Source organism: Albidovulum marisflavi, from assembly GCF_025751435.1.
GTDB lineage: Bacteria > Pseudomonadota > Alphaproteobacteria > Rhodobacterales > Rhodobacteraceae > Albidovulum > Albidovulum marisflavi.
Genome location: NZ_JAOWKY010000001.1, coordinates 651,521 through 706,547, shown reverse-complemented (window position 1 = coordinate 706,547; position 55,027 = coordinate 651,521). Strand labels below are relative to the sequence as shown.

Sequence of the window (55,027 nt, the reverse complement as noted above, 5' to 3'; positions counted from 1 at the left end):
CTGTCCGAGGTGGGGCTGATCGCCTTCGACAAGACCGGAACCCTGACCGAGGGGCGCCCTGTCCTGACCGACATCGAAACCATGCCCGGCCATTCCGAGACCGAGGTGCTGCGCCTTGCCGCCGGCGCCGAGTCACGGTCGGAACATCCGCTGGCCCGCACCATCGTCGAGGCCGCGACTGAGCGGGGCCTTGCCGCGCCCCCGGCCTCGGGCGTCACGGCGCGCCCTGGCCGCGGCCTTGCCGCGACCGTCGACGGGCGCGAGGTCCTGATCGGCAACCGCCGCGCGCTGGCCGAGGCGGGGGTAGATGCCGATGCCACGGCCGATCGCATCCTTGACCTTGCCGCCCAGGGCAAAACCCCGATCCTGATCGCCGTGGACGGACGGATCGCGGCGGTCTTGGCGGTGGCGGATCCGATCAAGCCCGCAGCGGCCGATGCGATCGCCGCATTGCACGCGGCCGGGCTCAGGACCGCGATGATATCCGGCGACACACGCGCGACCGCCGAGGCCGTCGCGCGGCGCCTTGGCATCGACACAGTGCGGGCCGAGGTGCTGCCGGATGGGAAGGTCGCAGCGCTGAGGGAGATTGCCCAGACGGCTACGGTCGCCTTCGTGGGCGATGGCATCAACGATGCCCCCGCGCTTGCTGCTGCCGACGTCGGGATCGCGATGGGCACCGGCACCGATGTAGCGATCGAAAGCGCCGAAGTCGTTCTGATGGGCGGCGATCCCGCCGCCGTCGCGGCCGCTGTCGCGCTGTCGCGGGCGACGATGCGGAACATTCGCCAGAACCTGTTCTGGGCCTTCGGCTACAATGTGCTTCTGATCCCGGTCGCGGCCGGCGCGCTTTTCATTTTTGGCGGTCCGCTGCTGTCGCCGATGCTGGCCGCGGCGGCGATGGCGCTGTCATCGGTCTTCGTGGTGACCAACGCGCTCCGCCTGCGCCGCGCCTGAGACCCGTGCGCCTATTCGGCGCCGCGCAGTATGCGCGCCGGGCGCGCGCCCAGGACCGGCAGGGCGAACAGCAGGCCCGCGACCAGCGTCGCCGTAATGCCGCCCGAGACGATGGCCAGGGCCGTGGTGGGCTCGAACCGGTACGGCGCGTCCATGACGAAGTGCATGACAGCGAAGCCGGCCACTCCGCCGAAGGCGATGGCCACCAGCCCCGCCGCAGCCCCCATCAGCGCCGAGCGCAGCGCGAAGCTTGCCAGGATCCTGCCCCGCGTCGCCCCCAGGACCTTGAGCACTGCGGCCTCGTAGACGCGCGCTCTTTGGCCCGATGCCGCCGCCCCGATCAGAACCACCACACCCGTCAGCAGCGTCACGCCCGCGGCGATGGCGGTCGCCCGCGCGATCGCGCCAAGAATCTCGGACACGCGATCCACGACCTCCCGCACGGGGATGGCGGTGATGTTGGGATAGGCCCCCGCGACCTCGCGCAGGATGCGCGAGTCAGACGCGGGATCGGCGTAGACGGTCGCGATGTGGGTATGCGGCGCTCCGCCCAGGGCGGCGGGGTTCATCAGCATCACGAAGCCGATCCCCGCAGTGGAAAAGTCGACCTCCCGGAAAGATGTGATCTCGGCCTCGATGTCGCGCCCCAGCACGTTGACCGTCACCTTGTCCCCCAGGTCAAGCCCAAGCTCGGCGGCCTCTTCTGCCGCGAAGCTCATCTGAGGCGGGCCCGCGTAATCCTCGGGCCACCAGCTTCCGGCGACGATCTTTGTCCCTTCGGGCGGAAGCGCTGCATAGGTCAGCCCGCGGTCCCCGCGAAGCACCCAGTGATCACCCGACACCTCGCGGGCGTCGCGGCCGTTGATGCGTGTCACGACCGCGCGAAGCATGGGCGCCGTATCGACCTTGCTCACGCCCTCCTCGGCGGCCAGGCTGTCGCGGAACCCGTCGAGCTGGTCATTCTGGATGTCGACGAAGAAGAAGGACGGCGCGACTTCGGGCAGGTCGCGGTCGATCGCCGCCCGCAGGTTGGCGTCGATCTGCCCGACGGCGGCAAGCACGGACAAGCCAAGACCCAGCGCAAGGACGACGGCGCTGGCCTCTTCCCGGGGGCCGGCGACGGCGGCAAGCGCCAGGCGCAGCCCCGGCCGCCCCTCGACCCGGTGCGACAGCCTGCGCGCGATCTGCCTCAGGACCCAGGCGGCGCCGGCCAGCAGCGCCAGCGCCCCCGCGATGCCGCCAAGCGTCGCCAAGGCAAGTGTCGGCATCGCGGCCAGGACCAGAACGACGGCTACGAAAAGCGTCAGGATCGCCGTCAGCGCAGCGCCAAATCGGCGGCCGGGCCAGCGCCGCCGCCCAGCGCCCAGATCGCGAAACAGTGCGGCGGCCCGAACATCGCGCACGCGCGCAAGCGGCCAAAGCGTAAAAAGCGCGGCAGTCAGCACACCATAGAGCGCTGCCTCTGCCGCGGGGCGGAAGGATGGAGCCACCTGCACCGGGATGGGCAGAAGATCCGCCACGACCGGCGCCGCCGCCACCGGCAGGGCGATCCCCAGAAGCAACCCCAGCAGGATCCCCAGGGCGGTCATCCCGCCGATCTGGAGGGCATAGGCCAGAAAGATCGTGCTTGTGTCCGCGCCCACTGCTTTCAGCGCGGCGATGGTGCCGGTCTTGCCCTCTAGGTAGGCGCGCACCGCCGAGGCGATGCCGATGCCCCCCACCGCAAGGCCCGCAAGCCCGACAAGGACCAGGAAAGACCCCATCCGATCCACGAAGCGCTCTGCCCCCGGCGCGCCGCGGCGGGCATCGCGCCAGCGCATCCCGGTGTCCATGAACGCCGCCTCGGCCTCGCGCTGAAGCTGGGCAAGATCGGTCCCGGCCGGCAGGCGCAGCCGGTAGCGCGTGTCGAACACGCTGCCCGGCTCCAGCAGGCCCGAACCTTGAAGATCGCGCGTCAGGACGATCGTCCTTGGACCCAGCAGCATGCCACCCATCGCCCCGTCCGGTTCACGGACCAGCCGAGCGCCAAGCCGGAACTCTGCAAGGCCAAGGCGGAACCGGTCGCCCACGTCAAGCCCAAGCCTGTCGGCAAGCACGCCGTCCATCACCGCGCCCGGCGCGCCGTCGCGCGGTTCAAACGCCGAGTCGAGGGGCAAGGACGGTTCCAGCGCAAGCGCCCCTACCAACGGATAGGCGTCATCCACAGCCTTGACCTGGGTCAGCGCGCGTTCCGCCGCCTGCCCTTCGCCGACCACCGCCATCGAACGGAAATCGACGATCTCGGACACGGCGTCCGCCCGGTCGCGCATGAATGCGCGCTCTTCCTCGCTGGCGAAGCGATAGGTGAACGACATCTGGGCGTCGCCCCCCAGAAGCGCCGCCCCTTCGCGCGAAAGCGCCTCAGAGATGGCGCTGCGGACGGTGCCCACGGCCGCAATGGCGGCGACCCCGAGGATCAGGCAGGCCAAGAATACGGCGAACCCGCGCAGCCCCCCGCGCAGATCGCGCCGCGCGATGCGCCAAGCGACGGCGGGGTTCACGCCGAAGCCTCGGTCGGGGTTCCGGTCAGGGTCCCGGTCTGCATCTCGGTCTGCATCTCGGTCGGGGCCTCGGTCACGATCGCGCCATCGGCCAACCGGACGATGCGGTCGCAGCGCTCGGCCAGTTCCGGCGCATGGGTAACCAGCACCAGCGTCGCCCCATGGCGGTCCCTGAGGCCGAACAGCAATTCCATGATCGCCCCCCCGGTGCGGCTGTCGAGATTGCCGGTCGGCTCGTCGGCCAGAAAGATCGCCGGCCTGGGGGCGGCGGCGCGCGCGAGCGCCACACGCTGCTGCTCTCCGCCCGACAACTCGGCCGGGTAATGGCCAAGGCGACCGCCCAGCCCCATGGCCTCAAGTTCCTGCCGCGCGCGGTCCATCGCGTCCGCCGCCCCGGCCAGTTCCAGCGGGATCGCCACGTTTTCAAGCGCGGTCATCGTCGGAATCAGGTGGAAGCTCTGGAACACGATGCCCATATTGGCGCGGCGAAACCGGGCAAGCGCGTCTTCGCCCATCGCCGTCAAGTCCTGGCCCAACGCCTCGACCCGGCCGGAGGTGGCACGCTCTAGCCCGCCCATAAGCATGAGGAGCGAGGACTTGCCCGACCCAGACGGCCCGATCAGCCCCAGACTTTCGCCCCGAGCGACCGACAGGGTGATGCCCTTCAGGATCTCGACCGGTCCGGCGTTGCCCGCAAGTGTCAGCCGTGCCGCCTCAAGGCTCATAACCTTGTCCATGTCCGCCCGTTTCCGCCTGTTCCGCTTCGTCTATCGATATGGGCACAGGACCGCCCGGTGCAACCTGGCGGCGACACTGGGCCTGATCTTTCTTTCAGCGGTTCCCACCTCGGCCGAACCCGTGACCGTCGTTGCCCTGGGCGACAGCCTGACCGCGGGCTATGGCCTTGCGCCCGAAGAAGGCTTCGTCGCCCAGCTTCAGGACTGGCTTGACGCCAGAGGTGCGGATGCGAGCGTCATCAATGCGGGCGTCTCTGGCGACACGACGGCGGGCGGGCTTGCCCGAACCGACTGGGCGCTTGTCCCCGAAACCGATGCCGTGATCGTGACGCTGGGTGGCAACGACCTGCTGCGCGGCCTGCCACCCGGGGAATCGCGCGCCAACCTTGATGCCATCCTTAAGAAGACCGACGCGCGCGGATTGCCGGTCTTGCTGGTGCCCATGATCGCGCCCGGGAACTACGGACCCGACTACAAGGCGGAGTTCGACGCGATCTATCCCGATCTGGCCAACGCGCATGGCGCGCGGCTCGCACCGCCCTTCCTGGCACCCATCATGGAAGAGGAAGACCGCGACACGGCGCTTCGCGAATACATGCAACCCGATGGCCTGCACCCAAGCCGCGCGGGCGTGGCGCTGATCGTCGATGCTCTGGGCCCCGAGGTCCTGGCGCTTATCGAAAAGGCGCGATAGCCGCCCCCCGCTGCATGGGGGGGCGGCCACTGAGTTCATGCGGCGCGCGGAGTTCCGACGCGCCCGCCGCGGCCCTGCACCTACCAGCGGATCCCGGTGCGAAGCGCGTCGTAGATCCCCGCATGGATGTTGCGGGCGGCAACGGCGTCGCCGATCCGGTAAAGGACGAAGCTGCCTTGTGCGTTCTTCTCGGGGAAGATCGGCCCGGTCCCCCGAAGGGCGGCGTAGTCGACGACACCCAGATTGCGGCTTTGCGGCTTGAGATCGAAATAGATCTCGTCAAGCGGCCGTGTCGCGTGCTCGACGACGACGCGGTCCACGCGCCGCTCCTCTGACCAGCCCGGCGAAAAATCCGAGCCGAAGGTCGCGACCAGTTCGTTTCCTTCACGCCGAACGCCGTTGAGGCGCATGTTGATCGTGATCTTCGTCCCGGTTTCGTGGAATGCGCGCATGTAGGGGACATGGTTCATGCCGCCCATCTCGGGCGCAAGGATGCGCTCGGGCGTCACCAGTTCGACCTGGGCACCGGCCCGCGCCGCGACTTCTGCCGCGGTCATGCCGGCATGCCCGCCGCCATCGTCGTAGACCAGCACGCGACCGGCTGCCTTCACCTCTCCGGTGATGATGTCCCAGCTTGATGTCACCAGATCCTCACCCGCCATCTCAGGCGCCTGCGGCAGGCCGCCGGTGGCGATCACCACCACGTCGGGGTCCAGCGACAGGACGTCCTGCCCGTCCGCGAAGGTGTTGTAGCGGACCTCGACGCCCAGCCGTTCCAGTTCGGCGACGCGCCAGTCGATAACCCCGATCATCTCGCGCCGGCGCGGGTTCGCGGCCAGCACGTTGACCTGACCGCCCGCGCGATCGGATGCTTCAAGCACCGTCACGCTGTGCCCGCGCTCGCCCGCGACGCGCGCGGCCTCAAGCCCCGCGGGCCCGGCCCCCACGATGACGACGCGGCGCGAAGTCGGCGCCCGCTCGATCGTGTGGGGCATGCGCGCCTCTCGCCCGGTCGCAGCATTGTGGATGCAAAGCGTCTCACCGCCTTCATAGATGCGGTCCAGGCAGTAGGTGGCGCCCACGCAGGGGCGGATCCGATCCTCCTGCCCCGCCATCACCTTGGCGACAATGTGGGGATCAGCGATATGCGCGCGTGTCATCCCGACCATGTCCAGCTTGCCCGCGGCGATGGCGTGCCGCGCGGTCGCCACGTCCTGCACGCGTCCGGCGTGAAAGACCGGGAACTTCGTGGCCGCGCGCACCTCGCCCGCGAAGTCCAAGTGCGGTGCGCTGCGCATGCCCTGGATCGGGATCACGTCGGCCAGCGCGGCGTCGGTTTCGATGTGTCCCCGGATCAGGTTCAGGAAGTCGATCTTGCCAGAGGTGGCCATGCGCCGCGCGATCTCGACACCCTCCTCGCGGCTCAGCCCCTTGTCCCAGTCCTCGTCCGCGACCATGCGTATGCCCACGATGAACTCTGGACCGACCACCGCCCGAACCGCGTCGACCACCGACCAGGTGAAGCGCAGGCGATTGTCCAGCGACCCGCCCCATTCGTCTTGCCGCCGGTTCGTCGCGGGCGACCAGAAGGCGTCCATCAGGTGGCCCCAGGCCTCGAACTCGATGCCGTCAAAGCCGGCGGCCTTCATCCGTTCGGCCGCAGCGGCATAGTCCGCCACGATTCTTTCGATGTCCCAGTCCTCGGCCTCCTTGGGGAAGGCGCGGTGCGCGGGTTCCCGGACAGGGGAGGCCGACAGCACAGGCAGCCAGTCAGCCTTGTTCCAGCCCGTGCGGCGCCCAAGGTGCGTCAACTGGATCATCGCCGCCGCGCCGTGTTCATGCACGTCGTCCACCAGCGCCTTCAGCGGCGCGACGATCTCATCCTTGTAGGCATGAAGGTTGCCGAATGCCGCCGGGCTGTCGGCGCTGACCAGGGCCGATCCAGCTGTCATGGTCAGCGCGATTCCCCCCTTCGCCTTTTCGCGATGATAGAGCCTGTAGCGCTCAAGCGGCATGCCATCCTCGGCGTAGGACGGCTCATGCGAGGTGGACATCACCCGGTTCTTCAGGACAAGGTGCTTCAGCCGATAGGGCTGCAAAAGGGGATCGTTGGACATTCGGGTACCTCCGGTCGCCAACCTCTGCGCAGCTTGCCAAGACCTCTGGTCAATTCGCGTCAGGAAATGGAAACTGCGCGTCACATCGGAGGCTTCATGACACTTCTAGACCGCCTGACCGCGCTTCTGGGACCCGCCCACGTGCTGACCGGCCGTGACTGCGATCCCTACACATCCGAATGGCTGGGCAAGTACCACTGGCAGCCGATCGCGGTCCTGCGCCCCGCCAACCGGGACGAGGTCGCGGGCATCCTCAGGATCGCCTCTGAAACGGGCACGCCGGTGGTGCCGTCGGGCGGGCGCACCGGCCTTGTCGGCGGAACCGAGGCGCAGGGGCGTCTCATGCTGTCCTTGGAACGGATGAACCGCATCCGGGAAATCCGGCCCGCGGCGCGCATTGCCATCGTCGAGCCCGGCGTGGTGCTGTCGCGCCTGCACGATGCGGCGGCCGAACACGAGCTTCATTTTCCGCTCTGGTTCGGGGCGCGGGGCTCGGCCATGATCGGGGGCGCGCTTTCGACCAACGCGGGCGGCTCGAACGTCCTGCGATACGGATCGACCCGCGCGCTGTGCCTTGGGCTTGAGGTCGTGCTGGCCGACGGCCGGGTCCTGAACCTGATGAGCGAGCTGCACAAGGACAATTCCGGGTACGACCTCAAGGACCTGTTCATCGGCGCCGAAGGCACGCTTGGCGTCATCACGGCGGCGGTGATGAAGCTGGTCCCCGCCCCGCGCGCCCACGCGACCGCGATGTTGGCCATGTCCTCGCTCGATGCCGCGCTCGCATTGCTGAACCGGCTTCAGGCCGACTCAGGCGGCCTTGTCGAGGCCTTCGAATACATGCCGCGCAGCTACCAGGAGCTGCTTGTCGCTCGCAGGCCCGATCTGGGGCTGCCCTTCGATCGCATCCACGACGTCACCATCCTGGTCGAGCTTGGCGCCACCACACCGCGCGACTGCACGCCGGGACCGGATGGCGTCCTGCCCCTGGCCGCGCTTCTGGAAGGCACCTTGGGCGCGATGATGGAGGAAGGGCTTGTGACCGACGCGGTGATTGCGTCCTCCGAGGCGCAGCGCCGCGCACTTTGGGCGCGGCGAGAGGCCGCGGCGGAAATCGGGACGCCGATCTCGGGGCCGATGGTCGACACCGATGTCTGCGTGCCGCTGGACCGGGTCGCAAGGTTCCTTTCCCTGGCCGGGAAACGCATCGCCGCGCTTGACGCAAACGCCTTCCCGCATTGCGTCGCGCATCTGGGTGACGGCAACGTGCATTTCGCCGTCTTCCCGACCCGCGACGATCCCGGACTGATCGAGGCGATGATCCGCGCGGTCGAGGATACGGTTCAGGAGCTGGGCGGCAGCTTTTCTGCCGAACATGGCGTGGGCCTGTCGAAGCTGGGGTCCATGCGCCGACGCAAGGACCCGGTCGCGCTGGATGTGATGCGCGCGATCAAGCAGGCGCTGGATCCGGGGAACATCATGAACCCGGGCAAGGTCATTCCCTAGCCCGCGCAGGCCTAGATCCTGCGAAGTCGGCCAGGAAGGCGGATCGCAGCGCCCGGCGTCCCGCCCCTCAGGCCTGACGCCAGTCGAAAAAGCCCGCGCCCGCCTGGGCCAGAAGCTCGCGCGCCAGGTCCTGTCCCGCCTCGGCCGCGTCCGACACCGCACAGCGACGCTCGCCCGCGATCGCCTCGGACCCGTCGGGCCTGAGGATTTCGCCCCGCAGCCAAAGCGCGTCACCGTCATGGACCGCAAGCCCGGCGATCGGCGTTTCGCAGGACCCATCAAGGGCTGCAAGGAAGGCGCGTTCCGCCCCAAGCCTTTCGCCGGTCGGGCCATCGTGGATGGCGGACAGCAGATCGCGCGCGGCGCCGTCGTCCAGACGCCGCTCGATCCCGATCGCGCCCTGCGCGACGGCAGGCAGCATGTCTTCGGGCGCGATCGCGGAACGTGCGACGCGCGCCATTCCCAACCTGTTCAGCCCCGCCATCGCAAGGAAGGTGGCCGTCGCCACGCCTTCGTCGAGCTTCTTGAGCCGCGTTTGCACGTTGCCGCGAAACTGCACCAGCTTCAGGTCGGGCCTGCGGTTGGCCAGTTGCGCGCGCCGGCGCAGGCTGGACGACCCGACGACGGCGCCCTCGGGCAGATCGGCAATCGAGCCATGGTCGCGCGACACGAAGGCATCACGCACATCCTCGCGCGGCAGGTAGCAGTCCAGAACAAGCCCCTCGGGCTGGGCGACCGGCATGTCCTTCATCGAATGCACGGCGATGTCGATCCTGCCCGACAGCAGCGCCTCTTCGATTTCCTTCGTGAACAGTCCCTTGCCGCCGACCTCCTTCAAGGGGCGGTCTGCCTCGATCATGGCCCGGTCGTCGCCCGTGGTCTTGATGATCACGATCTCGAAGGCGTCTTCGGACAGGCCGTGACGCTGCATCAGGCGGCGGCGCGTCTCGAATGCCTGCGCCAGGGCAAGCGGCGAGCCGCGGGTTCCGATCTTCAGCGGGGAATGTGCGGTGGGCTGTATCATGCGACCGGCATAGCCGCGACACATTGGCCGCGCAATGGGGCTTCTCCTGACTTCGCCTTGACATCCCGCCGCAGGCGGCGATGAAGGGGGCGAAGGAGAGCCCCATGACCAAGACGATCCTCAAGGCACTGGCAGGCGAAACCCAGGCCGTTCCCCCGATCTGGATGATGCGCCAGGCGGGCCGCTACCTGCCGGAATACCGTGCCACGCGGGCGCGGGCCGGGGACTTCCTGTCGCTGTGCTACGCGCCCGATCTGGCGGCCGAGGTCACGCTTCAGCCAATTCGCCGCTACGGCTTCGACGCGGCGATCCTTTTCGCGGACATCCTGCTTCTGCCGCAGGCACTTGGGGCCGACCTGTGGTTCGAAACCGGCGAGGGGCCGCGGCTTTCGACCACCACGTCGGCCGCCGATCTTGGACGCCTGGGCGGCAAGGACGACATCCACGAACGCCTGTCGCCGGTCTATGAAACCGTGCGCATCCTGTCGCGCGAATTGCCGCGCGAAACCACGCTGATCGGCTTCGCGGGCGCGCCCTGGACCGTCGCCACCTACATGATCGCAGGCCGCGGAACGCCCGACCAGGGTCCGGCCCACGCGCTTAAAGCTGCGGACCGGGCGACATTCTCGGCGCTGATCGACCTGCTCACGGAGTCGACCATCGAGTACCTGTCCGCCCAGGTCAGCGCCGGGGCCGAGGTCATCAAGCTGTTCGACAGCTGGGCCGGGTCGCTGAAGGGACAGGACTTCACCGAATTCGCGCTTGAACCCGCGCGCCGCATCATCGCCGCACTGAAGGACCGCCACCCGGACCTGCCCATAATCGCCTTCCCGCGCGAGGCCGGGGAACGCTACATCGGCTTTGCGCACGCGACCGGCGCGGACTGCGTGGCCATCGACAACTCCGTCTCGGCGGAATGGGCGGCGGAGCACGTGCAGAAGGACAGCTGCGTGCAGGGCAACCTCGACCCCGCGCTTCTGGTCAGCGGCGGCCAGACGCTGATCGAGGAAACCCGCCGCGTCGTCCGCGCCTTTTCCGGCGGGCCGCACATCTTCAACCTTGGGCATGGGATCACGCCGAACGCGGATCCCGACAACGTGGCGCGGATGATCGAGGCGGTGAGGGGCGCCTAGGCGGCCCCGCTCAGGGCCACTTGGCGATCGGCGGCAGGCTCATCAGCACGGCATTGGCGTCGTGCCCGGTTTCAAGGCCGAACTTGGTGCCACGGTCGTAAACCAGGTTGTATTCGGCATAAAGGCCGCGGTGCACCAACTGGGTTTCCCGGTCGGCTTCGGTTGCAGCGACGTCCAGCCGGCGTTCGGTCACCGGCAGGAACGCGGGCAGGAACGCCTGCCCCACCGACTGGGTAAAGGCGAAATCCGCGTCCCAGTCACCGGTGTTCAGATCGTCGTAGAAGATCCCGCCCACGCCGCGCGCGCGACCGCGATGGGGAACAAAGAAGTATTCGTCCGCCCAGGCCCTGAAGCGCACGTAGTAATCCGGATCATGGGCATCGCAGGCAGCCCGAAGCTTGGCGTGGAAATGTGCCGTGTCCTCGGCATATTCGATACAGGGATTCAGGTCCGCGCCGCCGCCGAACCACCAGGCATGGGGGGTCCAGAACATCCGGGTGTTCATGTGCACAGCCGGCGTGTGCGGGTTCTGCATATGCGCGACCAGGCTGATGCCGGACGCCCAGAATCGCGGATCCTCGGCCATGCCGGGCACGCCGCGCGCGGCCATCGCCTTCTGCGCCCGATCTCCCAGCATCCCGTGGACGGTCGAGACGTTGACGCCGACCTTTTCGAACACCGCGCCGCCGCGCATGACGCTCATCAGCCCGCCGCCACCGTCCTCGCCCCGGCGGGTTTCGGTCACGTCGAAGCGGACCGGCGACCCATCGGCCCGAGCCTGCTCAAGGGCTTCGAACGCCGCCACGATGTCGTCCCGCAGCGTCCTGAACCAGGCCGAGGCTCGCGCCTTGCGTTTGTCGAAGTCCACCATGTACCGGCCCTCCCTTTCGCGGTGTGCCTATCAGCTTTGCATCCGCGCTGCCAGTTGGCGCGGCGGGTCGCGCATGCGGCCCTTGGTCTTGCCGTCCCATGGGCTATCCTAGGGGCTGCGAAAGGATGAGTCGCCGCATGACCCGCACCCTTCTGCCCCTGTGCCTCGCACTGACGGTGGCCGCCTGCTCCGAGCCGCGCCCCCCGGCCTGTGATCGCGTCATAGCGCGCGAATTGCGCACGATCGACATGCTGATCGCTGAAACCGAGCGCAACATGCAAACCGGTTTCCGGACCGAGCGGGCCCCGGCGCGAAGCGGCTTGAATCTCTGCTTTGGGTCGTCGCGCAACAATGTCGGCCTCAGCTTCTGCACGGACGGCGCGAACCGCACACGTGCGGTCGCGATCGACCCCGAGGTCGAGGCGCGCAAGCTTTCGGGCCTGCGCGACCGGCGTGCAGAGCTGCTTGCCGCCGATCCGGCCTGCCCAGCAGCCGAATGAAGGAACCGCCATGCGCCCCCTTGCAACCACACTGATCCTCGCCTTCGCCCTGACGGCATGTTCCGCCCAGGACAGCTGCATCCGCACGGCGACCCGGGACATACGGGCGCTTGATGCGCTGATCGAGGAGACCGGGGCCAATATCGCGCGTGGCTACGCCTATGAAGAGCGGGAGGTCACCCGCTGGGCCTGGGTGCGCTGCTATGACGGCCCCTACGATCCAGAATACCCGCGCAGGTTGTCGCGCTGCTGGGAGCCCTACACCGCTGTCGTCCGAAAGCCCGTCGCCATCGATCCCGCGGCCGAGTCGCGCAAGCTGGCCGCGCTGCAATCGCGCCGCGCCGCGTTGGCCGACACGGCGATGGCCGCGGTCCAGGAATGCCGCCGGCTTTATCCCGAGTAGGTCAATACGCCGGCACGCCGGCCGGGTCGATCAGGCTGCGACCGCCGTCCAGCGTCAGGATCTGCCCGGTCACGAACCCCGAGGCGTCGGAGGCAAGGTACAGCGCGGCCTCGGCGATCTCTGACGGCGCGGCGATCCGGCCCAGCGGTGTCGCATCGATGATGCGGCCGCGCCAGTCGCCGTTTTCGCGCAGGGCGGCCTGAAGGCTCGCGCTCAGCACGCTGGCGAAGGCAACGCCATTCACGCGGATACGGTGCGGCGCGTATGCCACCGCAAGCGAGCGCGTCGCCTGTTCCAGCGCCGCGTTCGAGATCGAGACACCCAGAAGCTCTGGATGAGCAAGGCGCGATGCCAGCGTGGAAACGTTGATGATCGAGCCGATCTGGCCCTGGTCCTGACCTTCGCGTTCGGCCTGCGTGATCATGCGCCGCGCCACAAGCTGGCTGAGCCGGACCGCGCACATCAGGTTCTGGCGGACAAGCATCTCGAACGCGCCATCGTCCGGGTTCAGCGGGTCCGTCAAGGCGAAATCCCGGTTCGCGTTGACCAGGATGTCGATCCGATCAAAGGCGTCGATCGTCGCCGAAAGCAGGTTGGCAGCCGTCAGCTTCTGGCTCAGGTCGCCGGCGAAGTAGCGCAGGGAACCTTCGCTTTCGGCCTCGTCGCCCAGTTCCGCTTCCAGTCGCGCCTCGTCGATATCCGCGAACATGACGTTCGCGCCAAGCGCGACGAAGTGCCGGGCGATGGCCAGGCCGATCCCCTTGGCAGAGCCGGTAACGATCGCGGTCTTTCCGGCGATGGAAAGGGTCATGTCATGTCCTGTGCTTGATTCTGGGGGTCAGACTATCGGAAATCACCGCTTGGAGCGAGGCGAGGTCACGGGACGCGACGCCTTGAGCACCTTGAAGCCGGTCGTGCCGCCAACTTCCTCCACGTCGCGAAACAATGCCGCCATGGCCTTTTCGTAAGGAAGGTGCCGGTTCGCCACCAGCCAAAGCTGCCCGGAGGGTGTCAGCATCCTGGCGGCGGCGGAAATGAAGGCGACCCCCAGGGCGGGATCGGCCGAACGTTCCGTGTGAAATGGCGGGTTGGTCACGATGACATCGAAACGCCGCTCTGGCTGGAACGCCTGGGCGTCGGCCCAGTGGAACCGCGCGCGAGGGTCCGCAATATTGCGCCGCGCGCAGTCCAGCGCGCTGCTGTCCGCCTCGATCAGGTGCAGCTCGCGCACGGCGGGGCGCCTGAGGATCTCGGCCGACAGCCAGCCCCATCCCGCGCCCAGATCGGCCACGACGCCGTGCAGATCGGCGGAAAGCGCGTCAGCCAGTGCGGCCGAACCCTTGTCGATGCCGTCCGCCGAAAAGACGCCGGGCAGCGTGACGAACCCCGGCGCGGGCTCCGTTTCCGCCGCCCGCCAGTCGTCAAACCGCTGATCCGTAGGTGCTGCGAACCGAAAGACCTTGCCGTGCGCCTTGGACATCACGTCTGACACCTCGGACCGCGCCCGGATATCCTTCAGCGCGCTGTCCACCCCGTCGGTCTTCTGGCCGTCAACCCAGACAGGCGCGCCGGGCGCCAAGTGATCCATGACGGAGGCGACGATGGCCCGGGCGGCAGACCGAGAGCGCGGCAGGAAAAGGACGGCGGCGGCATGCGTGTCCGTCAGATCGGGCGACACCGAAAACCCGCGCGCCTTCAGCGCGTCGTGGTCGGGACGAAACCGCTGCACGATCCGGACGCGTTCCTTGGGAAGCGCCGAAAGATCGGCATCGGCGCGCGCGCCCACCACCAGAATGGTGCCTTCGACAGGCAGATCGGCGCCATCAAGCGCAAGGGAAAGGCGTGACTGGCTCATGGTTCGCGGGCGCTTGCCCTATTCCTTTTCCATCGTGCATTGCAGCGGATGCTGGTGGCGGCGCGAGAAATCCATCACCTGCGCAACCTTGGTCTCCGCCACCTCGAAGGAAAAGACACCCACGACGGCAAGGCCGCGCTTGTGCACCGTCAGCATGATTTCGAACGCGTGAGAATGGCTCATCCCGAAGAAGCGTTCCAGCACATGCACGACGAATTCCATCGGCGTGTAGTCGTCGTTGAGCAGCAGCACCTTGTACATCGGCGGGCGCTGCGTCTTTGGCTTGGTTTTCGTGACTACCGAGGTCTCGCCATCGCGGCCGCCGTCTTGGTCGGACATGATGAAGGGACGAAGGGTCACGGGCCATCTCCTGATGGATTCGGGTTCAAAGGGTTCGCGCCGCAATATAATCGGTGAGGGCTCCGGAAAAAAGTCCGCAAACGGCCCGATTGCATCGATCTGTGCCCTCGCGCTATCAAATCCGGCAGGAGGACCCGATGCCGACCATCACCACCGTGGCCTTCGACGCCGACGACACGCTCTGGCACAACGAACGCTTCTTTCGGCTGACCCAGGAACGCTTTGCCGCGCTGCTGGAGGATTTCGCCGACCCCAGCCATCTGGACGAACGCCTGCTTGACGCCGAGCGGCGCAACGTCGGGCGCTACGGCTTCGGCATCAAGGGTTTCACGCTGTCGATGATCGAAACCGCAATCGAGGTGACCGAAGAGCGCGTGCCCGCAAGCGTCATCCGCGAGATCATCGCGGCTGGTCAGGACATGCTGGCCCATCCGATCGAACTGCTGCCCCATGCACGGGAAACGGTGACATCGCTTTCCAGCCGCTATCGCATACTTCTGGTGACCAAGGGCGACCTTCTGGACCAGGAGCGCAAGCTGGCGCAATCCGGTCTGGGCGACCTGTTCGACGCGGTCGAGATCGTGTCGCAGAAGACGCCGGAGGTCTACGACGCGATCTTCAGAAGGCACGGCGTCGCGGCGGGCAGCGCGGTGATGGTGGGCAACTCCATGAAGTCCGATGTGGTGCCGATGATCGAGGCCGGCGGCTGGGGCGTCTATGTGCCCCACGGCCTGACCTGGGCGTTGGAACACGCCGACGCGCCCGAGGGCCATCCGCGATTCCGCGAAATCGCGGATCTGGGCGCCTTGCCGGATCTCCTGGAAGAGATCGCCGCATGACGCGGCGGCGGGGACACTCGGCCGCGACCGGGCCACAAACCGGAAGAACCGGCCGCAACAGGCGAAAAAGCCTTGGAATTAGCCTTTTGCGGATGGGAATCCCTGTGCTATCGTCAACGCGAAGCAGTAGCCCCACCATAAAAACCGGGGCACCGAGGCAGAACATGGGCAGTAAACACTCCTCCCCCATCGGGGCGCGGACGATCATCATTATCCGTCAAATCGTCGTGCTTGTTGCGCTGGCCGTGATGCCGGTCGCGTCGATGGCCGCGCCCTACGCGGATTACGTGGTCGACGCGCGGACAGGTGAGGTTCTGCACGAAAAGAACTCCGAGGCGCGTCTGCATCCAGCGTCGCTGACCAAGATGATGACGCTCTACATCGCGTTCGAGGCGATCGAACGCGGGGAGATTTCGCTCGACACCAAGGTGACGGTGTCCAAGCACGCCGCATCGCAGCCGCCGTCCAAGCTCGGGCTCAGGGCGGGCCAGAAGATCGCCTTGCGCTACCTGATCCGCGCGGCGGCCATCAAGTCGGCCAACGACGCCGCGACCGCGATCGGCGAAGCGATCGAAGGGTCCGAACCCGCGTTCGCCAAGCGCATGACACGGACCGCCAAGGCGCTTGGAATGACGAAGACGACGTTCCGAAACGCGAACGGTCTGACTGCCGAGGGGCACCTTTCCACGGCGCGCGACATGACGATGCTCGGGCGTCACCTGTTCTATGACTATCCCCAGTACTACAACCTGTTTTCCCGTCGCTGGGCGGATGCGGGCGTGGCCAAGGTCGCCTCGACCAACCGCCGGTTTCTGGACGCCTACGAAGGCGCCGACGGCATCAAGACCGGATACACCGTCGCCGCAGGGTTCAATCTCGTCGCCTCGGCGCAGCGCGGGAACAAGCGCATCATAGCCACAGTCTTCGGCGGCACATCGACCGCGTGGCGCAACGAACGCGTCGCACAGCTTCTGGACGTGGGCTTCGGCAAGGCACCGAACCGTGCCGTGGTGCAGAAACCCGCCGCACCGAACTACACCGTCGCCGACGGGGGCGAACCCGGCGGCGCCGGCAAGATCGTCCGCGTTTCAGGCGCCGTGAAAACCGCGCAAAAGCCCGTCGCGCGTCCCCTGCCCGGTGCCGCGCCCGCCGCGCCCCCGGAAGAGTTGCTGCTGGCAATGCAGGAAAACATCGATTCGGTGCTTGAGGCCGTTCAATCCGGCGAAGCGCCGGCCACCGCACCGAACCCCGACGCATCGGACATCGCGCTGGCGGCTGTCGCGGCACTTGGCGCGGCCCAGGCGGCGCCGATTCCCGCCGAGGCACCCCAGCCGGTCGCGCGGCCCGAAAAGGTCGCCGAGGAGGTCGCGGTGGCCCAAGCGGAAGCGCCCGCAAGCGATGAGGTCGCAGTCACGGATGCCGCGGCGACAGAGCCGGAAGCACCCGTCGTGCAGGCCGCCGCGCTGAGCGACGATGTCCTGCGGCCCGTCGCGCGTCCGGCGTCCGAAGAGGCCGCGCAACAGGCAACGGTCGAGGTCGCCGCAGCCGAGCCCGAAGCACAGCCCGAGCCCGAAGCACAGCCCGAACCGGAGCCGGCCGTCGTCGCCATCGACGAACCCGTCGCCACAGCCGTGGCCCTGGCCGCGCCCGTCGAGGCGGAGGTCGAGGCGGAGGCGGCGATGACACCGATCCCCAGGACACAGCCCGAGCAGGTGATCCTTGCCGCCGCAGAAGTCCCGGCCGAGGCCAGCGATCAGCCGCTTGAAATCGTCACGCGCGTTTCGACCTCGGGCGGGCGCCAGTGGGCGATCAACGTCGGCAACTACCCCAGCCGCTACGAGGCCGAGCGGCGATTGCTGCAGACCGCGCTGATGGAGATGAACACGTTGGACGAGGCGCTGCGCAAGGTCGTGCCGGCGCGCGGGGGCTTTGACGCGAACTTCGTCGGCCTGACCGAGGAAACGGCGCAACTGGCGTGCCGCAGGCTTTCCGCCCGGAACGCCAATTGCGCGGTGGTAGCTCCGTAACCGAAGGCGAAGCCGGCCCCAATGCCCTAGGGCTTGGGGTGGTCGTCCCAGTCGTCCGACAGGAAGCGCTGGCCGTCGCCTTCGGGGTCTTCGAACTGACGGTTTCGAAGCGCCCAAAGGAAGGCGATCAGCCCGACCGCGCCCAACAGCAGCGACGCCGGGATCAGGTATACGAGCATCTCCATCCGATCACCTCAGCCTGAGTGCGTTCAGCGATACGGTGATCGAGGACGCCGACATCGCCAGTGCCGCGATCAGCGGCGTGGCCAGACCGACCAGGGCCACAGGAACCGCGATCGCGTTGTAGGCCAGCGAAAGCGCAAAGTTCTGCTTGATCCGACGGCGCGCTATAACCGCAAGGGACGCGGCCTCGGCGATAGGTTCAAGATCCTGCCCAAGCAGCACGATGTCCGAAGCAACGCGCGCGGCATCCAGCGCGCTTGCCGGGGAAACCGACACATGCGAACCGGCAAGGGCCGCTGTGTCATTCAGCCCGTCGCCCACCATAAGGACGCGCCGCCCGGCCGCCGACAGATCGGAAACGCGCGCAGCCTTCTGATCGGGCCGTGCGCCCGACTGCCATTCGTCGATGCCAAGCTCCTGAGCCAGAAGCGCCACGGGGGCTTCCGCGTCGCCCGACAGCAGCACCACCTGCTTCCCAGCCGCTTTCAGCGCCGCCACCGCCTTGGCCGCGCCCGGGCGCAGCTGGTCGGCGAAGACGAAGGCGCGCGGCGCCTTGCCGTCGCCGGCATCCAGATAGGTTGCTGTCATGTCGCGGGCCGCGGCGCCGGTCCAATCTGCGCGCCCCAGCCTGACGCGCCGTCCATGGTGGATGCCTTCGACGCCCTCGCCCGGAACCTCTTGCACTGCCTCGATCTCTGCCGGCTGCGCACCCATGCCGCGCAAGGCCGCGGACAGGGCGGCAGACAACGGATGGGCCGATCCCGCCGCAAGTGCCGCCACGATCGAAAGGTCGGTCGCGTCGTGCTCGTCCAGCCCGATGGGACGCGGGGTCCCCATGGTCAGCGTCCCGGTCTTGTCGAAGACGACCGTGTCGATCTCGGCCAGCCGCTCCAAGGCAGTTCCGTCCTTGATCAACAGGCCCCGGCGGAACAGCCTGCCAGAAGCGGCGGTGACCACCGCCGGCACGGCCAGCGCGAGCGCGCAGGGGCAGGTGATGATCAGAACCGCAGAGGCGACGTTGACCGCAAGCCGGACATCGCCCCCGGACTGAATCATCCAGCCGATGAACGCGGCCAACGCCAGCAGGTGCACGCTGGGCGAATAGGCCCGCGCCATCCGGTCGGCAAGCGAGGTGTAGCGGTTGCGCGCACTTTCGGCGACCGCGACCAGATCGGCCATGCGGTGAAGTGAGGAATCGCGCCCAGCCGCAGTCACGCGCACGACCAGCGGCCCGGTCAGGTTCACTTCGCCCGCGCTGACGGCCATACCGGCGTCCACGCGCACGGGCAGCGTTTCCCCCGTCAGCAGCGAGCGGTCAAGTTCGGACGCGCCTTCGGTGACGACACCGTCGACCGGCATCCGTGCGCCGGGCTTGACCCGCACCAGATCGCCGGCCACCAGCTCCGCGATCGGAACGACCTCGTCGCCTTCCGTCCCGATCCGGTTAGCGCGGGGGACCTCCAGCGCCGCGAGCTCCTCGGCCGCGGAACGCGCGATGGCGCGCGAACGGTAGTCGAGGTAGCGCCCGGCCAAAAGAAAGAAGCACAGCGACACAGCCGCGTCGAAATAGGCATGCTCGCCCCCCTGGAATGTCTCGTAAAGCGAGATGGCGGAGGACAGGATCAGCGCCAGCGAAATCGGCACGTCCATCCCAAGCCGGCGCGCCTTCAGCGAAGTCCAGGCCGCGCTGAAAAAGGGCTGACCCGCGAAGACCAGGGTGGGCAGCGCGATCGCCGCGCTGATCCAGTGGAAAAGGTCGCGCGTCGCGGCCTCGGCGCCGGACCACACGGCCACGGACAGCAGCATGACGTTCATCATGGCAAAGCCCGCGACGCCCAGCCGCATCAGAAGGTCGCGGCCGCGCCGGTCGGTCTCGGTCACCGAGAGCAGCCCCGGATCAAGCTCATGCGCCTCGTATCCGATATCGGACAGCCGCGCGATCAGCGCTTCGGGCGTGATCTCGGGCGCTGCCTCGACGCTGACCCGTTTGAGCGTCAGGTTGACGCGCGCCGAGCGCACGCCCGGCATCCCGGTCAGTTCCCGCTCGACGTCCGAAATGCAGGCCGCGCAATGGGCCGTCGGCAGCGACAAAACCAACCCCGAGGCCTTTTCGGCGCGCGCGGCGGCAAGCGTCTCTGCCGAAGGCGCTGCGACGCAGGCGGGGCAGGCCGAGATGGACGTCGCCGACACGATTCTACTCCGTCACGGATATATCTAGGCGCTTGTGAAACCGGGTTCCATCCTGGGCACGCGCTTCCAGAAGCACCATCCAGCGCCCCGGCGCCAGATCCAGCGCCGCGACATAGTCCCCGCCCTCGCGGACGAACGCGGGGGTCTGGTCATCGGCGGCCTCGGTCGTGCGCCCGACGGTGGCCGCGATATCGCCAAGCTCGACCGGCAGGCCGGCGCTGTCACGGAACGCCAGCCGCAGCTCGCCCGATTCGTAGGTGTCGATCAGGGTCCAGCCAAGCGCCTCTTGCGCCTTGCGCTCACGATCGAAGTTCTGCGAGGCGACGTAGGAGTTCCGGACCTCAAGCCCCGGGAACGTGCCAACCGCCTGCACCGCCATGTAGATGTTCACCGCGATGATGACGGCGAAGGCCGAAGCCGTGATCGCAAAGACCTTCCGTCCCGTCAGTTCCCGACCCATGTTACTGGTCCTTCCCGTTGAAGACCGTGTTTTCGTAGACGCGGTCCTGGTTCACCTGGTCGACGATCCACAGACGGATCGAGGTACGGTCTGCCACGGCTGCTCGGCTGCCCGGAGGTGCGGTTACATAGACACGCTGGGTCAGCGTTTCGTCTGCGGGCACGGTGACAACATAGCTGTCCCGGCCTTCAAGCGAAAGCGCAAGCGGCGCATCCGAGGTCAGCGACAGCAGGAAGGGGCGCGCCTCGGGATGTTTGTTGCGCAGCCGGATTTCATAGGCATTGCGGATCGATCCGTCGGAAAGCGTGACGAATATCGGGTTGCGTTCCGGGGTGACGTTGAAGTCGATGGGCGAGCGCAGGAAGAGCGCGACGATCATCGCGATGCCAACCGCGGACCAGAGCGCGGTATAGAGAATCGTGCGGGGACGGAAGATGTGTTTCCATAGCTTCTTCGGATGCCCGCCGGCGCGCTCTACCGCTTCGTCCTTCAACGCCATGTAGCCGATCAGCCCGCGCGGCTTGCCGATCCGGTCCATGACCTCGTCGCAGGCATCGATGCACAGCGCGCAGGTGATGCATTCAAGCTGCTGACCGTTGCGGATGTCGATGCCCACAGGGCAGACGTTGACGCAGGCCATGCAGTCGATGCAATCGCCCTGCGCCGGGTCCAGCTCGCCCTTTTTCAACTTGCCGCGGGGTTCCCCGCGCCATTCGCGGTAGGCGACGACCAGCGTGTCCTCGTCCATCATCGCGGCCTGAATGCGCGGCCAGGGGCAGGCATAGATGCAGATCTGTTCGCGCGCGAAACCGCCGAAGAAGAAGGTCGTGAAGGTCAGGATGCCCATGGTCCAGTAGGCAACGGGATGGGCGTCAAGCGTGACAAGGTCACGCGCCAGTGTCGGTGCATCGGTGAAGTAGAAGACCCAGGCCCCGCCGGTCGCAAGGCCGATCAGAAGCCAGATGACCCACTTCGTCATCCGCAGACGGAACTTGCGGAAGTTCCATTTCTGGTTCCACAGGCGTACCCGCGCGTTGCGGTCGCCCTCGACCCAGCGTTCGACAAGAATGAAAAGGTCGGTCCAGACGGTCTGCGGACAGGTATAGCCGCACCACACCCGGCCAAGCGCCGAGGTGAACAGAAACAGCCCCAGGCCGGCCATGATCAGCAGACCGGCGATGAAGTAGAATTCGTCCGGCCAGATCTCGATCATGAAGAAGAAGAAGCGGCGGTTGGCCAGATCCACCAGAACCGCCTGGTCGGGCAGACTGGGGCCGCGGTCCCAGCGCAGCCAGGGCGTGACGTAGTAGATCCCCAGGGTCACCACCATGATCACCCATTTCAGGGAGCGGAAGTTTCCCTTCACTCTGCGGGGGAAAACCGGCTCCCGCGCCGCGTAGAGCGCCGGAGGCGTTTCGCTGGAACTCATCTTCAAATTCCTGAATGTTTTTCGTCCGTTCGCGTCGGACTATTAGGGCACCACCCCGACTCCTGGCTTTGATATAGGTCAATGGTAGTGAAGCGCACCCCCCGAATTGAAGTCCAAATGGTCGCAGGCTAGTCTGGTAGGAAACCTTGCGCCGAACCGGTCCTTGCACGCTGGGGCTGGAAAGCAAAAAAAGGCGTGCCCGAAGACACGCCCAAGGTTTTGGAGCATCGGCGCCCCAGGAAACGCGCGAACAGGACGGGGCGCCGATGCCTTCACCGTCGGGGCGTGGCCCCTCCGGATTCTCTTACTCGCCGCCGCCGCGGCTGTGGACCCAGGTCGCGACCGCACGGATGTCGGCTTCGCTCAGGCGGCCGGACCAGGCGGGCATCACGCCGAAGCGGGCGTTCATCACCGTTTCCGTCAGCGCCGCCTCATCCCCGCCGTACAGCCATATGGCATCGGTCAGGTTCGGCGCACCCAGCGTGCGGTCACCCATGCCGTTTTCGCCGTGGCAGGACGAACAGTTGTCGGCAAAGACCATTGCGCCTTCCGATGCCAGGCCCGCGTCATGCTCCTGTCCCGAGATCTGCAGGACATATTGCACGACCTGATCGATCTGCTCGGGCTCGAGAAGTTCGTCCGCGCCGAACCGCGGCATCTCGGAATAGCGCGCGTCGGGGTCCTCGGTGTTGCGGATGCCGTGCTGGATCGTGGTGTGAATGTCCTCGATCGAGCCACCCCAGAGCCAGTCGTTGTCGATCAGGTTGGGATAGCCCTTGGCACCAGCCGCGCCCGAGCCGTGGCACTGGGCGCACCAGGTGCGAAACACCGCGGCACCTGCGTTGGTGGCAAAGCTCGCAAGCTCCTGGTCCGAGGGGATCGCGGTCAGGTCGGCCGCCACGAGCCTTGCCTCGATCCCGGCGTTCGCGTCATCGAAGCGCTGGATCTCGACTTCGACGCGCTCACGCGGGTTGCCGCCCCAAAGCCCCTGGGTCGCCCCCTCCACAAGCGGCCAGGCCGGGTAGAGGATCGTATAGATCAACCCCCAGACGATGGTCAGGTAGAAGGTCCATAGCCACCAGCGCGGCAGCGGATTGTTGTATTCCTCGATCCCGTCCCAGGAATGGCCGGTCGTTTCGACCTGGGATTCGGTCGGTGTCGGTTTCTTGCTCATTTTGCGCCTCCTTGACCCCGCGCGCCGGTCGAACCGGAGGGGGCGGGCCTGTCCTCATGCCGGAAGGGAATGTTCGCCACGTCGTCGTGGATTTTCCGCGATCCGGGCCGGAAGGCCCAGATCACGACGCCCACGAAGACCAGCACCAGCGCCAGAAGCGCCCAGCTGTCGGCGAATTCCCGGAAAAGCGAATAGACGTCCATCCGCTCCTCCTATCGGGTCGGATCGGGTTCGAAGGTCGAGAAGTCGACCATCGTGCCCAGCACCTGAAGATAGGCGATCAGCGCGTCCATCTCCGAAATGCCTGCCTGCCCGTCGAAGTTGGCCACGTTGGCACCGGCATAGCGCTCAAGCAAACCGTCGGTATCCGCGTTGGGATCGGCTTGCGCGGCGAAGTCCGCCTTGGCCAGCTCGATCATCTCGGACGTGTAGGGCACGCCGACCATCGCGTCGGTCGCCAGGCGGTCCTCGATGTGCTCGGGCTCGATCAGCCGGTCGGCAAGAAAGCCGTACTTGGGCATCACGGATTCCGGCACCACCGACTGCGGATCGGTCAGGTGATCGACATGCCATTCGTTCGAATAGCGCCCACCCACCCGGGCCAGATCCGGCCCGGTGCGCTTTGAGCCCCACTGGAACGGGTGGTCGTACATCGACTCCGCCGCCAGCGAATAGTGCCCGTAGCGCTCGACCTCGTCCCGCATCGGGCGGATCATCTGGCTGTGGCAGACGTAGCAGCCTTCGCGGATGTACACGTCGCGTCCCGTCAATTCGAGCGGCGAATAGGGCCGCACCCCTTCCACCTTCTCGATCGTGTTCTCCAGGTAGAACAGGGGGGCGATTTCCACGATCCCTCCGATGGTCACCACCAGGAACGATCCCACCAGAAGCGCCGTGGCGTTGGTTTCAAGGAACTTGTGCTTTTCTAGGATGGACATTTCTGGCCCCCTCTCATTCGGCCGGGACCGCGGCGCTAGCAGTGGCCGTGGCCGACTGCTTTGCGACGGTTGCCCAGAGGTTGTAGACCATGATGATCGCACCGGTCAGGTACATAACCCCGCCCAGACCCCGCACGACGTACATCGGGAACTTCGCGGAAACGGTGTCGGCAAAGGCGTTCACGAGGAAGCCGTTCGCGTCCACTTCACGCCACATCAGGCCTTCCATGATTCCCGTCACCCACATCGAGGCGGCGTAGAGCACGATGCCGATCGTTGCCAGCCAGAAGTGCCAGGACACGAGCTTGAGGCTGTAGAGTCCGCCACGGTTCCAAAGACGCGGCACCAGGAAGTAGAGCGCGCCGAAGGTGATCATGCCGTTCCAGCCAAGCGCGCCAGAGTGGACGTGGCCGATGGTCCAGTCGGTGTAGTGCGACAGGGAGTTCACCGCCTTGATCGACATCATCGGACCCTCGAAGGTCGACATGCCGTAGAAGCCGATCGAGATCACCATCATGCGGATCACCGGGTCGGTGCGGATCTTGTCCCAGGCGCCCGAGAGCGTCATCAGGCCGTTGATCATGCCGCCCCACGAAGGCATCCACAGGATGATCGAGAACACCATGCCCAGGGTCGAGGCCCATTCGGGCAGCGCGGTGTAGTGCAGGTGGTGCGGACCGGCCCAGATATAAAGGAAGATCAGCGCCCAGAAGTGGATGATCGACAGCTTGTAGCTGAACACCGGACGTTCGGCCTGCTTCGGGACGAAGTAGTACATCATGCCCAGGAAGCCCGCGGTCAGGAAGAAGCCCACCGCGTTGTGGCCGTACCACCATTGCGTCATCGCGTCCTGCACGCCCGCAAAGACCTGCACGGACTTCGAGCCGAAGACAGAAACCGGAATGGCAAGGTTGTTGACGACGTGAAGCATCGCGATCGTCACGATGAACGAAAGGTAGAACCAGTTGGCCACGTAGATGTGGGGTTCCTTGCGCTTGATGATCGTGCCGAGAAACACGGCCAGGTAGGCGACCCAGACGATGGTCAGCCACCAGTCGACGTACCATTCGGGTTCTGCGTATTCCTTGGACTGGGTCGCGCCGAGGATGTAGCCAGTCGCCGCAAGCACGATGACCAGCTGGTAGCCCCAGAACACGAACCAGGCCAGGTTGCCGCCCCATAGACGCGCAGCCGAGGTCCGCTGGACGACATAGAATGAGGACATGATCAGCGCGTTACCGCCAAAGGCGAAGATCACCGCCGAAGTGTGCAGCGGTCTGAGCTTGCCGAAGTTCAGGTAACCATGCGCCAGTTCCGACAGGTTCAGCGCCGGAAATGCCAGCTGAAAGGCGACGGTCACGCCCACCAGAAAGCCCACGACGCCCCAGAAGGCGGTCGCGATAACCCCGGCGCGCACGACGCCGTCAAGATATTCGTTTGAATCCTGGGGCCGCGGCGTATCGATACGACGCAGAACCCATACGAATGTGATGGCCGCAGCCAGCATCACGGTCAACGCGTTGACCATGTATGCCAGATCGCGCGCGTAGTTGGCAGCGATCGCGGCGAAAACCGCGATGGCGCCAAGCACGGCGAGCTTGATGTAATCCCACATGCTATGTCCCTTCGTTCATCCATGCCCGTCCGACTCGCGCAGTCGGACGGTTTCCGGATGCCGGTCATTTGACCCGGCGGAGGTCAGCTTACCTTGATCTGCGTCAAATGTCCGTGACCGGCTTTTCGTCAGACGCAACGGTTGCACGGCAAACACGGAGGCGGCAAGGCCAAGCCTGACAAGGCAGAGCTGCGTGCCGCGATCGTGCCGGAACAGGCGCCAGGGCCCTGACGTTGGGGTTCTGCCGCGATCGATTGTATTGATCCGAATCAAGGCGATGCAGGATAGGCTTGCCTAGGTTGGCGGCATATTCGCTCACGGGAGGCCGGACATGGGCTACAAATCGATCCTTACCATCGTCACCGATCCGCAGCTTTCGGCGGCCCAGATGGATGCGGCCATCGCGCTTGCGCGGCGCGAGGATGCGCATCTCGATATCCTTTGCCTTGGCATAGATCGCACGCAGACCGGATATTATTACGCGGGCGCGACCGCGGCGATCCATCAGGAAACCTTCGAGTACGCCCGCGCCGAAGCGGCGGATATCGAAGCGGCCGTGCGTGCGCGCATGACGTCGGAAGACGTCCGCTGGGCAATCGAAACCGTCGTCACGCAGATCGCGACCCTGACCGAACCGGTGGCGGTCCAGGCCCGGTTCTCCGATCTGGTCGTGCTGCCCAAGCCCTACGGCGGCAAGGACAATCACGATCTCGAAGCGGTGCTTGAGGCGGCACTTTTCGACGGACGAAGCCCTGTCCTGGTGCTGCCGGCAAGCGGGCTGAAGCCCAGCACGCCCAAGCGCGTCGTCATCGCCTGGAACCAGAGTGATGAGGCGCTGATCGCGATACGCGCGGCGCTTCCGATCCTCAAGGCGGCTTCGATCGTCGACATAACCGTCATCGACCCGCCCAGCCATGGCCCCGAAAGGTCCGATGCCGGGGGGCTTCTGTCGCAGTTCCTTGCCCGCCATGGCGTGAAGACCGAGGTTTCGGTCCTGGCCAAGACGCTACCGCGCGTATCCGAAGTCCTGTGCCGACACGCCCGCGACATCGACGCCGACATGATCGTCATGGGCGGCTACGGGCATTCGCGCTTCCGCGAGGCGATCCTGGGCGGCGCGACCCGCGACATGCTTGAGGTCGCGGAGTTGCCGGTCCTGATGGCGCACTGAACATTTTGGGCGCGGCCCGTTGCGGCGCCACGCTTCGCGGCATTCGGGTGCCGCGTTGCGCCGTCAGGTCAGGTAACCGCCATCCGAGTCGTCGCCCGCTTCGTCCAGAAGGATGTCATAGTCGGGAACGATGACGTGGCGCTTGCCCTCAAGTTCGATCACGCCGTCACGCTTGAGCGCGGACATCTGCCGGCTGACGGTTTCAAGCGTGAGCCCAAGGTAATCTGCCATCGCCTCGCGCGTCAGCGCCAGGTCGAAGACCATACGGCCCGAAGTTGCCCGCAGGTTCAGGCTGGCGTCGCGCCGCGCGACGATCGCCAGAAGGCTCGCGATTTTTTCGCGCGCCGTCTTGCGCCCCAGAAGCAGCATCCATTCCCGCGCCGCGTCCAGTTCGTCCAAAGTCATTTCCAGAAGCCGTTGCGCGATGTGGGGCGTCTTGCCCATCAGATCCTCGAACGGCTTCTTGCGGAAACAGCACATCAGAAGGTCGGTGGTCGCCGTCACGTTGTAGGGCGCGTTCGCGCGCCCAGGGCGGCCCACGAAATCCGAGGGCAGCAGCAACCCGACCATCTGCGTCCGGCCATCCTCGAGCGTCTGGGTCAGCGTGGCGACGCCGGTGACGACAGAGGCCACGAAATCCATACGGTCCCCCGCCCAGACGACGGTCTGGCCGGGATCGAAGCTTCGATAGTACTTGATCGAGTCGAGTTGGGCGAGTTCGTCAACCTCGCAGCGGGCACAAACCGCGCGATGCCTGATGGGACAGTCGCCGCACTGGGGCGCGACGTTCGGTATCTGGTGAAGGCTCATGTGTTCGCGCGTATCTTTGATCTGCGTCAAGGATTGCGGGCATCATAGCGCCTAACCGTGGGGACATGAAACCCATTTCCGAACTTGCGCGGCTCGGTCTTTTCGATGCGCGCGTGCCCCGCTACACCAGCTATCCGACCGCGCCGCATTTTTCTAATGCGGTGACACCCAAAGATTTTTCCGACTGGATCGGGGCGATCCCGGAAGGCTCGCGAATCTCGCTTTATCTTCATGTGCCTTTCTGTCGCAGGCTTTGCTGGTTTTGCGCCTGCCGCACCCAGGGCACACGATCGGAAGAGCCGGTGCGGGCCTACGCCGAGGTTTTGCGCGCCGAACTGCAACTTCTGAAGGCGCAGCTGCCCGGCGGCGTCACGCTGTCGCGGCTGCATTGGGGCGGGGGAACGCCCACGCTCTTGCCCGCCGATGAGATCGAATCGCTTTCCAGGGCGATCTTCGAGGTCGCTCCGTTGGGCGAGGACGCGGAGTTTTCGGTCGAGATCGATCCGAACGAGATCGACGACGCGCGCCTCGACGCCCTGTCTGCGGCGGGCATGAACCGGGCCTCGATCGGGGTGCAGGACTTCGATCCGCTGATTCAGAAGACCATCGGGCGCGACCAGAGCTACGAGATCACGAAACGGGCCGCCGAGATGATACGGGCGCGCGGCATCCGGTCCCTGAACGCGGATATCCTGTATGGCCTGCCGCACCAGTCCGACGAGCGGATCAACGACAGTGTGCGCAAGCTCCTGTCGCTTTCGCCCGACCGGGTCGCCCTTTACGGCTATGCGCATGTGCCCTGGATGGCGCGCCGCCAGGTGATGATTCCGTCCGACGCCATGCCCAAGCCCGAGGAAAGGCTGGGCCTTTTCGAAACCGCGCGGGATCTGTTCCTCGAGGCCGGTTACGAGGAAATCGGCATCGACCACTTCGCCAAACCCGATGACGGTCTGGCGGTCGCCGCGCGCGAGGGCAGGCTTCACCGCAACTTCCAGGGCTATACCGACGACACTGCGGAAGCGCTGATCGGCCTGGGCGCCTCGGCGATCTCCCGGATGCCGCAGGGATACGCCCAGAACGCGCCCTCGACGTCGGCATATATCAAGGCGATCCGCGCCGGCCAATTCGCAACCGCGAAAGGGCACGCCTTTGACCGCGAGGATCTGCTGCGCGCCCGCATGATCGAAGCGCTCATGTGCGATTTCCGAATCGACAGCCGGGAAATCTGCGGCCGTTTCGGCACCAGCCCGGAAAGACTTGCGCAGCTCTTCTCTGCGCCCGCAAACGAATTCGGAGGCATGGTCGAGGTCAACGATGCCGGCTTTGCGATACCCGAACGCGCGCGCCCGCTGACCCGGATGATCGCCCGCGCCTTCGACGCCTACGACCTTTCCAAGGCCGGTCACAGTTCGGCCGTCTGACCAGGCGCGACGCAGCCGCGATCGGCCGGTGCAAGGGCAATCAATATTCCTGCTCTCGCGCCGGTCGATTTGCGCCCTCGACGAACGCAACCAGCCGGGGCAGGCACACGGTCCTCAGATCGAACCTGGCAACCGCCGTTTCCCGCGCGGCCCGGCGCAGGGGCAGATGCCCGGCCGGATCAGCCAGAGCCGAGATCAGGCTTCGCGACCAGCCTTCGACATCGAAGAACGGCACCAGCCTCCCGTTGACGTCGTTGCGGATCACCTCTTCGACCGGGGGGGTCGCAGAGCCGACGACAAGCGCGCCGGCCGCCATCGCCTCGATCATCGACCACGACAGGACGAAGGGATAGGTGAGGTAGGCATGGGCCCGCGTGACCTGCATCAGCGCCGTGAATTTCGGATAGGGGATCCGTCCCGCGAAATGCAGGCGCGACGGGTCGATCCGATCCCGAACCTCAGCCAGGAACCGGTCCTTCCATGTTCCAGTCGCGGGCGGGCCGCCATAGCTTTGCCCCTCGGCGCCGACGATGACGACCTGCGCCTCGGGCCGCGCGGCCATGACAGCGGGCAGCGCCCGCATGAACACATGGTATCCCCTGTAGGGCTCCAGCTTTCGCGCGACGAGGCTCAGCACCTCATCCCCTGGACGCAAGACGCGACCGCCGGGCAGGTCGAACCGCGCACCGGGGTCCGGCCGCAGAACATCCGTGTCCACGCCGTCATGGATCACCGTGATCCGCGATCGCAAGGGTTTCGGGAAAGTCGATGCCTGAAATTCGGTGGGCGACACCGCGGCGTCGGCGTCCTGCAACGCCATAAGAAGATGCGCCTTGCGCGCCGTGGTGGCGTTGCGCGCGGACAGGTCGGCGGTCTGGAATTCGGCATCGAACCCGGCATCGAGTCCCGTCGAACGGTAAAGGAATTCCGCATATGTCAGGATGCGGACGCCGGGCCAGACGTCGCGCAGGAACAACGGCTCCCCCCACCCGCCGTGGGCGAAGATCACGTCCGGCCTGTAGCCCCGCGCGTCCAGCGCCGCGCAGGCGCGCGCGACCCGAAGCCCGCGGTCACATGCGCGGGCATAGGTGCGCGCCAATCCCGAAACCTCCGGTCGGTCCGGGCTGGGATAGCAGAGGGTCCGGACGATTCGCGGGCGGGTGTTGCCCGCATCCGTCAGCGCCAGCACATCGTGCCCCCGCCCGGCAAGTGCCGGGGCCAGGTGCAGGAACTGCCCCGGAAAGTTCTGGTGGATGAAAAGGATCCTCAAGGGGATCAGCCCCCGAACGCGGCCGCCATAAGTTCGCGCGTATATTCCGTCTCGGGTCTTTCGAATATCTTGTCGCCGGTGCCGGATTCGACGATATCGCCGCGCCGCATGACGATGATCTTGTGCGATAGCGCACGCACGACGCGCAGATCGTGGCTGATGAACAGATAGGCCAGCCCGTATTTCCGCTGCAAGGCGCGCAACAATTCGACGATCTGCACCTGCACGGTCATGTCCAGCGCCGAGGTCGGCTCGTCCAGCACCACCACCTTTGGACGCAGGATCATCGCCCGCGCGATGGCGATCCTTTGACGCTGCCCGCCGGAAAACTCGTGCGGGTAACGCCCCATGGTAGCGGGATCCAACCCGACTTCGGACATGATCTCGGCGACCATCTCGGTCCGGTTGCGGCCGGGCTCGACCCCGTGCACGCCCAGGCCTTCGGCGATTATCTCTTCCGCGGTCATGCGCGGGCTGAGGCTGCCGAACGGATCCTGAAACACGATCTGCATGTCACGCCTCAGACGCCGCAGTTCGCCCGCCTTCCAGCCGGAAATGTCCCGGCCCTGGTAGATCACCGGCCCGTCGGCCTGGATCAGCCGCATGATGCCAAGCGCCAGCGTGGTCTTGCCCGATCCGCTTTCACCGACGATACCCAGCGTTTCCCCCGCGCGCACGGAAATCGTCGCGTCATTGACCGCCTTGACGTGGCCCACGGTCCGGCGCAGGAACCCGCGCTGGATCGGGAACCAGACGCGCAGCCCCTCGGTCCGGATGATCTCTTCCGCGCCCTCGGGGACCGGGTCCGGGCGGCCCTTCGGTTCGGCGGCAAGCAGCTTTCGCGTGTAGGGATGCTGGGGGCTGGCGAAGATGTCCGCCACCGGCCCCTGCTCCACGATCTCGCCGCCCTGCATCACGCAGACGCGGTCGGCGATGCGCCGCACGATGTTCAGGTCGTGCGAGATGAACAGAAGGCTCAGCCCCTCCTTGCGTTTCAGATCCGCCAGAAGCTCGAGTATCTGCGCCTGGATCGTCACGTCCAGCGCGGTCGTGGGTTCATCCGCGATCAGCAGCTCCGGCCCGTTGGCCAGCGCCATGGCAATCATCACGCGCTGACGCTGCCCGCCCGAAAGCTGATGCGGGTAGTCCTTGAGCCGGCTTTCAGGATTGTCGATGCCGACTTCGTCCAGAAGCTTGATCATGCGCGCCTCAGCCGGCGCACCGCTCAGGCCCTGGTGCAGAAGAAGGCTTTCCCCGATCTGCTTTTCCAGCGTGTGCAGCGGATTGAGCGATGTCATCGGCTCCTGGAAGATGAAGCTGATGTCATTGCCGCGCACCTTGCGCAGCAGCGGCTCGGGCGCGCCGACCATTTCCTGCCCCAGATAGGTGATGGAACCGGAAATGGTCGCGCTGCCGCTGAGCAAATCCACCGTAGACAGCGCCGTGACGGACTTGCCCGAACCGCTTTCGCCGACCAGCGCGACGGTTTCGCCCTTGCGAATGACGAAGCTGACGCCCTTCACCGCCTCGATCATCCGGCCGTCCTGGCGGAACCGCACGGACAGGTCGCGCACCTTCAGCACTTCGGTCATTGGAAGGTCTTCCTCGGGTCGAAGGCATCGCGGACGCCTTCGAAGATGAAGACCAGGAGCGACAGCATGATGGCGAAGGTGAAGAACGCGGTGAAGCCCAGCCACGGCGCCTGCAGGTTCTGCTTGGCCTGAAGGCTGAGTTCGCCCAGCGAGGGTGCGGACGACGGCAGGCCGAAGCCCAGGAAGTCGAGCGAGGCCAGCCCCCCGATCGCGCCGGTGACGATGAAGGGCAGCAGCGTGACGGTCGCGACCATCGCATTGGGCAGGATGTGGCGGAACATGATCACCCGGTCGGGAACGCCAAGTGCACGCGCCGCGCGGACATATTCGAAGTTGCGCGCGCGAAGAAACTCGGCCCGGACCACGCCGACCAGCGCGGGCCAGCCGAAAAGGATCGAGACGGCCACCAGCAGCCAGAAGCTTCGGCCAAGAATCGCGAACAGGATGATGATGATATAGAGCGAGGGCGTGCCGCCCCAGATCTCGATCACACGCTGGAAGATCAGGTCGGTGCGCCCGCCGAAATACCCCTGCACTGCGCCAGCCATGATGCCCAGCACGCTTGCGCCGACCGAGACGATGATCGCGAACAGGATCGACAGGCGGAACCCGTAGATGATCCGCGCCAGCACGTCGCGGGTGGTGTCGTCCGTGCCCAGCCAGTGATCCCCGTCGGGCGCCGAAGGCGCGGTGCCCACGTTGTTGATCGTGTTGTAGCTGTAGGGGACCGGCGGCCAGATCATCCAGCCCGCTTCGACCGTCTCGCCCGCGAATTCGCCGTCGGCGGCGTCTTCCATCACGCCCTCCGGATCATCGAAGCAATCGACGATCCCGCCGGTTCTGATCAGGCACTGCACCTCGGGGTCGCGGTAGATCGCCTCGGTCCTGAAGTCGCCGCCAAACGCGGTTTCGGGATAGAACTTGTAGATCGGGAAGAACAGGTCGCCCCGGTAGTTGACGACGATCGGCTTGTCGTTGGCCAGAACCTCGGCAAACAGCGAAAGCCCGAACAGCGCGGCGAAGATCCACAGGGACCAGAAGGCCCGGCGGTTGGCCTTGAAGTTGCGCCAGCGGCGCTGGTTCAGCGGCGAAAGGCGCATCAGCCCACCCTCCGCTCGAAGTCGATCCGGGGGTCGACGAAGACATACATCATGTCCGACACGATCCCGATCACGAGCCCCATCAACCCAAAGGCGTAAAGCGTGCCGAAGACGACCGGGTAGTCGCGTTGCAGCGCGGCCTCATACCCCATGCGCCCAAGCCCATCGAGCGAGAATATGATCTCGATCAGCAGGCCGCCGCCGAACAGAACCGCCAGGAAAAGCGCGGGGAAGCCCGCGATCACGATCAGCATCGCGTTGCGGAAGACGTGACCGTAAAGCACCCTGCCCTCGGTCAGACCCTTGGCGCGCGCCGTCAGGACGTACTGCTTGTTGATCTCGTCCAGGAAGCTGTTCTTGGTCAGAAGCGTGAGCGTCGCGAAGCCCGAGATGGTGGAGGCGAAGACCGGCAGAGCGATGTGCCAGAAATAGTCGATCGCCTTGCCGATCAGGGTCAGGTCCTCCCAGTTGTCAGAGGTCAGGCCCCGAAGCGGGAAGATGCGCCAGTAGCTGCCGCCGGCGAACAGGACGATCAGCATGACGGCGAAAAGAAAGCCCGGGATCGCGTAGCCAACGATGATCGCGCCCGATGTCCAGGTGTCGAAGGGCGTGCCGTCCCTGACCGCCTTGCGGATCCCGAGCGGGATCGACACCGCGTAGGCCAGAAGCGTCGACCACAAGCCAAGCGAGATCGACACCGGCATCTTTTCGATCACCAGGTCGACGACCGAGATGGACCGGAAATAGCTTTCGCCGAAGTCGAAGCGCAGGTAGTTCCACATCATGTTCAGGAACCGCTCCAGCGGCGGCTTGTCGAAACCGAACTGGGCCTCAAGCTCCTTGATGAACTCAGGCGGCAGGCCGCGCGCGCCGACGTACTTGTCGCTGGCGCCGCCGCCAGAGATCTCCTCGGCCTGGCCGCCGTCACCGCCGCCGGTGATGCCGCGCAGGACATCCCCCTCGCCCTGGATCTGGGCAAGGACCTGTTCGATCGGGCCGCCGGGAACGAACTGGGTCAGTGTGAAATTGACGACCATGATCCCGATCAGCGTCGGGATCACCAGCAAGAGCCTGCGCAGGATGTAAGCGCCCATTCGTGACGTCGCCCGTTCAGTTCAGCGCGCCGGCCGCCCTGAGCGCGGCGGCCTTGTCGGCGTTGTACCACCAGAAGCTCAGCTCCCCCAGGGCGTAGGGCGGCAGCGGGTCGGGATGTTCGTACATGTCGTAGTAGGCGACGGTGTGGCTGTCCTTGAACCACTGCGGAACCCAGAAGCGGATCGCGCGCAGCACGCGGTCCAGCGCCTTGACCGCCACGTGCATCTCTTCCTTGCTTTGAGCGGTGATGACCTTTTCGATCAACGCGTCGACGGCCGGATCGCCAAGCCCCATCGTGTTGAAGACGTCGGTCAGACCCGCGCTGCCGAAATACTGCTTCAGCCCCGCGCCCGGCTCGTAGCCCGTCGGGAACTGATCGGTGATGATGTCGAAATCGAACGAGGCGGCGGCATTCACCGAATCCGAGCGCACACGCTTGGTATACTGCGCGGGGTCCACGCGGCTCAGCGAGGCGTCGACGCCAAGCGCGCGCAGGTTTTCGATGAACGGGTTGACCACGCGGTCGAAGGCGGGGTCGTCCTCGAGAAACTCGATGCTGAGCTTCTCGCCGCGGGCGTTCCGGCGCATCCCGTCATCGCCCACGATCCAGCCCGCCTCTTCCAGAAGTGCTGCCGCCTTGCGCAGGTTCTTGCGATCAAGCTGACGATTGCCCGACACCGGGGCCATCACAGGCTCCTGGTCCAGAACGCCGGCGGGAAGCTGGTCCCGCAACGGCTCAAGCAAAGCAAGCTCCTCGGGCGAGGGCAGGCCCTCGGGCGCCAGTTCGCTGTTTTCCCAGAAGGAATTGATCCGCTTGTAGAGCCCGTAGAAGAGTGATTCGTTCGACCATTCGAAGTTGAACATCAGCCCGATCGCCTCGCGCACGCGGGGGTCCTGGAATTTTTCCCGGCGCAGGTTCATCACGAAGGATTGGCCGGTGGCGATGTTGCCATGCTTGAGTTCGCGCTTCACCAGCCAGCCCCGGTCGACGGCTGGAAAGTTGTATGACGTCGCCCAGTTCTTGGATGAGTTTTCGTTTCGGAAGGTGTAGGCCCCGGCCTTCAGTCCTTCCAGTGCGGCCGTCGCGTCTCCGAAGTACTCGATCCGGATGCGGTCGAAGTTGTTCTGGCCGATATTGATCGGCAGGTCCTTTCCCCAGTAGTCCGGGTTGCGCTTGTAGACGACCCGCTGGTTCACATCGTAGCTTTCAAGCACGTAAGGACCAGAACCGATCCCCGGCTCCATCCGGCTTTCGTCAAGCTTCGCGCCCGTCCTTTCGAACCAGGCCTTGGACATGACCGGCAGGCCACCCGCAATCTGGATTCGCTCTCGCGCCGCGCTTTCGGGCTTGAACATGTACTTGATCCGATGCTCGCCGAGGACCTCGACGCTGTCGACATATTCCGCCAGTACCGTCCGGAACGAGATCAGCCCCTCGTCGCGGAAAAGCGCGTAGGTGTATTCCACATCCGCGGCCGTCAGGGGGCTGCCATCGGAAAACCGTGCCTCGGGGCGCATGTTGAAGATCACCCAGGACTTGTCCTCGGGGTATTCGATGGTTTCGCAGATCAGGCAGTACATCGCGCCGATCTCGTCAGCGGTGCCCACCATCATCTCTTCGTAAGCGCTGTTGGACAGGGCCGCCGCCCGCCCCTTCTGGGTGTAGGGATTGAAGCTGTCGAAGGTGCCGAAGGTGGCCTCGGAAATCTCTCCGCCCTTGGGCGCATCCGGATTGACATAATCCAGGTACTTGAAATCGGCGGGATATTTCGGTGCGTCGCCAAAGGTCGTAATGGCGTGGGACGTGATGATCGCCTCTTCGGCGCGAAGCGCCAGGGGCGACGCCAGCGCCACCGACAGCGCAAGCCCCAGACCCAGCCGCGATGCCGCCATGGATCGTCCAGACTGCCTTTCGGCCAACTTGATCCCGCGCTTCATACCGGCAACCTCCCCGTCGGACTTCGGCTGTCCCAAGCTAGAAGCGCAGGCCGCGGGCTTCAAGTTGCGAATGTGTGAGCATCGGGTGAAACCAAAGCAAAGGGCCGCCCGAAAGGACGGCCCCGCGATTAAAGTCACTGTCAGGAACCGGTCTCAGCTTCCAACCGACTGCAGATAGGCGATCAGGTCGGCGCGGTCCTGCGCTTTCGGCAGACCGGCGAAGGACATCTTGGTGCCCGGAACGGCGCCCTTGGGGTTGGCCAGGAAGTGGTCAAGCTCGGCCGGTTCCCAGTTGCCGCCGTGACCGGCCATGGCGTCCGAATAGCTGAAGCCCGCGACGCCGCCGACCGCACGTCCGACCACGCCATCCAGGTGGGGGCCCGTGCCGTTGCTGCCGTCAAGCTTGTGGCAGGCCTTGCACTTGCCGAACACCTTTTCGCCCGCGCCGGCGTCGGCCGAGGCAAGCAGTTCTTCGAAGCTCGGGCCTTCCTCGGCCGCGGCCTCGCCGCCTTCAGAGGCGCCGGTGTCGATCGAGTAGGCCTGTGCGACCTCTTCGCCCGCATGGGCTTCCGGCCCGGTATGGTAGAGCGATTCCGCCGCCCAGTTGCCCAAAAGGAAAACCAGCAGGGCGCCGCAAAGCGCGCCGCCGGCCTTCGTTACAGTCATCGTGTCGAACATGTCGCGCCTCTACCCTGGCTTTTTCTCGCGCGTATCTATCCGCTTCCACTGTCCTGTTTCAAGGTATAGTTAGCGCGACGAAACGCCCCCGGTCGCGGGGCCACGTCAAGGAGCCACCCGCATGACCGGTCGGATCGCCTTTCAGGGGGAACCCGGAGCCTATTCGCACGAGGCCTGCCGCAAGGCCCGGCCCGGCATGGAGGCGGTCCCCTGCGCGACCTTCGAGGACGTGATCGAGACGGTCAAGCGCGGCGACGCCGACCTTGCCATGCTGCCGGTCGAGAATTCGACCTATGGCCGCGTGGCCGACATTCATCACCTTCTGCCCGAATCCGGCCTGCACATCATCGACGAGGCCTTCGTGCGCGTGCACATCAACCTTCTGGCGGTGCCCGGAACCCCGCTGGACGAGGTCGAAAGCGCGATGAGCCACACGGTCCTTTTGGGACAGTGCCGCGGCTTCCTGCGCACGCACGACATCAAGCCGGTCACCGGTGCGGACACCGCGGGGTCGGCACGGGCGGTTGCGCAGATGGGCGATCCCAAGATGGCAGCGCTGGCCTCGGAACTTGCGGGCGAGATCTACGGGCTCGACCTTCTGGCCCGGCATGTCGAGGACCGGGCGCACAACACCACGCGATTCCTTGTCATGGCGCCCCAGCCTGATCTGTCCCGCCGCGGCGCGTCGGGCATGATGACCAGCTTTGTCTTCCGCGTGCGCAATATCCCGGCGGCTCTTTACAAGGCAATGGGGGGCTTCGCCACCAACGGCGTGAACATGACCAAGCTGGAAAGCTACATGGTCGATGGGAGCTTCTCGGCCACGCAGTTCTACGCCGATATCGAGGGCCATCCCGACGACGACAACGTGCGACTCGCGATGGAGGAGCTTGAATACTTCTCCTCCTCGATCACGGTGCTGGGCGTCTATCCGGCCGACCCCGGCCGTAACTGAGCTACCGCCAGGGACTGATCCCGGACCGATGCCACCGCTCGAGCTGGCGGCAGAAGTCCGCCATGCGGCGTGCGAAGCGGCGTTCAAGCCCCTTCTTGCCAAAGCGCATGGAGTTCAGAAGGAACCGCGCCGACAGGCTGCGCGGCTTGACCTCAAGCTCGACCCCCAGACGGCTGCGCCCGGCCCCGATGTCCTGCGGCGTCATGGTCAGGTAGACCTCGAACCCGCCGATGGTGCCAAGGGCGGCGAACAGGTCGCTGGGCTGCATCTGCTGGATTTCCACCACCAGGTTTCGCGGCTTCCCACGGTAGAGAAAGTCGATTTCCCACGCAGATCCGACACCGGCCACGGGCAGGGTGTCGCGCCGCGCGATCGCGGCCTCGCGGCGCAACGCCGCGCGTTCGAGGGTTTCAAAATCGGTGATCTTGGAAAAGACGACGGGCGCGGGAACGGATATTTCCTGCGAGGTCGTGAACTTCATGGGCAATTCCTCCTGCCGCCTTTTCGCGTCAATCCAGACGGTCGGCAAGCCAGTTCTTCAGCAGGAACCCCGCGATGGCGCCACGGCGCGGCGCGCGGATCTCGGGGTGCTCTCCGGCGAAGGCGAGCGCCATGTCCTCGCGGCTGACCCATCGCGCCGACTCCAGTTCAACGGGGTCGAGCGTGATCGCCTCATCCAGCGCCTCGCCTGCCGTCCCGATCATCAGCGAGGACGGATAGGGCCAGGGCTGGCTTGCCAGGTAGCGCACCGAACCCACGCGGATCCCCGCCTCTTCGAAGACCTCGCGCCGGACGGCGGCTTCCAGGGTTTCGCCGGGCTCCATGAAACCTGCCAGGCACGAATACATGCCCTCGGGCCAGCCGGGCGAGCGGCCCAGCAGCACGCGGTTGCCGCGCGTGATCAGCATGATGACCACGGGGTCCGTGCGCGGAAAGTGATGGGCGCCGCAGCTGCCGCATATCCGCTGCCACCCGGCCATGGCCACCGCGCTTTCGGCGCCGCAGGACGAACAGAACCTGTGGCTGTGAAGCCAGCCGATCACGGCCTTGGCCGTGGCCGCGCATTCGGCGTCGCGGGGTGACAGGTCGGCCATCGCCCCGCGCAGCTCCGCGAAGCGGCAGGTATCGGGCAGGCCTGGGTGGCATTGCTCGGTCGGATCGAAGAAGGCGCCGGATGCGGGCGCCGCATCCCCGTCGGGCTGCCAGGCCGACAGGTCGGCCGCGAAACGCGGCCCGGCTTCGTCCAGCCCCAGAAAGACGACGGGCGCCGCGTTGCTCAGGACGGGATGATCGGTCGCCACCCAGCCCAAGGCAGACGGCCCATCGAACGACGGCTTGCCGCGCCAGATCGGAACCACCCGCGCCCTGGGATCGCGCCACAGGGCATCCAGCTGCGCCGTGTCGCCCCGAACCGCCGCCGATCGGTCCAGCCCCGAACCGCCGAACGTCACCGTTTCCGCTATACGCATCTGACCTCTCCTCGGGCGTCAGACCTTGCACGCGCGCGGCCGGCTTGCAATCTCCCACTCGCCTGTTGGATCGGGCAGGCAGCTGAATTACTGTTACCGAACACCGTCAGCATAGCGCCATCCCTGTACCATCGGAGCGCCGACATGCCGCATAGCCAATTGAACGCCCTGACCCGCCGAGGTTTCCTTGCGGGCACAGCCGCAGGAACATCATTGATCGCCCTCCATCCCTTTTCCGCCCGCGCAGCAACGAACCAGGCCCACCTGCGGATCATGGAGACGACAGACCTGCACGTCCATGTCTTCCCCTACGATTACTATTCCGACAGGCCGGTCGACACCGCGGGCCTGGCCCGCACCGCGGCGATCATCGAGACGATCCGGGCCGAGGCGGCCAATTCGCTGCTGATCGACAACGGCGACTTCCTGCAGGGCAACCCCATGGGCGACTACATCGCCTATGAGCGGGGCATGAAGGACGGCGACCTGCATCCGGTCATCGCCGCGATGAACGTGCTGAACTTCGACGCATCGACGCTGGGCAACCACGAATTCAACTACGGGCTCGACTTCCTGCTGAAGTCGGTCGCGGGTGCGGCCTTCCCGGTGGTTTCGGCCAACGTCTCGAAAAGGCTCGGCGCCTCCCCGCGCGAGGATGTGACACTGCTGAGACCCTATGTCATCCTCGACCGTGTCGTGACCGATGGCGCGGGGCGGGACCACCCTATCCGCGTGGGCGTGATCGGGTTCGTGCCGCCCCAGATCATGAGCTGGGACCGACGTCATCTGGAAGGGAACGTCAGCACACGCGACATCGTCGCCACAGCCGAAGCCTGGGTCCCGCAGATGCGGGAGGACGGCTGTGACATCGTCATCGCGCTGAACCACTCGGGCATCGGCGGGGCCGAGCGGGTGGAGGGCATGGAAAATGCCGCCGTGCCCCTGGCCCGGGTCGAAGGGATCGACGCGATCCTGACCGGCCACAGCCACTTGGTCTTTCCCTCCCCCAGCTTCGAGGGCTTCGCAGGGGTCGACGCGACCGCGGGCACGATTTCGGGCAAGCCGGGTGTGATGGCGGGTTTCTGGGGATCGCATCTGGGTCTGATCGACCTGCTTCTGGAACGCGACGGCAACTCCTGGCGCGTCGTCAGTTTCACGTCCGAGGCGCGCCCGATCTTTCAGCGCGGCGAGGACCGCAAGATCACGCCGCTGGTCGACAGCGTCGAAACCGTTCTGGCCTCGGTCCAGACGGACCACGACCAGACCCTGGACTACATCCGCCGCGCCGTCGGCAGAACCACGGCGCCACTTCATTCCTACTTCGCGCTGGTCGCCGATGACCCCTCGGTTCAGGTCGTTTCGATCGCCCAAACCTGGTACATCGCCGAGATGATGAAGGGCACGCCGCACGAGGGGCTTCCGATCCTGTCTGCCGCCGCGCCATTCAAGGCGGGCGGACGCGGGGGACCCGACTACTATACCGACGTGCCCGCGGGCGACGTCGCCATCAAGAACGTGGCGGATCTATACCTTTACCCGAACACGATCCGCGCCGTTCGGGTGACGGGCGCAGAGGTCAAGAACTGGCTCGAACGCTCGGCCGGGCTGTTCAACCAGATCATGCCCGGCGTGCCTGACCAGCCCCTGATCAACCCTGACTTCCCATCGTACAACTTCGACGTGATCGACGGCGTGCACTACGAAATCGATCTTTCTCAACCGTCGAAGTACGGACCCAAGGGAGAGGATCTGAACCCTTCGGCAAGCCGCATCGTCAACCTGACCCACAAAGGGCAACCCGTCGATCCCACAGCCGAGTTCATCGTCGCCACGAACAACTATCGTGCCTCGGGCGGGGGCGATTTCCCCGGCGCCAAGGGCGACACGATCGTCTTCGAGGGCCCGGACACAAATCGCGACATCATCGTGCGCTACATCCTTGAAAAGGGTACCATCGACCCTTCGGTCGACGCCAACTGGCGCTTCGCCGCGATGCCGGGCACAAGCGTTCTTTTCGACACGGGACCGCGCGCAGCAGCGCATCTGGCCGACGTCAAGGGTCTATCGATCGAACCCGCGGGCGATGGGCCGGACGGGTTCGCCCGCTTCCGCATCACGCTGTGATCGCGGCTTTGGCGGTTCAGGGCAGCGAAACCTCGCGGACGGACATCGGGATGTCCATGACAGCGACGATCCTTTCGTTGCCGTCGAAAAGGCCGGAGAGTTCGGCAACGGTCGAACTCAGTGCCATCTCTCCGTCCAGCTCCCGGCCCAGAGAGGCGCTCATGGCCAGGTCGACACGCTGGTCAAAGCGGTAGATCCGATGAAAGTCCGGTTTGACGTTGGAGTAGGGCGTCGCCTCGCCGGCCGACCAGGAGGGCGTGCCGGACCTGTACCGCAGGGGAAATCGCAGCTCTCCGCCGCTGCTGAGGGCGACCGTCCACGCCTCGGTCCACCTTGGCGCCTCCGAGTTCACGCTTTCCACCGTCGCGTTGCGGCGGATCTCTGCTTCTTGCGCGTTGCCGTAGGGATCGTAGCCACCCTCGGTTATGTAGATGCGCGTTACGTAAAGCCGCACGGCCTTCGTTCCGTCCTGCCGGGCAAGACTGGCAAGCGCCACGCCACGATAGCTGGACGGATCAGCAGGCGCCCCCCTCCGCGTCCTGACTGAACCGCGTCACCCCGTCCGCACGTCGCGGCGGTTTCGCTCGACAGCGTCCCGGCCGCGACGCATAACGTCACTATCGGGCAGGGAGACAGCGATGTTCAAATGGATCGTGCTGGTGATCGTCCTGGGCGCGGGGGCAGCATGGCTTACCAAACCAGGCGAGACGGAATTCGACGACATGCTGCGCGCAAGCCTTGAAAGGCAGATCGCGACGGAGGACGTCGATGTCGAGGACGACCCCATCGGGGCAATCGCGCTGGTGGCCTGCAAGCTCCGCCCTTCCGGCTGCTTCAAGCTGGTGCGCGAAGGTCTGGACGTGACGGTCGAGGATCGGGTGCTTTACACTGTCATTCGCGCCGACGGCTTCAGCAAGCGGACGGTCTGCACCGGGGCCTTCACGAAGCTCTGGTGCCGCGACGTGGCAACGGAAGGCTGACAAGAAGCGAGGCAGCGGCTCCTGCATGGCGGTCGAAAGCGACAAAACCTACACGCTTTTCTGGGAAGCGATGTCCGGTGCGATGGCCGTCGAACTCGTGCTTGAGGAAATGGGGGTCCCGTATCGTCGGCAGCCCGTGGACATGGCTGCTGGAGAGCACCGTTCCGCGGCTTATCTGCGGCTCAATCCGACGGGGCAGGTACCCGCGCTTGCCCTTCCAGAGGGAAAGGTCATCGGCGAAAGCGCCGCAATCATCCTGACCCTCGGGGATCGTCACCCTGACTCGGGCCTTGTCCCGCGCGGCGATCTGGAACGCCCCGCGTTCCTGCGCTGGCTGATCTACATGGCCGCGAGTCCCTACATGACCTTCGTACAGCTCAATCACCCGGAGCGTTTTCTCGACGATCCCAGCACCCACGACGCGCTGATCGAGGGTGCCCGGCAACGCCTTGAGGGCCAGTTCAGCGCGCTGGACGCCGCGATCGCGGGGGATCCGTTCTTCTTGCCTTCAGGGCCGACCGCGCTTGATTTCTACGCCTACATGCTGATTTCGTTCTTCCCGGACCACGAGGGCATGCTGGCCCGCAATCCCCGGCTGCGCCGCCTGCATGAAGCCGTCGGCGCGCGTCAAAGCGTTCGGGAAATCCTGCCGCGGCACTTGGGCTAGGGTGCGGACCTTCGCTGCATCCGCCTCTTGAACGCGCAGGTCGCTCGTCCCGCTGCGCCTTGCCAACCCGCGCCGTTCATCCTATATCGCGCCCTGAGAGGTTGGCGCGGGCAGACGCCTCGCCAACCCGGTCAGGTCCGGAAGGAAGCAGCCGTAACGAGCCCCGTCTGGGTCGATGTCCAGCCTCTCACCCCACCCTCCCGGGTGGACGCGCCGCCCGGCCGCGCCTAGTCTGTCCCCCGACCGCGATTCCCGAACCCCGAGGCGCCATGACCGACGCAAGTCCCTCTGCCTACCGCGTTCTAGCCCGCAAGTACCGCCCCGAGACCTTTGCCGACCTCGTCGGCCAAGACGCGATGGTGCGGACGCTGAAGAACGCCTTCGCCGCGGGACGCATCGCGCAGGCCTTCATCATGACGGGCATCCGCGGCACCGGCAAGACCACGACGGCGCGCATCATCGCCAAGGGCATGAACTGCATCGGCCCCGACGGCACCGGCGGCCCCACGACCGACCCCTGCGGGGTCTGCGAACACTGCGTCGCGATCATGGAGGGCCGTCACGTCGATGTCATGGAGATGGACGCGGCCAGCCGCACCGGCGTGAACGACATCCGCGAGATCATCGAAAGCGTGCACTACCGGGCGGCCTCGGCGCGCTACAAGATATACATCATCGACGAGGTTCACATGCTGTCGAACAACGCGTTCAACGCGTTGCTCAAGACGCTTGAAGAGCCGCCGGCGCATGTGAAGTTCATCTTCGCCACGACCGAGATCCGCAAGGTGCCCGTGACCGTTCTGTCGCGCTGCCAGCGCTTCGACCTGCGCCGGATCGAGCCCGAGGTGATGATCGGCCTTCTCAACAAAATCGCGACCGCCGAAGGCGCGCAGATCACGGACGAGGCGCTGGCGCTGATCACCCGCGCGGCGGAAGGGTCGGCGCGGGATGCGACCTCGCTTCTGGACCAGGCCATTTCTCATGGCGCAGGCGAAACCTCCGCCGACCAGGTGCGCGCGATGCTGGGCCTGGCTGACCGCGGCCGGGTTCTGGACCTGTTCCACCTGATCATGAAGGGCGAGGCAGCGGCGGCGCTTGGCGAACTGTCGGCGCAATATTCCGATGGCGCCGACCCGATGGCGGTGCTGCGCGACCTGGCCGAGATCACCCATTGGGTGAGCGTGATCAAGATCACGCCCGAGGCGGCAGAGGACCCGACCGTCGCCCCCGATGAGCGCGCGCGCGGACTGGCTATGGCCGAACGCCTGCCAATGCGGGTGCTCAGCCGGATGTGGCAGATGCTGCTGAAGGCGCTGGAAGAGGTCGCGGAGGCGCCGAACGCGATGATGGCCGCCGAAATGGCGATCATCCGGCTGACCCATGTGGCAGAACTCCCCGATCCCGAGCAGCTATTGCGCCGGATGAAGGACGCGCCCGTGACCGCGCCGCAAGGCGGCGGTCCTGCGCCGGGCGCCGGCATGACCCATTCCGCGCCTCGCGCCTATGTCACGCACACCCCGACGGCCTCGGGCGCGGCGACGGCCTTGGCCCAGGCGCCTGAAATTGCCCTGGCCCGCTACGCGACCTTTGCCGCGGTGGTCGAACTGATCCGCGCGAACCGCGACGTGAAGCTTCTGATCGAGGTGGAAAACCACCTGCGCCTTGTCCACTATGCGCCCGGCCGGATCGAGTTTTCACCGACCGCCGATGCGCCGCGCGACTTGGCCCAGACGCTGGGCCAGCGCCTGCAAGGCTGGACAGGCGCCCGCTGGGGCGTCTCGGTCGTCGCCGAAGGCGGCGGTCGCACCATCGCCGAGGAACGCGATGCCGAGCGCATGGCCGCCGAGCAGGAAATGAAGACCCACCCCGTGGTGCAGGCAGTCTTCGCTGCCTTCCCCGGCGCGCGCATCAAGGATATCAGGACCCAGACCGAGACCCAGACCGAGGCTGCCAATGCCGCCTTGCCCGAGGTCGAGGACGAATGGGACCCGTTCGAGAACAATTGAGGAGAGCGAGATGCTGAAAGGATTGGGCGGGCTTGGCGACATGGCCAAGATGATGAAGGCCGCGCAGGACATGCAGGCCAAGATGGCCGAGCTTCAGGAAAACCTGGCACAGATGAACGTCATCGGCGAATCGGGCGCGGGCCTGGTCACGGCCACCTGCACGGCGAAGGGCGAACTGAAGGCGCTGGATATCAACCCGACGATCTTCGACCCCACCCAGAAGGAAGTGGTCGAAGACCTGATCGTCGCCGCGATCAAGGACGCGCAGAAGAAGGCCGCCGACCGCAGCCAGGACGAGATGAAGCGGCTTTACGAAAGCCTCGGCCTGCCGGCCGACATGAAGCTGCCGTTCTGACGTGTCCGACGCCACTCGTGACATCGAGGCGCTGATCGAGCTGATGGCCCGGCTGCCGGGCCTTGGTCCGCGCTCGGCGCGGCGCGCGGTGTTGCATCTGATAAAGAAACGCGGGCAGGTCATGGCGCCCCTCGCCCGCGCGATGGCCGAAGTCGCGACATCCGCGCGTGAGTGCGCGGCTTGCGGCAACATCGGCACCGCCGATCTGTGCGACATCTGCCGCGACCCCAAGCGGGCGACGGGCGAAATCTGCGTCGTCGAGGATGTGGCGGATCTATGGGCGATGGAGCGCGGTCAGGCATTCCGCGGCCGTTACCATGTCTTGGGTGGGACGCTTTCTGCGCTTGACGCGGTGGGCCCGGAAGAACTGCGCATACCCCGCCTGATCGCCCGCACCCGGGATGAAAACGTGCGCGAGGTCATCCTGGCGCTGAACGCTACCGTCGATGGCCAGACCACGGCGCATTACATCGCAGAGGCGCTGGAAGGCACGGGCGTTTCCGTCACCTCGCTTGCGCAGGGCGTCCCGATCGGGGGGGAGCTTGACTACCTTGACGACGGGACGATCCAGGCCGCGCTGCGCGCGCGCAAGTCGGTTCAGTAGCGGCTCCTAGCCGCCAAAGACCGCGGCCTCGGGGACGATGTAGTATTCCCGCCCGCCGATCCCGACATACCAGTTGTCGCCATCCTTGGCCCAGGTCAGACCGTCGGTGCCCGGCGATGCGATGGCTCCTTCAGCCGAAAACTCCAGAACGCGTTCAACCCCGTCCGGCGCGGTGACACGGATCGTCGCCTCTCCGGCCGCGCCGCGCAGGATGCCCGCCGGGCAGGACTGATCCTGTGTGGGCTCATCCAGCGAACAAGGCAGCATCGTCGTGGCGTCGAAGTCCTCTGTCGAATAGGGCGCCGTGGCACTGGCCGGTTCGGGTTGCCCCGGCATCACCGTCAGGAAACGCCCGTCGCTCCAGTTCAGCGCCTCGAAGCAGGCTTGCGACCCGGCGCCTCCGCACCAGCCGCCATCTCGCCCGATCAGAAGGATCCGCGCCTGTCCCCAGTCGATCACCTGCCATCCGGTGGCCTGCCAACTCTCGACCCTGTCGCCCACGACGGCGTGCAACATGCACCCGCCCGACCCGCAATACATCGACGCCGCGCTGGTGCAGGAAAACGCGCTTTCATCCACGAGGATGTCCGCAGCCCCATCGCCCGTCAGGTCGATGTCGGTGACGGCATTGCCCGGATCGAAGCTGCCGCCCTCAAAGCTCTCGCAGGCGGCGCGGGCCTCGGACAGGATTCCGTCGACCGGAGCCTCGGCCTTGGCAGCATCCGAAATCACTCCGAACGCCGCTATCGCGAACAACAACCGCCACATGGCCGCCTCCGTCTGCTACCTGCACGAGGCTATGCGTTCCGGAGACAAACGAAAACCCCGGCGCTGCGGCCGGGGTCCTGAAATCAGTTGTCGTCTTCGTCTTCGTCGTCGTCGCCCTGCGGCAGGTTGAAGAAGCTTTCGGCGTCCGAATAGTCGCGCGATTTCTTATCTTCCTCTTCCTCGTCGGACTTGCTGAGAGAGAAGTTTTCCAGCCCCGCGATGTTCGACGGCATCCGCGGCTCGGTCGACATGCCCAAGGACTGTTCGGTCGAGACGAGCTTGCGCCGTTCGTCATCACTCATCACCGCGCCTTCGGCGGCCTTCTTCTTGGCGGCTTTCTGTACGGCCGCATCAAGCTCCGACTGGCGGCACAAGCCAAGCGCGACCGGATCGATCGGCGTGATGTTCTGGATGTTCCAGTGGGTCCGCTCTCGGATCGAGGCGATCGTCGGCTTGGTCGTGCCAACCAGCTTGCCGATCTGGGCGTCGGTCAGTTCCGGGTGGAACTTGACCAGCCACAGGATCGCCGCTGGGCGGTCCTGGCGCTTTGACAGCGGCGTATAGCGGGGACCGCGGCGCTTTTCCTCGCCCAGGGCGGCGGCGTTGAATTTCAGCTTCAGCTTGTGCAGCGGGTTCTTTTCCGCCTTCTCGATTTCAGAGGCTTCAAGCTGGTTGTTGGCGACCGGGTCGAACCCTTTCACGCCCACGGCGACGTCACCGTCTGCGATGCCCTGCACCTCAAGCTCGTGCAGGCCGCAGAAATCTGCGATCTGCTTGAAGCTGATCGTGGTGTTGTCGACCAGCCAGACGGCGGTGGCCTTGGCCATCAAGGGTTTCGTCATCGGATCTCTCCTTTGCTTGGTCCTGCGAGGGACCGGACAAATCTTTCCCGCGCCGGGAAAACGGCTGCGGCCTTTCGGTCCGCCATTCCACGTTTTCGGGGAAGTCACCGGGCTATATAGTCCTCCAAGACCGCCAAGGGAAGAGAAAATGCGCCTTATCGCCGCCCTCCTCCTCGCCGCGACCCCGGCATGGTCCGAGGGGGAGCGCGCGGGGGACTTCGACTACTACATCCTGTCGCTGACCTGGTCGCCCGGCTGGTGCGAACGCGAGGGCGATCTGCGGCGGGCGCCCGAATGCCGGTCAGGCGCGGACAGGGGCTTTACCCTGCACGGGCTTTGGCCGCAGTACGACTTCGGCTGGCCCAGCTGGTGCCACGGCGGGGGGCGCGATCCCAGCTGGACTGACGTTGAGCTGATCGCCGGGCTGATGGGCTCTGCCGACCTTGCCCGCCACGAATGGCGCAAGCATGGCACCTGTTCGGGGCTTGATGCCGATGCCTACTTCGATCTGTCGCGGCGCGCCTACGACGGCGTGAACCTGCCCGATGCGCTCCAGTCGCTTGACCGCGATGTGACCCTTCCCGCCTCGGTCGTCGAGGACGCCTTCGTCGAGGCCAACCCCGATCTGGACCGCAACGCCATCACGATCACCTGCAAGCAGGGCATGATCGCAGAGGCGCGGATCTGCCTTACCCGCGACCTTGAACCGCGCCCCTGCGGCCTTGATGCGCAAAGGGATTGCCGCATGCCGAACGCCCTGATGCCGGCGGTGCGGTAGGGACAAAACGTCGTCAGGCTTGATTTGCCGGCGTCCAAGGCTAAGATTCGGTCCATGACGGTCCAACCGCCGACCCAGTTCACGCCGCCCCAGCCCGTGCCCGATCAGGTCGCGTTCGATCGTGGCGAATTGTCGGTCATTCTTGCCCTTTACGGCCGGATGGTCGCGGCGGGTGAATGGCGCGACTACGCGATGTCCTTTCTGCGCGACATGGCGGTGTTCTCCGTCTTTCGCCGCGCCGCCGAATTCCCGCTTTACCGGATCGAGAAGCGCCCGAAGTTTCGTGCGCGTCAGGGCATGTATTCCGTGGTCGGAATGGATGGCCAGATCCTGAAACGCGGCCACGATCTGCCGACTGTGCTTCGCGTTCTGGAACGCAAGCTGATTCGCCCGGTGGAATAGCGCGCCTGCCGCGTCACCCTAGCCGGTCACGATGCGTTTCGCCCGGATCACCGGACCACCGCCCTGGGCCGCGATCCGGCCGATGGCTTCGTGGATGCCCTCGATCACCACCGCCATGTAGTGCCCGGTCGCGTGGATCATCCGTTCCTGCCCCAATGCGATCGCGACGTGGCCTTTCCAGAACAACAGGTCGTTGCGCCGGAAGGGTCCGGTGGCCGCGATGTCCACGCCGACGCCTTCGGCCTGAAGATCGCTATCGCCGGGACAGGGAATACCACAGGCCAGCAGCGCCGCCTGGGCAAGGCCCGAACAATCGATGCCCGACCGGCTGTTGCCACCCCACAGGTAGGGCGTGCCAAGGAAAAGCTCCGCGATGGCGGCGGGATCCTCGGCATGTTTGCCAATGGGCAGAAGGTGCCGGGCGAGGACATGGTCCCCATCCACCGTGCGGGCGAAGCGATCGCCAGTTTCGGCAATGGACAGGCGCGCGCCAAGCGACAGAAGTGACGTTTCCTTCGTCTTGATGTCGGGCGCGGCGTACACATGCGTCGCGGGGACCGAAACCCAGTGCGTCGCTGGCCGCGCATCGCCCAACGCCGCTTCCTGCACATAGCCACAATAGCCGTCCTTGTCCGCGCGGACGAAGGCGTGGTCCTGGTGCCGATCCAGAACCAGAACCGCGTCCCCCATCAAGACCTGCCGGTCGCGCGCGCCGTTCGGGGCGGCCAGGAGATCGGCAAGCGGCACGGCGATCCGCGCGGGTTCCCCGGGCACGAAGCGATCGGCGGTGACACTGCCCCTTAGCGAGACATGGGCCACGCGACCGTTCGCGGGGGTCAGGCGGCGGTCGCTCATAGCCCCAGCACTCCGGGCAGCGCATCCAGGACCGCGCGCGCGCCCTGCCCGACCCCGCCCTTGGGCCGCGCCGGCGCCGCCGTCGGCTGCCAGCCGTAAATGTCGAAATGGGCGTAGTGCGCGGTACCGGTCACGAAGCGGCGCAGGAACAGCGCCGCCGTGATCGACCCGGCCATCCCGCCAGAGGGCGCGTTGTCCAGATCCGCGATCGCGGGTTCTATCAGGGTCTCGTAGGGATCCCAGAACGGCATCCGCCAAAGCGGGTCAGCGACCGCCCGGCCGGCCTCGGCCAGCGCGCCCGCAACCCGTTCGTCGTCGCAGTAGAAGGGGGCCAGGTCTGGGCCCACCGCAACCCGCGCCGCGCCGGTGAGCGTCGCCATCGATACCAGCAGGTCGGGTTTTTCCTCGTCCGCCAGCGCAAGCGCGTCGGCCAGCACCAGCCGACCCTCGGCGTCGGTGTTGTTGACCTCGACCGTCAGGCCCTTGCGGCTGTGCAGCACGTCCTGCGGACGGAAGGCGTTGCCGCCCACCGCGTTTTCGACCGCCGGGACCAGCACCCGCAGGCGCAGCCTCAATCCAAGGCCCATGATCATGCGTGCCAGACCCATGACTGTGGCGGCCCCGCCCATGTCCTTCTTCATCAGCCCCATCGAGGACGCGGGCTTGATGTCGAGCCCACCGGTATCGAAACAGACCCCCTTGCCAACAAGCGTCAAGCGCGGCCCTTCGGTCCCCCAACGCAGATCCAGAAGCCGCGGCGCGCGGGACGACGCACGGCCCACCGCGTGGATCAGAGGGAAGTTTTCGGCGAGCAGGTCGTCTCCCCGGATCACCTGCGCATCGGCCCCGAACTCGGTCGCGAGGTGCAGGAACGCGGACTCCAGCTCTTCCGGGCCCATGTCGGAGGCGGGGGTGTTGATCAGATCGCGCGTCAGGCATTCGCCCGCCACGATCGCGGCCAAGCGCGCAGAATCGACGCCGGCGGGCAGGACCAGCCTGGCCTTCTGCGGCTTGTCGGCCTTGTAGCGGGTGAAGCGATAGGCCGCGAGATGCCAGCCAAGCGCCGCCTCTTCGGCCTCGGCGGGCGTCATGTGCGAGGCGATCGACCAATCCCCGTCCGGCAAGCCCGCCGCCGCGCGCGCGGCATGAAAGCGCCCGCGCCGCCGCTTGACCGCCGACCCCATACCCAGAAGCGCGCCCGAGGGGCGCCCGTCGGCGCCCGGCAGAATGCAAAGCTGCCCCAGGGCGCCCGTGAACCCGTTGGCGGTGGCCCAGTTCGCGTGGCCTTCGCTGAGGGTGGCGGTCACGGCGTCAAGCGCTCCTTCCTCGACCAGATGAAGCGGCAGGTGGGAAGCGTCGGGCGCGGCGATGATCGAGCTCATGTCACTGGTCCTGCAAGGATGGTCAGCGCCAGCCTAGTGCCTTGCCCGGCCGCCGCAAGCCCCTCAGACCGTCATGTCGTGCAGATCCCACACCGCGGTCAGTGATCGCTGCCCGATCCGTTCAAGTCGCGCAAGGACCGCGGCCCTGCCGGCCGAATCCCCTGCCTCTGTCGCGCGAATCAGGTCGCGCGCGACGCGCGCCACGCTGGTCATCCCGACCTGCGTTCCGATCTGCACCAGCATCCGGGCCGTGCGCAGGAATTGCGCATCCTTCCCGTCTGCAAGACATTGACGAAGATCCTGCAGCCGAGCGGCAAGATCCTCGGTCGCACGGCTGATCAGCTTTTCCGCCCCGCGCTCCCCCAATTCGGCGTAGATCGCGGACATCGCGTCCGGATCAAGCCGCACGCCCTCGTCATGGCGCAACCTGGCAAGCTCTGCCACCCTTCACCCTCCTTGCCGCACCCCTGCGGATGGGGGATTCTTGAAGCGGTGTTGTCAAGAAAACCTTGAAGCGCGGCGTAGAAACATCTCGAATTCGAATGATGCAGACGATATGCAGGCGCCGAAAACAACGCGAGGCGTCCCCATGAACCACATTCGGCCGCTGCCCTCCTACCTGGTCCACCGCTACCACGGCTGGAAGGCCACGACCTGGACGGAGAACCGCGTCTGGTATCGCCGCTTGGCCGATGAAGGACAGCGACCCCGCGCGATGGTGATTTCGTGCTGCGACAGCCGGGTTCACGTCACCTCGATCTTCGGGGCGGATTCGGGGGAGTTCTTCATCCACCGCAACATCGCGAACCTCGTGCCGCCCTACAGCCCCGACGGCGAACACCACGGCACGTCCGCCACGGTCGAGTTCGCGGTCACGACGCTGAAGGTCGCGCACATCATCATCGTGGGCCATTCGCTGTGCGGGGGCGTCAAGGGCTGCCACGACATGTGCACGGGCCAGGCGCCGGAACTCGAGGAAAAGTCCAGCTTCGTCGGACGCTGGATGGATCTTCTGCGGCCCGGTTTCGAGCGGGTGAAGGACAAGCCCGAGGATCAGCGCCTGCGTGCGCTTGAGAAGGAATCGGTTCTGGTCAGCCTGGAAAACCTGATGACCTTTCCCTTCGTGCGCGAAGCGGTCGAGGCGGACGAACTGACCCTTCACGGCCTGTGGACGGACATCGGCGCCGGCGGCCTGGAACAGTACGACCCGGCGAGCGGAGCCTTCGTTCCGCTCTAAGCGCCACTTGTCTTTCGTGCCGGGGCGACTATCTACCGGCGAAATCGGATTGAGGGACATGGAAACGATCCTTTCGGTGATGGCGCAGAACCTTGTTTCGCCCATCGTGCTCAGCTTTGCCCTGGGCCTTTTGGCCGCCATGGCGCGCTCAAGTCTTTCGGTGCCCGAGGCCGCGGCCAAGGCGCTTTCGATCTACCTGCTGTTCGCCATCGGTTTCAAAGGGGGCGCAAGCGTCGCCGCGCACGGGCTTGAAGGATCTCTGGTCGCCGCGCTGATCGCGGGGATCGCGCTGAGCTTCGTGATCCCGGTCATCGCGTTCGGCCTGTTGCGCGTGATGACGCGGCTTTCCGCGGTCGACGCGGCGGCGGTCGCGGGCCACTACGGCTCGATCTCGATCGTCACCTTCGTCTCGGCCACGGCGATCCTTGCCAGCCGCGCGATAGATTACGAAGGCTACATGGTCGCCGTGGCCGCAGCGATGGAGGCACCCGCGATCGTCGCCGCGCTGTGGCTCGCCGCGCGCGCGGGGGCCGGGGCGCGCATGGACCGGGAACTTTGGCGCGAAGTCCTTCTGAACGGCTCGATCGTGCTGCTGATCGGCGCCTTCGTGATCGGCGCCGTCACGGGCGAGCGCGGCCTGAAAGAGATCGAGAGCTTCATCGTGTCGCCCTTCAAGGGCGTGCTGTGCCTGTTCCTTCTGGACATGGGCCTTGTGGCGGGACGGGGGCTGCGGCAGGCGCGCTCGGTCCTGTCGCCGGGCGCTTTCGCCTTCGCCGTGCTGATGCCCCTGGCCGGAGCGGCGCTGGCCCTGCCCGTCGCGATCATGCTTGACCTGAGCACAGGGGGCGCGGCGCTTTTGATGGTGCTGTCCGCATCGGCCTCCTACATCGCGGTCCCGGCGGCGATGCGCGTGGCGCTGCCCGAGGCCAACCCCTCAATCTATCTCACCCTGTCGCTGGGGGTCACCTTCCCGTTCAACTTGGCGCTCGGGATCCCCATCTACGTCGCACTGGCGGAATTCCTTCTCGGAGCCTGATCATGCAGATGAATGACGCGAAACGCGTGGAAATCATCATCGAAGCGCCGCTTGAACGCCGGCTGCTGGACACGATTTCAGAAGCCGGCGTCACCGGGTTCACCGTGCTTCCGGTCCTGGGCGGGTCCGGCCGGTCGGGCCGGTGGAGCCGTGAAGGCCAGGTGTCCGCCGCAGGCGGGATGGTGGCGGTCGTGTGCATCGTCCGCCCCGAACGCGTCGACCAGCTGCTGAAGGCGGCCTTCGCCGTCGTGGAACGGCACATAGGCGTGGTGTCCGTCACCGATTGCCAGGTGCTTCGGGCCGAACGGTTCTAGATCCGGTCCGCAGCGCGCAGCGCCGAAGCCCTTGGGGGGCGTTCGGCAATCGGCTATCTTGCGTTCATGCCCGCCCTTTGCCGCGACTGCCTGACACAATTCGACGCCGGCGCGCGCTGTCCCGCCTGCCGGTCGCCTCGCGTCCTGTCGCACCCCGAGCTTTTCAGCCTGTCCATCGCCCACATGGATTGCGACGCCTTCTATGCGAGCGTCGAGAAACGCGACGATCCCGAACTGCGTGACAAGCCGGTCATCGTGGGCGGGGCGCATCGCGGGGTCGTGTCGACCTGCTGCTACCTGGCGCGGATCAGGGGCGTGCGCTCTGCCATGCCGATGTTCCAGGCGCTCAAGCTCTGCCCCGAGGCAGTGGTGCTCAAACCCCGCGGCGCGCACTATGCCGCCGTGTCCAAGCAGATCCGCGCGCTGATGGACGAACTGACCCCGGTGGTCGAACCCCTGTCCCTGGACGAGGCGTTCCTGGACCTGACCGGCACCGAGAGGCTTCACCACGCGCCGCCCGCCGTCACGTTATGCCGGCTTCTGAAGCGGATGGAGGATGAGCTTGGCCTGACCGGCTCAATCGGTCTTTCGCACAACAAGTTCCTGGCCAAGATCGCCTCGGACCTGGACAAGCCACGGGGGTTTTCGGTGATCGGACGGGGCGACACCGCGGCCTTCCTGAAGGGCAAGCCGGTGCGGATGATCTGGGGCGTCGGGCTTGCGACCCAGACGACGCTGGAGGCCGCAGGCATCCGGACCTTCGACGATCTGCTGCGGTGGGACCGCAAGGATCTGACGGCACGGTTCGGGTCGATCGGGGAGCGGCTCTGGCATCTGGCGCGCGGCGAGGACATCCGCCGCGTGAACCCGAACGAGCCGATGCGCTCGATCTCTGCCGAAACGACCTTCGACGAGGATACGGCGGACCGCACCCTTCTGGACGGCCATGTCTGGCGCCTGGCGGAACGCGTCGCGGACCGCGCCAAGGCCAAGGACCTGGCTGGCAGGACCGTGACGCTGAAGCTGAAGCGCGCCGATTTCACGACGATCACGCGGCGGCATACGCTGCGCGAACCCACGCAGACCGCCGAACGCATCTACCGCGAGGCCGCGGACCTGATGGCCCAGGTCAGGGAGCCGGGCCCGTTCCGCCTGATCGGCGTCGGCATATCCGACCTGTCGGACGACAGCGCGGCGGACCTGACGGGCGATCTTCTGGATCCGCTGGCCGCGCGCAGGGCGGGCGCCGAACGGGCCACGGACGCGATAAGGGCAAGGTTCGGGAAGGCAGCGATCGTCAAGGGCCGGTCGCTGCGCTGATCACTCGGCCGCCAAGCGGTCCTCGGCCCTGCCGATCGCGGCGATGTCGGCCAGGACGCCGGCCAGGATCCTTTGAAAGCCGGCGAAATTGCCGTTCGGGCGAACCTCTGCCTCGTTCATGTAAAGGGCCCGGTCCAGTTCGACCTGCACCACGTGCTGCGCCCGCGTCGGGCGGCCGTAGGCCTGCGCGATGTAGGCGCCCGCGAACGGCGTGTTGCGCACGGTCCGGAACCCGGCACGGATAAAGGCCGCGTCGACGGCCTCGACGATGGCGGCGGACGCCGAGGTTCCGTAGCGATCGCCCAA

At 66.1% G+C, this 55,027-nt stretch carries 55 protein-coding genes and 1 other RNA gene (2 of these 56 cut by a window edge); 24 read left to right on the top strand and 32 right to left on the bottom strand.

Translation table 11 applies throughout. The features are described from left to right. On the top strand, nt 1–957 hold the 3' portion of the coding sequence (locus OEW28_RS03410) for a heavy metal translocating P-type ATPase (protein ID WP_263733312.1). Its footprint begins 1,470 nt before the window's first position; 957 of the gene's 2,427 nt are visible here — the last part of the coding sequence; its start codon lies off the left edge, out of view; its stop codon occupies nt 955–957. Between the two features lie 11 nt (nt 958–968). Here the strand turns inward: OEW28_RS03410 and OEW28_RS03405 are convergent, their stop codons facing one another. Together OEW28_RS03405 and OEW28_RS03400 are read right to left on the bottom strand one after the other, a co-directional pair. Then, nucleotides 969–3,497: an ABC transporter permease gene (locus OEW28_RS03405; RefSeq protein ID WP_263733311.1), complete on the bottom strand. Its 2,529-nt coding sequence runs from the start codon at nt 3,495–3,497 to the stop codon at nt 969–971. Beyond that, nucleotides 3,494–4,234: an ABC transporter ATP-binding protein gene (locus OEW28_RS03400; RefSeq protein WP_263733310.1), complete on the bottom strand. Its 741-nt coding sequence runs from the start codon at nt 4,232–4,234 to the stop codon at nt 3,494–3,496. The genes OEW28_RS03405 and OEW28_RS03400 overlap by 4 nt, the downstream gene beginning before the upstream one ends. Here OEW28_RS03400 and OEW28_RS03395 point away from each other — a divergent pair. Further along, nucleotides 4,233–4,928, top strand: a complete 696-nt coding sequence (locus OEW28_RS03395; protein ID WP_263733309.1) for an arylesterase — start codon at nt 4,233–4,235, stop codon at nt 4,926–4,928. The two genes, OEW28_RS03400 and OEW28_RS03395, sit on opposite strands and share 2 nt — an antisense overlap. An 80-nt stretch (nt 4,929–5,008) precedes the next feature. Here OEW28_RS03395 and OEW28_RS03390 read toward each other — a convergent pair whose 3' ends face one another. After that, entirely contained in the window at nt 5,009–7,045 is a 2,037-nt protein-coding gene (locus tag OEW28_RS03390) for an oxidoreductase (RefSeq protein ID WP_263733308.1), read from the bottom strand. A 96-nt stretch (nt 7,046–7,141) separates the two neighbouring features. On the opposite strand from OEW28_RS03390, the gene OEW28_RS03385 reads away from it, so the two are divergent. Next, the gene (locus tag OEW28_RS03385) at nt 7,142–8,551 is read left to right on the top strand and encodes an FAD-binding oxidoreductase (RefSeq protein ID WP_263733307.1); all 1,410 of its coding nucleotides are present in this window, start codon (nt 7,142–7,144) and stop codon (nt 8,549–8,551) included. Nucleotides 8,552–8,618: 67 nt separating this feature from the next. On the opposite strand, the gene hemC is transcribed toward OEW28_RS03385, so the two are convergent. Then, on the bottom strand, nt 8,619–9,575 hold the full coding sequence (gene hemC, locus OEW28_RS03380) for a hydroxymethylbilane synthase (RefSeq protein ID WP_263733306.1): 957 nt from the start codon (nt 9,573–9,575) through the stop codon (nt 8,619–8,621). Between the two features lie 104 nt (nt 9,576–9,679). Here hemC and hemE point away from each other — a divergent pair, with 104 nt between their 5' ends. Next, complete coding sequence (hemE, locus tag OEW28_RS03375; RefSeq protein ID WP_263733305.1) at nt 9,680–10,708, top strand: uroporphyrinogen decarboxylase; 1,029 nt, start codon at nt 9,680–9,682, stop codon at nt 10,706–10,708. A 10-nt stretch (nt 10,709–10,718) separates the two neighbouring features. Here the strand turns inward: hemE and hemF are convergent, their stop codons facing one another. After that, nucleotides 10,719–11,579 carry an oxygen-dependent coproporphyrinogen oxidase gene (gene hemF, locus OEW28_RS03370; protein WP_263733304.1) on the bottom strand — a complete coding sequence of 287 codons (861 nt, stop codon included), beginning with the start codon at nt 11,577–11,579 and terminating at the stop codon, nt 10,719–10,721. A 137-nt stretch (nt 11,580–11,716) separates the two neighbouring features. On the opposite strand from hemF, the gene OEW28_RS03365 reads away from it, so the two are divergent. Next, entirely contained in the window at nt 11,717–12,079 is a 363-nt protein-coding gene (locus tag OEW28_RS03365; RefSeq protein ID WP_263733303.1) for a hypothetical protein, read from the top strand. 10 nt (nt 12,080–12,089) lie between these two features. Then, nucleotides 12,090–12,482, top strand: a complete 393-nt coding sequence (locus OEW28_RS03360) for a hypothetical protein (protein ID WP_263733302.1) — start codon at nt 12,090–12,092, stop codon at nt 12,480–12,482. 1 nt (nt 12,483) lies between these two features. Here OEW28_RS03360 and OEW28_RS03355 read toward each other — a convergent pair whose 3' ends face one another. Genes OEW28_RS03355 through clpS form a run of 3 tightly spaced genes read right to left on the bottom strand, consistent with a single transcriptional unit; the run spans nt 12,484 to nt 14,676 of the window. Next, a complete protein-coding gene (locus tag OEW28_RS03355; RefSeq protein ID WP_263733301.1) occupies nt 12,484–13,293 on the bottom strand; it encodes an SDR family NAD(P)-dependent oxidoreductase in 810 nt (269 codons plus the stop codon). 42 nt (nt 13,294–13,335) lie between these two features. After that, a complete protein-coding gene (locus tag OEW28_RS03350; RefSeq protein WP_263733300.1) occupies nt 13,336–14,337 on the bottom strand; it encodes a class I SAM-dependent methyltransferase in 1,002 nt (333 codons plus the stop codon). An 18-nt stretch (nt 14,338–14,355) separates the two neighbouring features. Beyond that, nucleotides 14,356–14,676 carry an ATP-dependent Clp protease adapter ClpS gene (clpS, locus tag OEW28_RS03345; protein WP_263734362.1) on the bottom strand — a complete coding sequence of 107 codons (321 nt, stop codon included), beginning with the start codon at nt 14,674–14,676 and terminating at the stop codon, nt 14,356–14,358. A 158-nt stretch (nt 14,677–14,834) separates the two neighbouring features. On the opposite strand from clpS, the gene OEW28_RS03340 reads away from it, so the two are divergent. Further along, nucleotides 14,835–15,536, top strand: a complete 702-nt coding sequence (locus tag OEW28_RS03340) for an HAD family hydrolase (RefSeq protein ID WP_263733299.1) — start codon at nt 14,835–14,837, stop codon at nt 15,534–15,536. Between the two features lie 164 nt (nt 15,537–15,700). Further along, the gene (locus OEW28_RS03335) at nt 15,701–17,563 is read left to right on the top strand and encodes a serine hydrolase (RefSeq protein WP_263733298.1); all 1,863 of its coding nucleotides are present in this window, start codon (nt 15,701–15,703) and stop codon (nt 17,561–17,563) included. A 26-nt stretch (nt 17,564–17,589) separates the two neighbouring features. On the opposite strand, the gene ccoS is transcribed toward OEW28_RS03335, so the two are convergent. From ccoS to ccoN, 8 genes are all read right to left on the bottom strand, one after another. After that, nucleotides 17,590–17,748 (bottom strand): cbb3-type cytochrome oxidase assembly protein CcoS, encoded by a 159-nt coding sequence (ccoS, locus tag OEW28_RS03330; RefSeq protein ID WP_263733297.1) that lies wholly within the window; start codon nt 17,746–17,748, stop codon nt 17,590–17,592. Nucleotides 17,749–17,752: 4 nt separating this feature from the next. Further along, entirely contained in the window at nt 17,753–19,936 is a 2,184-nt protein-coding gene (locus tag OEW28_RS03325; RefSeq protein WP_263733296.1) for a heavy metal translocating P-type ATPase, read from the bottom strand. A gap of 4 nt (nt 19,937–19,940) precedes the next feature. Continuing rightward, nucleotides 19,941–20,396: a FixH family protein gene (locus OEW28_RS03320; protein WP_263733295.1), complete on the bottom strand. Its 456-nt coding sequence runs from the start codon at nt 20,394–20,396 to the stop codon at nt 19,941–19,943. 1 nt (nt 20,397) lies between these two features. After that, complete coding sequence (ccoG, locus tag OEW28_RS03315) at nt 20,398–21,825, bottom strand: cytochrome c oxidase accessory protein CcoG (protein ID WP_263733294.1); 1,428 nt, start codon at nt 21,823–21,825, stop codon at nt 20,398–20,400. A gap of 304 nt (nt 21,826–22,129) precedes the next feature. Continuing rightward, nucleotides 22,130–22,999: a cytochrome-c oxidase, cbb3-type subunit III gene (gene ccoP / locus OEW28_RS03310; RefSeq protein WP_263733293.1), complete on the bottom strand. Its 870-nt coding sequence runs from the start codon at nt 22,997–22,999 to the stop codon at nt 22,130–22,132. Then, entirely contained in the window at nt 22,996–23,202 is a 207-nt protein-coding gene (locus OEW28_RS03305; protein ID WP_263733292.1) for a cbb3-type cytochrome c oxidase subunit 3, read from the bottom strand. The genes ccoP and OEW28_RS03305 overlap by 4 nt, the downstream gene beginning before the upstream one ends. Before the next feature lie 9 nt (nt 23,203–23,211). Beyond that, nucleotides 23,212–23,937 carry a cytochrome-c oxidase, cbb3-type subunit II gene (gene ccoO / locus OEW28_RS03300; RefSeq protein WP_263733291.1) on the bottom strand — a complete coding sequence of 242 codons (726 nt, stop codon included), beginning with the start codon at nt 23,935–23,937 and terminating at the stop codon, nt 23,212–23,214. Between the two features lie 13 nt (nt 23,938–23,950). After that, entirely contained in the window at nt 23,951–25,552 is a 1,602-nt protein-coding gene (gene ccoN / locus OEW28_RS03295) for a cytochrome-c oxidase, cbb3-type subunit I (RefSeq protein WP_263733290.1), read from the bottom strand. 331 nt (nt 25,553–25,883) lie between these two features. Between ccoN and OEW28_RS03290 the strand changes: the two genes are divergently transcribed. Continuing rightward, nucleotides 25,884–26,723 (top strand): universal stress protein, encoded by an 840-nt coding sequence (locus OEW28_RS03290; RefSeq protein ID WP_263733289.1) that lies wholly within the window; start codon nt 25,884–25,886, stop codon nt 26,721–26,723. Between the two features lie 63 nt (nt 26,724–26,786). Here OEW28_RS03290 and fnrL read toward each other — a convergent pair whose 3' ends face one another. After that, nucleotides 26,787–27,533 (bottom strand): transcriptional regulator FnrL, encoded by a 747-nt coding sequence (gene fnrL, locus OEW28_RS03285; protein ID WP_263733288.1) that lies wholly within the window; start codon nt 27,531–27,533, stop codon nt 26,787–26,789. 65 nt (nt 27,534–27,598) lie between these two features. Between fnrL and hemN the strand changes: the two genes are divergently transcribed. Then, entirely contained in the window at nt 27,599–28,954 is a 1,356-nt protein-coding gene (gene hemN / locus OEW28_RS03280) for an oxygen-independent coproporphyrinogen III oxidase (protein ID WP_263733287.1), read from the top strand. A gap of 40 nt (nt 28,955–28,994) precedes the next feature. Here hemN and OEW28_RS03275 read toward each other — a convergent pair whose 3' ends face one another. From OEW28_RS03275 to OEW28_RS03250, 6 genes are all read right to left on the bottom strand, one after another. After that, complete coding sequence (locus OEW28_RS03275) at nt 28,995–30,224, bottom strand: glycosyltransferase (RefSeq protein ID WP_263733286.1); 1,230 nt, start codon at nt 30,222–30,224, stop codon at nt 28,995–28,997. Nucleotides 30,225–30,229: 5 nt separating this feature from the next. Further along, nucleotides 30,230–31,816: an ABC transporter ATP-binding protein gene (locus tag OEW28_RS03270; RefSeq protein ID WP_263733285.1), complete on the bottom strand. Its 1,587-nt coding sequence runs from the start codon at nt 31,814–31,816 to the stop codon at nt 30,230–30,232. Then, nucleotides 31,813–32,916, bottom strand: a complete 1,104-nt coding sequence (locus OEW28_RS03265) for an ABC transporter permease (protein WP_263733284.1) — start codon at nt 32,914–32,916, stop codon at nt 31,813–31,815. Before OEW28_RS03265 ends, OEW28_RS03270 begins: the two co-directional genes overlap by 4 nt. Next, nucleotides 32,916–34,010 carry a microcin C ABC transporter permease YejB gene (locus tag OEW28_RS03260; RefSeq protein WP_263733283.1) on the bottom strand — a complete coding sequence of 365 codons (1,095 nt, stop codon included), beginning with the start codon at nt 34,008–34,010 and terminating at the stop codon, nt 32,916–32,918. The genes OEW28_RS03265 and OEW28_RS03260 overlap by 1 nt, the downstream gene beginning before the upstream one ends. A 16-nt stretch (nt 34,011–34,026) precedes the next feature. Continuing rightward, complete coding sequence (locus OEW28_RS03255; RefSeq protein ID WP_412174789.1) at nt 34,027–35,904, bottom strand: extracellular solute-binding protein; 1,878 nt, start codon at nt 35,902–35,904, stop codon at nt 34,027–34,029. A 198-nt stretch (nt 35,905–36,102) separates the two neighbouring features. Further along, a complete protein-coding gene (locus tag OEW28_RS03250; protein WP_263733281.1) occupies nt 36,103–36,627 on the bottom strand; it encodes a c-type cytochrome in 525 nt (174 codons plus the stop codon). 121 nt (nt 36,628–36,748) lie between these two features. Between OEW28_RS03250 and OEW28_RS03245 the strand changes: the two genes are divergently transcribed. Continuing rightward, a complete protein-coding gene (locus OEW28_RS03245) occupies nt 36,749–37,582 on the top strand; it encodes a prephenate dehydratase (RefSeq protein ID WP_263733280.1) in 834 nt (277 codons plus the stop codon). A 1-nt stretch (nt 37,583) separates the two neighbouring features. On the opposite strand, the gene OEW28_RS03240 is transcribed toward OEW28_RS03245, so the two are convergent. Further along, nucleotides 37,584–38,063 (bottom strand): SRPBCC family protein, encoded by a 480-nt coding sequence (locus OEW28_RS03240; RefSeq protein ID WP_263733279.1) that lies wholly within the window; start codon nt 38,061–38,063, stop codon nt 37,584–37,586. Nucleotides 38,064–38,091: 28 nt separating this feature from the next. After that, nucleotides 38,092–39,051 carry an NAD(+) diphosphatase gene (gene nudC, locus OEW28_RS03235; RefSeq protein WP_263733278.1) on the bottom strand — a complete coding sequence of 320 codons (960 nt, stop codon included), beginning with the start codon at nt 39,049–39,051 and terminating at the stop codon, nt 38,092–38,094. A 144-nt stretch (nt 39,052–39,195) separates the two neighbouring features. Here nudC and OEW28_RS03230 point away from each other — a divergent pair, with 144 nt between their 5' ends. Continuing rightward, nucleotides 39,196–41,175 (top strand): bifunctional 2',3'-cyclic-nucleotide 2'-phosphodiesterase/3'-nucleotidase, encoded by a 1,980-nt coding sequence (locus OEW28_RS03230; RefSeq protein ID WP_263733277.1) that lies wholly within the window; start codon nt 39,196–39,198, stop codon nt 41,173–41,175. Between the two features lie 16 nt (nt 41,176–41,191). Here the strand turns inward: OEW28_RS03230 and OEW28_RS03225 are convergent, their stop codons facing one another. Next, nucleotides 41,192–41,671, bottom strand: coding sequence for a hypothetical protein (locus tag OEW28_RS03225; RefSeq protein WP_263733276.1), 480 nt, complete (start codon nt 41,669–41,671; stop codon nt 41,192–41,194). 142 nt (nt 41,672–41,813) lie between these two features. Here OEW28_RS03225 and OEW28_RS03220 point away from each other — a divergent pair, with 142 nt between their 5' ends. The 6 genes from OEW28_RS03220 (at nt 41,814) to recR (ending at nt 45,787) form a co-directional block, all read left to right on the top strand. After that, nucleotides 41,814–42,155 carry a hypothetical protein gene (locus OEW28_RS03220; protein WP_263733275.1) on the top strand — a complete coding sequence of 114 codons (342 nt, stop codon included), beginning with the start codon at nt 41,814–41,816 and terminating at the stop codon, nt 42,153–42,155. Nucleotides 42,156–42,180: 25 nt separating this feature from the next. Continuing rightward, nucleotides 42,181–42,822 carry a glutathione S-transferase family protein gene (locus OEW28_RS03215; protein ID WP_263733274.1) on the top strand — a complete coding sequence of 214 codons (642 nt, stop codon included), beginning with the start codon at nt 42,181–42,183 and terminating at the stop codon, nt 42,820–42,822. A 94-nt stretch (nt 42,823–42,916) separates the two neighbouring features. Beyond that, nucleotides 42,917–43,015: signal recognition particle sRNA small type (ffs, locus tag OEW28_RS03210), an RNA gene on the top strand. A gap of 76 nt (nt 43,016–43,091) precedes the next feature. Further along, nucleotides 43,092–44,828 (top strand): DNA polymerase III subunit gamma/tau, encoded by a 1,737-nt coding sequence (locus OEW28_RS03205; protein ID WP_263733273.1) that lies wholly within the window; start codon nt 43,092–43,094, stop codon nt 44,826–44,828. A 10-nt stretch (nt 44,829–44,838) separates the two neighbouring features. Beyond that, a complete protein-coding gene (locus OEW28_RS03200) occupies nt 44,839–45,183 on the top strand; it encodes a YbaB/EbfC family nucleoid-associated protein (RefSeq protein ID WP_263733272.1) in 345 nt (114 codons plus the stop codon). 1 nt (nt 45,184) lies between these two features. After that, nucleotides 45,185–45,787 (top strand): recombination mediator RecR, encoded by a 603-nt coding sequence (gene recR / locus OEW28_RS03195; protein ID WP_263733271.1) that lies wholly within the window; start codon nt 45,185–45,187, stop codon nt 45,785–45,787. Nucleotides 45,788–45,793: 6 nt separating this feature from the next. On the opposite strand, the gene OEW28_RS03190 is transcribed toward recR, so the two are convergent. Both OEW28_RS03190 and OEW28_RS03185 read right to left on the bottom strand, forming a co-directional pair. After that, nucleotides 45,794–46,555, bottom strand: coding sequence for a hypothetical protein (locus tag OEW28_RS03190; RefSeq protein WP_263733270.1), 762 nt, complete (start codon nt 46,553–46,555; stop codon nt 45,794–45,796). Nucleotides 46,556–46,638: 83 nt separating this feature from the next. Next, nucleotides 46,639–47,397 carry a DUF1013 domain-containing protein gene (locus OEW28_RS03185; protein WP_263733269.1) on the bottom strand — a complete coding sequence of 253 codons (759 nt, stop codon included), beginning with the start codon at nt 47,395–47,397 and terminating at the stop codon, nt 46,639–46,641. A gap of 148 nt (nt 47,398–47,545) precedes the next feature. Here OEW28_RS03185 and OEW28_RS03180 point away from each other — a divergent pair, with 148 nt between their 5' ends. Continuing rightward, nucleotides 47,546–48,175: a ribonuclease T2 gene (locus OEW28_RS03180; protein WP_263733268.1), complete on the top strand. Its 630-nt coding sequence runs from the start codon at nt 47,546–47,548 to the stop codon at nt 48,173–48,175. 54 nt (nt 48,176–48,229) lie between these two features. After that, nucleotides 48,230–48,577 carry a DUF2794 domain-containing protein gene (locus OEW28_RS03175; protein WP_263733267.1) on the top strand — a complete coding sequence of 116 codons (348 nt, stop codon included), beginning with the start codon at nt 48,230–48,232 and terminating at the stop codon, nt 48,575–48,577. Between the two features lie 18 nt (nt 48,578–48,595). On the opposite strand, the gene OEW28_RS03170 is transcribed toward OEW28_RS03175, so the two are convergent. From OEW28_RS03170 to OEW28_RS03160, 3 genes are all read right to left on the bottom strand, one after another. Continuing rightward, nucleotides 48,596–49,432 (bottom strand): C40 family peptidase, encoded by an 837-nt coding sequence (locus OEW28_RS03170; protein ID WP_263733266.1) that lies wholly within the window; start codon nt 49,430–49,432, stop codon nt 48,596–48,598. Beyond that, entirely contained in the window at nt 49,429–50,814 is a 1,386-nt protein-coding gene (locus OEW28_RS03165; RefSeq protein WP_263733265.1) for a leucyl aminopeptidase family protein, read from the bottom strand. Before OEW28_RS03165 ends, OEW28_RS03170 begins: the two co-directional genes overlap by 4 nt. 63 nt (nt 50,815–50,877) lie before the next feature. Further along, nucleotides 50,878–51,258 (bottom strand): hypothetical protein, encoded by a 381-nt coding sequence (locus OEW28_RS03160; protein ID WP_263733264.1) that lies wholly within the window; start codon nt 51,256–51,258, stop codon nt 50,878–50,880. Between the two features lie 145 nt (nt 51,259–51,403). Here OEW28_RS03160 and OEW28_RS03155 point away from each other — a divergent pair, with 145 nt between their 5' ends. The 4 genes from OEW28_RS03155 (at nt 51,404) to OEW28_RS03140 (ending at nt 54,721) form a co-directional block, all read left to right on the top strand. Next, nucleotides 51,404–52,051, top strand: coding sequence for a carbonic anhydrase (locus OEW28_RS03155; protein WP_263733263.1), 648 nt, complete (start codon nt 51,404–51,406; stop codon nt 52,049–52,051). 58 nt (nt 52,052–52,109) lie between these two features. Then, entirely contained in the window at nt 52,110–53,087 is a 978-nt protein-coding gene (locus OEW28_RS03150; protein ID WP_263733262.1) for a sodium-dependent bicarbonate transport family permease, read from the top strand. A 2-nt stretch (nt 53,088–53,089) separates the two neighbouring features. Beyond that, on the top strand, nt 53,090–53,401 hold the full coding sequence (locus OEW28_RS03145; RefSeq protein ID WP_263733261.1) for a DUF190 domain-containing protein: 312 nt from the start codon (nt 53,090–53,092) through the stop codon (nt 53,399–53,401). A gap of 66 nt (nt 53,402–53,467) precedes the next feature. Next, nucleotides 53,468–54,721 (top strand): DNA polymerase IV, encoded by a 1,254-nt coding sequence (locus OEW28_RS03140; protein WP_263733260.1) that lies wholly within the window; start codon nt 53,468–53,470, stop codon nt 54,719–54,721. On the opposite strand, the gene OEW28_RS03135 is transcribed toward OEW28_RS03140, so the two are convergent. Then, nucleotides 54,722–55,027, bottom strand: partial view of an N-formylglutamate amidohydrolase gene (locus tag OEW28_RS03135; protein ID WP_263733259.1) — the end only. 555 nt of this gene lie beyond the right edge of the window; the window shows 306 of its 861 coding nt (coding positions 556–861); its start codon lies beyond the right edge, outside the window; its stop codon occupies nt 54,722–54,724. It abuts the gene before it with no gap.

Bases quoted from the DNA above. Each gene is read 5' to 3' on its own strand.
- OEW28_RS03395 (WP_263733309.1), top strand. From the start codon at position 4,233: ATGTCCGCCCGTTTCCGCCTGTTCCGCTTCGTCTATCGATATGGGCAC.
- OEW28_RS03400 (WP_263733310.1), bottom strand. From the start codon at position 4,234: ATGGACAAGGTTATGAGCCTTGAGGCGGCACGGCTGACACTTGCGGGC.
- OEW28_RS03390 (WP_263733308.1), bottom strand. From the start codon at position 7,045: ATGTCCAACGATCCCCTTTTGCAGCCCTATCGGCTGAAGCACCTTGTC.
- OEW28_RS03385 (WP_263733307.1), top strand. From the start codon at position 7,142: ATGACACTTCTAGACCGCCTGACCGCGCTTCTGGGACCCGCCCACGTG.
- hemC (WP_263733306.1), bottom strand. From the start codon at position 9,575: ATGATACAGCCCACCGCACATTCCCCGCTGAAGATCGGAACCCGCGGC.
- hemE (WP_263733305.1), top strand. From the start codon at position 9,680: ATGACCAAGACGATCCTCAAGGCACTGGCAGGCGAAACCCAGGCCGTT.
- hemF (WP_263733304.1), bottom strand. From the start codon at position 11,579: ATGGTGGACTTCGACAAACGCAAGGCGCGAGCCTCGGCCTGGTTCAGG.
- OEW28_RS03365 (WP_263733303.1), top strand. From the start codon at position 11,717: ATGACCCGCACCCTTCTGCCCCTGTGCCTCGCACTGACGGTGGCCGCC.
- OEW28_RS03360 (WP_263733302.1), top strand. From the start codon at position 12,090: ATGCGCCCCCTTGCAACCACACTGATCCTCGCCTTCGCCCTGACGGCA.
- OEW28_RS03355 (WP_263733301.1), bottom strand. From the start codon at position 13,293: ATGACCCTTTCCATCGCCGGAAAGACCGCGATCGTTACCGGCTCTGCC.
- OEW28_RS03350 (WP_263733300.1), bottom strand. From the start codon at position 14,337: ATGAGCCAGTCACGCCTTTCCCTTGCGCTTGATGGCGCCGATCTGCCT.
- clpS (WP_263734362.1), bottom strand. From the start codon at position 14,676: ATGTCCGACCAAGACGGCGGCCGCGATGGCGAGACCTCGGTAGTCACG.
- OEW28_RS03340 (WP_263733299.1), top strand. From the start codon at position 14,835: ATGCCGACCATCACCACCGTGGCCTTCGACGCCGACGACACGCTCTGG.
- OEW28_RS03335 (WP_263733298.1), top strand. From the start codon at position 15,701: ATGGGCAGTAAACACTCCTCCCCCATCGGGGCGCGGACGATCATCATT.
- ccoS (WP_263733297.1), bottom strand. From the start codon at position 17,748: ATGGAGATGCTCGTATACCTGATCCCGGCGTCGCTGCTGTTGGGCGCG.
- OEW28_RS03320 (WP_263733295.1), bottom strand. From the start codon at position 20,396: ATGGGTCGGGAACTGACGGGACGGAAGGTCTTTGCGATCACGGCTTCG.
- ccoG (WP_263733294.1), bottom strand. From the start codon at position 21,825: ATGAGTTCCAGCGAAACGCCTCCGGCGCTCTACGCGGCGCGGGAGCCG.
- ccoP (WP_263733293.1), bottom strand. From the start codon at position 22,999: ATGAGCAAGAAACCGACACCGACCGAATCCCAGGTCGAAACGACCGGC.
- OEW28_RS03305 (WP_263733292.1), bottom strand. From the start codon at position 23,202: ATGGACGTCTATTCGCTTTTCCGGGAATTCGCCGACAGCTGGGCGCTT.
- ccoO (WP_263733291.1), bottom strand. From the start codon at position 23,937: ATGTCCATCCTAGAAAAGCACAAGTTCCTTGAAACCAACGCCACGGCG.
- ccoN (WP_263733290.1), bottom strand. From the start codon at position 25,552: ATGTGGGATTACATCAAGCTCGCCGTGCTTGGCGCCATCGCGGTTTTC.
- OEW28_RS03290 (WP_263733289.1), top strand. From the start codon at position 25,884: ATGGGCTACAAATCGATCCTTACCATCGTCACCGATCCGCAGCTTTCG.
- fnrL (WP_263733288.1), bottom strand. From the start codon at position 27,533: ATGAGCCTTCACCAGATACCGAACGTCGCGCCCCAGTGCGGCGACTGT.
- hemN (WP_263733287.1), top strand. From the start codon at position 27,599: ATGAAACCCATTTCCGAACTTGCGCGGCTCGGTCTTTTCGATGCGCGC.
- OEW28_RS03270 (WP_263733285.1), bottom strand. From the start codon at position 31,816: ATGACCGAAGTGCTGAAGGTGCGCGACCTGTCCGTGCGGTTCCGCCAG.
- OEW28_RS03265 (WP_263733284.1), bottom strand. From the start codon at position 32,916: ATGCGCCTTTCGCCGCTGAACCAGCGCCGCTGGCGCAACTTCAAGGCC.
- OEW28_RS03260 (WP_263733283.1), bottom strand. From the start codon at position 34,010: ATGGGCGCTTACATCCTGCGCAGGCTCTTGCTGGTGATCCCGACGCTG.
- OEW28_RS03255 (WP_412174789.1), bottom strand. From the start codon at position 35,904: ATGGCGGCATCGCGGCTGGGTCTGGGGCTTGCGCTGTCGGTGGCGCTG.
- OEW28_RS03250 (WP_263733281.1), bottom strand. From the start codon at position 36,627: ATGTTCGACACGATGACTGTAACGAAGGCCGGCGGCGCGCTTTGCGGC.
- OEW28_RS03245 (WP_263733280.1), top strand. From the start codon at position 36,749: ATGACCGGTCGGATCGCCTTTCAGGGGGAACCCGGAGCCTATTCGCAC.
- OEW28_RS03240 (WP_263733279.1), bottom strand. From the start codon at position 38,063: ATGAAGTTCACGACCTCGCAGGAAATATCCGTTCCCGCGCCCGTCGTC.
- nudC (WP_263733278.1), bottom strand. From the start codon at position 39,051: ATGCGTATAGCGGAAACGGTGACGTTCGGCGGTTCGGGGCTGGACCGA.
- OEW28_RS03230 (WP_263733277.1), top strand. From the start codon at position 39,196: ATGCCGCATAGCCAATTGAACGCCCTGACCCGCCGAGGTTTCCTTGCG.
- OEW28_RS03220 (WP_263733275.1), top strand. From the start codon at position 41,814: ATGTTCAAATGGATCGTGCTGGTGATCGTCCTGGGCGCGGGGGCAGCA.
- OEW28_RS03215 (WP_263733274.1), top strand. From the start codon at position 42,181: ATGGCGGTCGAAAGCGACAAAACCTACACGCTTTTCTGGGAAGCGATG.
- OEW28_RS03205 (WP_263733273.1), top strand. From the start codon at position 43,092: ATGACCGACGCAAGTCCCTCTGCCTACCGCGTTCTAGCCCGCAAGTAC.
- OEW28_RS03200 (WP_263733272.1), top strand. From the start codon at position 44,839: ATGCTGAAAGGATTGGGCGGGCTTGGCGACATGGCCAAGATGATGAAG.
- OEW28_RS03190 (WP_263733270.1), bottom strand. From the start codon at position 46,555: ATGTGGCGGTTGTTGTTCGCGATAGCGGCGTTCGGAGTGATTTCGGAT.
- OEW28_RS03185 (WP_263733269.1), bottom strand. From the start codon at position 47,397: ATGACGAAACCCTTGATGGCCAAGGCCACCGCCGTCTGGCTGGTCGAC.
- OEW28_RS03180 (WP_263733268.1), top strand. From the start codon at position 47,546: ATGCGCCTTATCGCCGCCCTCCTCCTCGCCGCGACCCCGGCATGGTCC.
- OEW28_RS03175 (WP_263733267.1), top strand. From the start codon at position 48,230: ATGACGGTCCAACCGCCGACCCAGTTCACGCCGCCCCAGCCCGTGCCC.
- OEW28_RS03170 (WP_263733266.1), bottom strand. From the start codon at position 49,432: ATGAGCGACCGCCGCCTGACCCCCGCGAACGGTCGCGTGGCCCATGTC.
- OEW28_RS03165 (WP_263733265.1), bottom strand. From the start codon at position 50,814: ATGAGCTCGATCATCGCCGCGCCCGACGCTTCCCACCTGCCGCTTCAT.
- OEW28_RS03155 (WP_263733263.1), top strand. From the start codon at position 51,404: ATGAACCACATTCGGCCGCTGCCCTCCTACCTGGTCCACCGCTACCAC.
- OEW28_RS03150 (WP_263733262.1), top strand. From the start codon at position 52,110: ATGGAAACGATCCTTTCGGTGATGGCGCAGAACCTTGTTTCGCCCATC.
- OEW28_RS03145 (WP_263733261.1), top strand. From the start codon at position 53,090: ATGCAGATGAATGACGCGAAACGCGTGGAAATCATCATCGAAGCGCCG.
- OEW28_RS03140 (WP_263733260.1), top strand. From the start codon at position 53,468: ATGCCCGCCCTTTGCCGCGACTGCCTGACACAATTCGACGCCGGCGCG.